This window comes from Rahnella inusitata (assembly GCF_003263515.1).
GTDB classification, from domain to species: domain Bacteria; phylum Pseudomonadota; class Gammaproteobacteria; order Enterobacterales; family Enterobacteriaceae; genus Rahnella; species Rahnella inusitata.
Map to the genome: position 1 here is coordinate 1 of NZ_JYDE01000013.1, position 57,671 is coordinate 57,671.

Here is a 57,671-nt window from a genome sequence, read left to right on the forward strand (position 1 = left end):
GATGAAACAGAATTTGCCTGGCGGCACTAGCGCGGTGGTCCCACCTGACCCCATGCCGAACTCAGAAGTGAAACGCCGTAGCGCCGATGGTAGTGTGGGGTCTCCCCATGCGAGAGTAGGGAACTGCCAGGCATCAAACAAGTGGAAAGCCCTGTACTGACGTACAGGGCTTTTTGCTGTCTGGGATTTGGGGGGAATGACCGCAGAAAAACAGCTATTTACCTTTTTTTGCAGCTATGGACGGAAATTTTGCAGTAAAAGTCATCAATAATGCGTCAGATGATAAGCACTATACCCCACTGCCGCCCCGGCGATATCCCAGCTGAAATCTTTCCAGCTCCAGCCACTGCCACCTTCCCTGCTGTCATAAAGTTCTTTCGCCGCGCCCAGACTCACCGAAAACAGTAAGCCGAAAGAACGACTGCGCGCTTCATTCCATCCCTGATTGTCCCCATAAGCGGTGGCTGTCGCGGCTAACACGGCGGATCCTACAAAGTGCTCGGCTTTGTCTTTACCGGTCCATTGATCGTTGGCGAAGTGAGTGCAGCCACTACTCATTACTATCAGGGTGATTAAGGGGAGTTTATAACGAGGGAGAGGTGAGTGAGCCATTCGTATTATTCCAGATATAAAAAAGCCCGATCAACATGATCAGGCTTTCAGTATAGCCAATTACAGAATTCGGCTGATTAATCTGTCGATACGTATCCGCCGTAAACGGCGAATAAGTTTACGTACTTTAACCGGATAATTAGGGATGCTTTCCAGTTCCATATAATGAGAGACAACTTGCGTATGCTGACGAATTTCATCAAGCTCTTTCTGACGCTGCTCCGCCATCTCTTTATGGGGATCGTGGATTAAAATCGCATTCTCCAGATCCAACCGCCATGCGCGTGGATTCAGGTTATTCCCGGTGATCATCTGCCAGCGGTCGTCGACCCACATACCTTTGAGATGATAACTGTTATCCCCATCTTTCCACAGACGCACAATCAACTGACCGCTGTCGACAAAACGCTGTAAACGGCTTAGGAAACGGCGCAGGTTTATTTCGTAGAGATAGGGCAGGGCACCGATGATCTTAAAAGGCTGATCCTGTGGAATATAGAAATCGTTGGCCGTCTTATCGCCAACAATTATCTCCACCTGCTTCCCGCGGCGCAGCAGATGAATAATATTGCGCGACAGCATTGCCGGCATATTGAAATAAGGAGTACACAGTGTCAGCTTCTGCTCCGTACTGGCCATCAGATGATGAATAGTCCGGTTTAGCTCGTTCTGCTTGCCCAGGCCAACGATGGGCGTCACCGCCAGTTCATCATTCCCGGCGCTGTCTTTGAAATGATATCCGCTGGAGCGCAGGCTTTGGCGGAACTGACGCGTTTCATTTTTGATCTCAATGCTTTTAGGACGATCTTCACGATCGAGGCGCTGCACGGCTGCGGCAGTAATGATCGACTTCTTCATAAAGTCGATCATGGTGTTTGCCAGCGCGGCATTGGTCAGCAACTGGTAGCGGTCATAGCGATATTTCTCATGGCGATGCAGATAGACATCATTGAGACTCGCCCCGCTGTAGATCACTTGATCGTCAATCACAAAACCTTTCAGGTGCAGCACACCCAGTGCTTCACGTGTATTAACAGGAACACCGTATACCGGCACAGAACATTCAGGATGCTCCTTCGCCATGCGACAATACCAGTCAGCATTGGTGTCAGCCGCAGCGGCGCCGATACGCCCACGCTGAGCACGGTGCCAGTCGACCAGCACGCAAATCTCAAGCTCAGGTCGTTGCTGTTTAGCCGCATAAAGTGCCGACAATACGTCGCGACCGCCGTCATCATTCTCTAAATAGAGAGCGACCAGATATATCCGTTGGGTAGCGTTGGCAATTGCGCTGAGCAGCGTCTTACGGAAATCTGTTGGGCAGTAGAGCGTTTTTACAGCATCAACCGTTTGGGGGAGTTTGGGTAGCTGAGCAAGGTGTTGTTGATGTTTATTACGTTTGAATTTAGACAACATCACAGTGCGCTTCTTCTCTCTTCATGTAATGGCTTTCGCGGCACAAGCAGACAGTGGTAACCGCACAATCGGTCGATAATACCATTAGTCCTCTCCGATGTGCGCATCTTTTGCCTGTTCATGGCTTAGGCTCACGGTTTTCTGCAAGGTTATTCGGTTTTTTTTCAGCACAAGCGACAGGTTCACAATGCCGTCCTGAATCTGGATGTCGACGTCGAACCCGAGCTTTCTGGCCAGCGTGATCATGCCCTGATTGTTCGGCATGGTGATCCCCGTCAGACGTTGCAGTCCATGCTCTGCGGCGTAGTTGATCATCTTATCGAGAAGTCTGCGCCCAAGCCCCAGCCCTTTCAGATCCGAGCGAACCAGCACAGAGAATTCAGCGTCAATATTGTCCGGATCTGAGACAGCTCGCGTTACTCCAATAATTTCATTTTTATCATTCACCGTATGGATGGCGACGAAGGCCATTTCGCGGTCGTAATCAATCTGCGTCATATTGGCTAAATCTTCATGAGTAAACTCATTGATCTCATTGAAGTAACGGTAGTAGAGGTCTTCTTTTGTGACTTTAAGGATAAACGCTTTGAGCAGCGGTTCATCCTCGGGGAGGATTGGGCGGAACAAGGCCTGCGAGCCATCTTTAAGGACAACGCGCTCTTCCAGTTCGCGCGGATAAGGCCGGATTGCCAGACGTGATGGCGCGTCAGCCGTTTGGGCAGATAGCTGCATCGACACATCCAGCAGGCTGAGCTCGCTTCCTGAGACCAGCAGCGGATGAATATCAAGCCGTTCGATTTCAGGGCAATCAATGATCAGGTTCGATACATTCACCAGCAACTGGCTGAGTGCAGAAATATCGAGGGGATGTAATGCATTGCGACCACGGATCTTGCCGCTTTTCAGCGCCTGAACCACCTGATAGCGTGCCAGCGTCATATTCAGCGGCGGCAGGGCGACCACCGCCTGACGTTCGGGCTGCCAGTCGGAACTGCCCTCAGCCAGCATAATCAGCGGACCAAAGACCGGATCCTGCTCTACCACCACCCGCAGCTCCTGCGAGCCTGGCCGGTTAGCCATGGTTTGTACCAGCAGCCCCTGAATTCTCGCCTGAGGAAAAGCCTGACGGGCGCGATCGAAAATCGCATTCGCAGCCTGTTCGACTTCGCTGGCGGTGCGCAGGTACAGCATCACGCCCTGAACTTCAGAATTATGCGGAATGTCCGGCGAGCGTAATTTCAATGCCACCGGATACCCCACCTGACTGGCGATATTGACTGCTTCGGCGCTGTCGCTGGCAATCCATGTCGGCAATACGTTCATCCCATAGGCCTGTAAAATTGCGCGGACTTCATGCGTATCTAACTGTGTGGTGCCCTCCGCCAGCGTCCGGGCGATGAGCCTGTGAGCCTCATCGGTGTTCTGTTCAAGATCCGCAGGCAGTGCCGGGGTTTCTTTCAGCTGTTTCTGATTACGACGATATTCCACCATATGCATAAACGCTGTCACTGTACCTTCCGGGGTGCGGTAAGTCGGGATCCCGGCCTCGGTAAACAGTTTACGCGCTTCCTGAGAAGAGAATTCACCGCACCAGTTGGTCAGCAGCGTGACGTATTTACCACGGGGATGTTTACGGACGGCCTCGATAAGATGGCTGGCGGTGACTGTCCCATGCGCAGCGGCACTTGGCGCGTGGATCACCAGCAGTGCATCAAAATCCGTACTGTCGAGCAGCGTCGTCATGACCGCCTGATAGAGCTGCGGTGTGGCGTCATCATGTAAGTCCAAAGGATTCAGCGCCGAAATCGTGCCCGGCAGAACGGCGCTCAATGCCCTGCATGTCTCTTCACCAAGCTCCGCCAGTTTACCGTTGCGCGATAGCAGCTGGTCAAGCGCCATCGCGGCAGGTGCAGCGCCGTTGCTAATGATAAGTAAGCGCTCACCTTTTAACGGGCGCATGTGGCTGAGGGTTTCTACCGCCGAAAACAGTTCGTGCGTATCCTGCACGCGCAGTAAGCCTGCACGCTGAATGGCGGCATCATACGCCGCGTCAAGGCTCAGCGGGCTGTTGAGTAGCTGCTGCGCCTTAACGCTGCGTCCGCTTTTGATCACCAGAATCGGTTTATTGCGTGAAGCGCTCCGTGAGGCAGAAAGAAAACGCCGCGCGTCGCTGATATGTTCGAGATAAAGGAGGATAGCGCTGGTCTTACTGTCGCGGGCGAGGAAATCGAGCAGATCGTCAAAGTCGATATCCAGGCTGTCGCCAAGCGAAATGAAATAGGAAAACCCGACGGCGCGCTGCTGTGCCCAGTCGAGAATAGTATTGGCGACGGCGGCGGACTGCGAAATAAATGCCAGTTTGCCGGGAAGGATTGGCACCGGTGAAAAGCTGGCGTTCAGACGCTGCCACGGCGCAAGAATGCCCAGACTGTTCGGTCCGAGCAGGCGCATCGAAAAGCGTTGGGCGCAGGCCTTCAGTTCAGCGAATTGCTGTGGCTGCGAGGAAAGGACGATAACCGTTTTGCAGCCGCGCTCGCCGAGCTGCTCAAGCAGCGCAAGATTACGGTCGGCGTGCGTGCAAAGAATGGCTAAATCCGGTGACATCGGCAGGCTGATGACATCCCGCCAGGTCAGAACGCCACACACAGCACGATACGCGGGAGTGACCGGCAGCACCGGGCCGTTGAATCCGCTATCGAGCAGATTACGCATCATCAGGTATCCGGCACGTCCCGGCTTGTTGCTGGCACCGACTACCGCGATAGATTCAGGTCGTAACAGGGCTTCAAGTCCACGCTGGCTCATCAGAACTCCAATCAATCATCCTGAACTGATTCTAGAGGCTTTCTTCGTTCTTTGCTGTGAGCTGATGCACCGGATGGTGGGGTTTTCCTGCCAGATATTGGGTACGGAAATGATTGAAGTGCCGCGACAGCCCCGCAGAAGCTTCCATGTCGCCGGCTTTTTCCAGCAGGGCGGCAGCCACTTCGACGGTGCAATGCAGCTCCGGGCGTGAGGCTTCGCGCAGGATATAACCGGAGCTGGCGCTCACATCCAATGAGAAGACCGGCAGATTATCCAGATACGGACTTTTGCGAAACATCTTGCGTGCTTCGTTCCACGTGCCGTCGAGCATAATAAACAGCGGCGGTTTGCTGCCTGCGGGCACTTCGGTAAAGACCTGACGCGGCGGCTCGGCGAATGAGGCAGGGAAAACGACGTATGCCTGACGGGCCGGATCCGAAATTGCTGCAATAAGGGCGGGATCGGTTTCTGTCCGCGACCACATAAACGCCTGTGTATCAGGCAGAACGTCGGCTATCAGGCGACCCGTGTTACTCGGTTTCATCGGCTCAGTGTCAAACATCACCAGACAAAAGCGGCTGGCGGCCTGATGGATTTCGCGCGTCGCGCAGATGCAGTTACGTACGGGTAACAGGCATGACTGACAGCGGATCGCCCGTGAACCGCGCGCGAGAAAAGGGCGGGTAGATTTGGCGAGGCGTTCTGTTCGCAGGCGAAGGACGGCGTTGTCTGACATAAGCATTCCGATAATCGAAAAACGGCTATTCTAATCACCCCTGTGGGGCTGGCAAGCGAATCTGTTGCTGGCGGGAAGTTTACAAAAAAAGGCCCGCACAGAAGCGGGCCATCGGCAGGGCTTTATACCGGCTTATGCGTTACAATGATTCATTAAGCCAGTCATTGAACGGGGCTTTAGGTACCGCGCCGCTCAGCATATCGACCATTTTGCCTTCATTAAAGACCATAATGGTGGGAATGCTGCGGATCCGGAACCGCGCACTCAGTTCTGGTTCTGCTTCGGTATTAACCTTGATGAACCGGATTTTACCGGCGCGTTCCTGAGCCACATCTTCAAAGATTGGCGCGAAGTTAACACACGGGCCGCACCATGGAGCCCAAAAATCGATGACAACCGGCAGGTCATCCTGCAGGTATTTATCCAGCGTGGCAGCAGTAGCATGAACCACATCGCCTTCAAAAAGTGAATGACCGCAGCGGCCACATTTCGCGCCGTCGTCGATACGATCCTCAGGCAGGCGGTTGGTGGCCTGACATGATGAACAAATCGTATTCATAAAATAGCCTCTACATTGCTTAACGTGAGAACGGTATCAACCTTACCGGGTCCGGCGTAAAAAATGGCTGATATGTTAATTGTATGTTGTAAGTATGAGGGCGCAGCATTCCGTTAACAACGCGGTTTATTCAATGAATACGATAGTTTTAAGCTTTTGGTCCAAAGCATGTGGCTTAGCTCACAGACATCAGGTAATCTTCGCGCCCTGCGCGTAGGTGGAGAGAAAAATGAACGATTCATTCAGTGGCAAGAACGGCAAAGTCAAAGTGATGTTCGTCCGTAGTGACGACGACGGCGATAACCGCAATAACGATAAACGTCCTTCCAATAACAGAGGACGTCCGGGCGATAAACCTCGCCAGGGTTCCCGTCCAGACGATGCCCGCCGCAATGAGCGTCGCAGCAGCGATTCCCGTGGTGATTCACGCGGTGCAGATACACGACGTGGTGACGATCGCCCACGCCGTCCGGCCCGTGATGACGACGGTCCGTATTCTTCGCCGTGGAAAACCGTTTCACGTGCGCCTGCGGATGAATCCGTGCCCGATCACGGTGGCATCAGCGGTAAAAGCTTTATCGATCCTGAGCAACTGCGTCGTCAGCGTCAAGAAGAGACCCGCGTGTACGGTGAAAACGCCTGTCAGGCACTGTTTGCCAGCCGTCCGGACGCTATCGTTCGTGCGTGGTTCGTGCAATCTGTGACTCCACGCTTTCGCGAAGCGCTGCGCTGGATGGCGGCAAACCGCAAGGCTTACCATGTGGTTGAAGACGAAGAGCTGGTCAAAGCCTCCGGCACTGAACACCACGGTGGCGTGTGTTTCCTGATCAAAAAACGTCAGGGCCTGGATGCAGAAACCTATCTGCAAACGGCTCGCGCGAAAGACTGTGTGCTGGCGCTGGAAAACGTCGGCAACCCGCACAACCTCGGCGGTATCATGCGTTCTTGTGCGCATTTCGGTATCAACGGGATGCTGGTTCAGGATCCGGCCCAGCTGGAATCCGGTGCCGCAGTGCGTACCGCTGAAGGCGGCGCGGAACATGTTAAAGCCATCAACGCGGATAACTTCCTCGATGTGCTGGCGACCTTCCGTAAAGCGGGTTACACCATCGTCACCACCTCCAGCCATAAAGGGACTGCGCTCGGTAAAGCTGAGCTGCCTGCCAAAATGGTGCTGGTGCTGGGTGAAGAGAGTGACGGTTTGTCCGACAGCGCATGGCAGCAGGGTGACCTGAGCGTGTCTATCGGCGGGACCGGTAAAGTAGAAAGCCTGAACGTTTCCGTCGCGACCGGTATTTTGCTGGCCGAATGGTGGCGTCAGAATCAGGCATAATCCCCTGATTGTTAGCTAAAAAAAACGGACGCTCATTGCGTCCGTTTTGCTTTCTGGCGTACACCGATTTTCTACAATCAATCAGTGAGCGCCGCCGCCGCCCCCACCGCTGCTAAACGGTGGCCGCGCGAACCAGATCAAAATCAGCAAGACCAGGAATGCCCCTCCCGATAGCCAGAAAATCTCGTTGGCAGAGATGATCAGCCCCTGGTTGGTTATCTCCCTCGCCATCCAGCCGGAAGCCTGCTGGTGACTCATGCCCATACTCTCGAGCTGCTGATAGGTCTGCGTCGCCGCCGGATTAAACGGCGTAATATTTTCCGACAACTGCGCGTGATGCAACGATTCCCGGTTTGACCACATCGTGGTGGTGATCGACGTACCGATCGATCCCGCCAGCGTTCGGATAAAGTTCGACAAACTCGACGCCGCCGCCATACGTTCCGGCGGTAATCCTGACAGAATGATGGTGGTCAGCGGCATGAAGAAGCAGCCGACTGCGAAGCCCTGAATAAACTGTGGCCACGCCGACGCACCAAAATCCATTCCCGGTTCGAATGTGTACGCGCGCCAGTAGAAGCAGACCGCATACATAATGAAGCTGAACGTCACCAGTTTGCGCATGTCCAGCCGGTGCGCAAAGCGACCGATAATCGGCGACATGATGACCGGCAAAATCCCCACCGGTGCCGACGCCAGACCTGCCCATGTCGCGGTGTAGCCGTATACCTCCTGCAACAGCTGCGGCAGCAGAACGATCGCACCGAAGTAGAGCATGTAGGCCAGGCTGATACACAACACGCCAATGGTGAAGTTTCGCGATTTAAACAGCGACAGATCGACAATCGGATGGTCGTCGGTCAACTCCCATACGACAAGGAAACAAAGCGCGACCACGGCCACGACCGCCAGTACGATAATTTCCGTCGAGTTAAACCAGTCCAGCTCTTTACCGCGGTCGAGCATCACCTGCAACGCGCCAATCCCCAGCACCAGCAATACCAGACCGACGCTGTCGATTGGGCGGATCTGCGTAGCCGTTTCGCGTCCTTTCAGCGTTTTCAGCGTCAGGAAGACCACCGCGGCACCGATCGGCACGTTGATGAAGAAGATCCAGCCCCAGTGGTAGTTATCACTGATGTATCCGCCGAGGATCGGCCCGCAAATCGGGGCGACGATCACTGTCATCGACCAGAGCGCTAAGGCGGTACTTCGCTTGGCCGGCGGATAGTTATTCAGTAACAGACTTTGTGAGAGGGGGATCAGTGGACCTGCCACCACACCCTGCACCACACGGAAGAAGATCAGCATTTCCAGACTGTTGGACATGCCGCAAAGCCACGATGCAATGGCAAACAGCACCGTAGACCACAGGAACAGTTTTACTTCACCGATGCGTTTTGCCAGCCAGCCGGTGATCGGGATCGAGATAGCATTCGCCACCCCGAACGACGTGATCACCCAGGTGCCCTGTGAATTCGAGGCACCCAGATTCCCGGCAATGGTCGGGATCGCCACGTTGGCGATCGTCGAGTCCAGCACCTGCATAAACGTGGCCATCGACAAAGCCACCGTCATCCAGGCCAGCGGTGCGCCTACCAGCGGTTTATTTGCCACAGAGGCCTCCGGAGGCTTTAGCCTGCATTTGCATGAATAACGTCAGCAATGATGGCGTTCACCGGCGCCAGATCCAGCGTCAGTGCGGTGGTCTGGTACAGCGGTTCAGTACGGACTTTCTCGGCCAGAACTAAACCATCACGGTTCTGAGTATCGACCGTGACCAGCGCGGATAAACCGATACGCAGCGGGTGTTCCTTCACTTCCTGATCGTTCAGTTCAATACGTACCGGTAAGCGCTGAACCACTTTGATCCAGTTGCCGGTGGCATTCTGCGCCGGTAACAGCGAGAACGCGCCGCCGGTACCCATGTCCATCCCCACAACTTTACCGTGATATTTCACGTCATCGCCGTACATATCGCTGACCACGGTCGCGGCCTGGCCGATACGCATATTGGCAAGCTGCGTTTCTTTAAAGTTGGCGTCCACCCAAATGTGATTGGCAGGGACGACGGCCATCAGCGCGGTTGATGAGGTGATCTGCTGACCAATCTGCACCGCACGGCGGGAAACAAACCCGTCGATCGGGCTGCGTACTTTGGTCCGTTGCAGGGCCAGCCAGGCGTCGCGCACCTGAGCGGCGGCCTGCAGAACCTGAGGTTGTTGATCCACCGGCGTATTCAGCACCATTGCCTGATTGGCGTTGTATTGCTGAACCGCGACGTCGTATTGCGCTTTGGCGGTGTCAACGGCATCACGGGCGTGTTGCAGTTCTTCACGGCCAATCGCATCGACATTGCCCAGCACGACGCGGCGTTTCAGGTCAGTCTGCGCCTGTTGCAACTGAGTCTGACGCAGAGCGATATTCGCCTGATATTGTTTCCCGTTGATGATCAACTGATGCGTCTGACGCACGCTGTTGGCCAGTGCGGTTTTAGAACGTTCGAACGCCTGTTCGGCATCCGTCGGATCGATAGTGACCAGTACGTCGCCTTTTTTCACAAAGTCAGTGCTGTCGAAATTGACGTCGGTCACGCTGCCCGAGACCTGCGCCATAATCTGTACCTGGTTACCTGCCACGTACGAGTCATCCGTTGACTCGAAATGACGTAATACCAACAGCCAGTAAAACAGATAGGCAATAGCGATAATAATGAAAATCCCGGTTAATAAGAGCATCGCGGTTTTGCGCGTTTTTTTCTTATTTCTCGGAGCTTGCGGCGTTGCTGCCTGAGTTTCGGCATTTGCGCTCATGGTCTTCTCCACGCTGAGTCTGTGTAATTATTATGATTTTTGGTCCGCCGCCGGGGCCTGATAGCCACCCCCGAGCGCACGGATGAGACTGATTTTTGCCTGCATCACCTGACTGCTGGCATTAAGCTGCGCCTGCTGTTGTTGCAGCAGCGCTGACTGGCTGGTTAACAGCTCATCCCGTCCGATGATGCCAGCGTTGTATCTTGCATCCGAAACGCGATACACCTCGGAAAGCGACGTCGCGGCAGAAGAAGCCTGCTGCAATTGTTCAACGCTGCTTTTCGCGATGGTGATGGCATCCGCAGTTTGCTGGATGGCGTTCAGGATGGTCTGGTTATACGACTCAACGGACTGGTCATATAACGCGGACTCTTCGCCCAGTTTGGAGCGCAGTGCGCCTGCGTGGAAAATCGGCAGCGAAATGGCGGGCGTGATGTTCCAGGCTTTACTCGCGGCTTCCAGAAGATTCGGGCTGGTGCCGCCGTAGTTGGTGGTCGTCAGACCGCCAAAGGCACTGATGGAAAGGCTGGGGTAGAACTCTTTTTTCGCGGCGCTCACACGCTGGGAATAGGACTCCACCAGATCGCGCTGTGCGGCGATGTCCGGGCGTTTGCCCAGTAAATCGAGGGTCAGTTCACCTTTCGGTGCCAGAGCTTCAGGCGGCGGCAATGCAACCGCGTGCAGCCCGTTCATCGCGTCCGGACCACGTCCGGCCAGCGCAGATAACTGATGGCGCAGCTGTTCGGTCTGTGATTTCAACGTAATGATTTGCTGTTTCGCGCTGTCGGCCTGAGCCTGCGTCTGTTGCGGGATCTCGATACCGTATACCCCGGCGTTGTACTGCGCTTTACGCAGATCCGCCAGGCGCTGGTTGTTATCCACCTGATGTTGCAGAACGTCCTGTAAGGCCAGGTTTGCCTGCAACTGATAATAGGCTGACGCGACCGAACTGGTCAGCGTCAGAGCGGCTTCGGCCTGTTCAGCGCGGGCAGAATCCACCTGCGCTTTCGCGGCATTCACCTGATTGCGGTATTTTCCCCACCAGTCAAACTCATAGCTCAGATTCAGCCCGAGGCTGTTACTGCTGTCGTAAATCGGCGCTTCGGGATAACTGGTCAGGAACGGTGGAATGGTATTTTTCGCCACACGTTCACGTCGTGTCGAACCGTTCAGATCCAGATATGGGCCATTAGCCGCATCTGCTTCGCCCATCACGCTTTGTGCTTCGCGCACGCGCGCGGCGGCCTGGCGCAACGACGGCGAGTTTTGCAACGTCGCGGTCATCAGGGCATCAAGCTGCGGGTCATTAAGACTGCGCCACCACTGTGGGCCGATGGTCAGAGAGCTGACTTTTGCCTGCTGCAGGTGAAGCTGTTGTGTATCCAGCAGCGACGACTGAGGAGCGATATTATTACTGGAGGCGCAGCCAGCCAGGATCAAAACGGCAAACAGCGGCGTAAGCCTCCAGCGAGCTTGGAGTGACATGTGTGGTTTACCTGAACAGAAATTTAGATTTGTTGTAAGGCTGTCGCATCCATCTGATCAAGGCGAGTTAACAGTTTGCGGGTCAGGGTTTCTAACTGCTTCTGTTCATCAGCGTCTAAGGTCGACCAGAGAAAATGCAGGCTCTTATGTTGAGGTGGCAGTAACTTTTGAATAAAGGCTTCACCGTCGGGAGTCAGATGTAAATGCAGGCAGCGACGGTCGTTGTCACTTTCACGGCGTTCAATCCATCCGCGCTTTTCCAGCTCATCCGCAATGCGGGTGGCATTCGTGCGTGAAGAACCCAGCGCAGAGCTGAGTTCCGAAGGCTGAATACTGTGGCTTTCCTGAGCATCAAGGGTGAGCAACGCCATAAACAGCGTTTCGTTGATGCCTTGTGCTTTCAACATCTTGTTGCGGTTTTCCAGCAGTTTACTCTGCATATGCATACAAAGGCGGGTCAGCAGGATTTCCTGATAAGGGAAATCTTTTTGCTTTTTAGCCCGGAAATTTAACATGTTTTCAATTGGCGCGAACGAACTGTCCATATGAGAAGCCTCATTAGTTACAGATGACATAGTAACGATGGTAATTAATAATATCAATGTCATGAACCCCCAATTCTTTAGCAATTAGTGTGATTCATAACTCCAGTGAATTATTCGATGTTTAAAGTATTCAGCAGTCTTTGGTTATCTGTTGCCTGCGCGTAACAAAACGCACTTCAGCCAGCCAGCAGCATGACCTTGAACACCAGGCCGTACACCACGGCACCGGTCAGTGTGGCGATAATGATGCTTTTGGTTCGCCAGAAAACCAGCGCGATCAGTACGAAACCGGCCAGCGACGGCAGCAGTTTTTGCGAGTCCCGCAGAATTTCCGGCACGCCGGATACCACCAGCAGCGCACAAATCGAGGCGATACCAATGCTGTCGAGCACGCGGGATAACGGACCGCTTTTCAGCCGCCCTGACGTTTGCCGCGCACCCAGGCGCAGCGGCAAATATCGAAACAGATAATTGACCGTGCCCACCAGCAGGCAGACCAGAATGACGTTAGTGCTCATCGGGCGTGACCTCGGCGGTGGAAGGCGCGAACGGGCGTTGCAGCAGGGCGGCGAGACAGCCTGCGCCCAGACCGCAGCCGATAGCGGCGGGAATTGACCAGAACAGCAGTCCGCCGAGCGCACCCGCCAGCGAGGCCACAAAGACCCCACCTTGCTGGCGCTTAAACGCGGCGAGCAGGAAACTCAGGAACAGCGCAGGCAACATAAAGCCGAGTGCGGCTTCCACGGCGGGATAATTTTCCAGCGGCCCGTTGCCAAACAGCGCACCGACAGCGGTACCGAAAACCCAGGAAAGCCACGAAGACAGCGCAATGCCGCACATCCAGTTCTCGCTCCAGCTGCGCTTATCGCGGATAAGTTTGGTCGTGGCGGCGGCGAACACTTCATCGGTCAGGCCGAACGCCCACAGCGCCGTTTTCCTGCCATTAAGTTTTCCCACCAGACGGTTGCGCAAAGAGGGGCCGTACAAAACGTGTCTGACATCCATCGCCATCACCGTCAGCGCAGACACCCACAAAGACATTCCGGCACTGAGCAGCGCAGTGATCACAAACTGGCTGGCGCCAGCGTAAATAAGTATGGAAAACAGCAGGCTTTCAGCAGGCGTGAAGCCAAGTTTGACGGCGCTGAGGCCGAAAGCAAAAGCGATAGGGAGATAACCGATGACGATAGGCAGGCTATCGGTAATACCTTGTTTGAAGGTTGAAACACTAACCGGGTCAGGTGTTTCGGGATCAGGATTGCTTTGCATGGATGTATAAAACAGTGTGAAACCGGAGGGTGACCGGCGAATAATTTATGACGCAAACATTACCAGACTGTAAGTATTGTTAACACCCTTTGGTACAAATAAATTTCATAAATGATTATTCGCAAGCTAATCAGGAGGGGTGATGATTCCCTCCTGATTCTATTTTAATCAGATGAATTTCAGGCCAGATTGTACTTATGTCCTTGCCACCAGACCAGCAGATTCAGTACGCACATCACGGTTCCGGCAACGGAGACGCCGTACCAGCCCGCCGTCTGATAGGCCGACGCAGACACCAGTGATCCGACTGCGCCGCCGATGAAGTAGGTGGTCATGTAACCTGCCGTCAGCCGGTTACGCGCTTCCGGCATCGATTTATAAATCACACTCTGGTTGGTGATGTGCACGCCCTGAACCGAAAGGTCCAGAACGATGATCCCGAGGATCAGCGAAATCACCGAATGCTGCCCGTAAGCAATGGCCGCCCAGGACAGTAACAGCAAGATCAGTCCAACCGTCGTGGTCAGATGGGCTTTACCTTTATCCGCCAAATGCCCTGCACGGGTAGCCGCCAGCGCACCGGCCGCGCCGACCAGACCAAACAGGCCGATAACGCCCTCAGAATACTGATAGGCCGGGCCCGCCAGCAGGAACGCCATCGAGGTCCACAGAATGCTAAAGTTAGCGAAGCAGAACATGCCGACCAGCGCGCGGGTACGCAGCACCGGCGTGTGGATGAACAGCGAGAAAATGGATTTCAGCAGTTGCCCGTAATTCAGATCGGTTTTCTGCTCATGTTTAGGCAGTTTGCGCCACAGCACCAGCGCCATCACAATCATCAGCGCGCTCGCCACCCAGTACACCGTACGCCAGCCACCCAGCGAGGCGAGAGCGCCCGCGACGGTCCGCGCCAGCAAGATCCCCAGCAACAGGCCGGACATGATCAGCCCGACAACTTTACCGCGACGTTCCGGCTCAGCCAGCGTGGCTGCCAGCGGCACCAGAATCTGCGCGACCACCGAGAACAACCCGGTCAGGGCGGTTCCGACAAGCATGATGGTCAGCGTCGGCGCCATGGCAGTGATCAGCAATCCGGCGGCGGACAGCAAGGTCATCAGCACAATCAGATTGCGACGTTCAAACATATCGCCCAGCGGCACGATAAACATCAGGCCACAGGCATAACCGAGCTGCGCGATGGTGACGATAAAACCGGCCTGATTGACGGAAAGACTGAACGCGCGCGCGATGGTTTCCAGCAGCGGTTGCGGATAATAGTTACTGGCGACGGCCAGCCCGGTGGCAATCGCCATCAGAATGATCAGCCCGGAGCTGAGCGTTGCAGGTGTTTTTGAATTTTTCATTGTGGAAGTCTGTCTGTTTATTGGAGATAGCGAAGCATCAGAAATGCAGCAGAGGCACAGTATCGTTCACCTAAAAATATTAAACCAATGTATAGTTTTGATTAAAACTATCTCATTTCACGATGAATCGATGAACCTTAAACAGATACGATTTGCCCTTGCCGTGGCGCATGAACAGAACTTCACCCGTGCGGCGTTGCGCTGCCACACGGTGCAATCCGCGCTGAGTCATCAGATTGCAAAACTTGAGGAAGAACTGGGTAGCACGTTATTTGAACGCACATCCAGACAGGTAAAACTGACGGCTGCCGGTCGGGCATTTCTGGCGCCGGCAGAGAAGCTGCTGGCCGCACAGGCAGAACTGCTCGATACCATGGAAGCCCTTAAAGGCGAGCTCAGCGGTACATTGACGGTGGGGACGATATCAACGCTGAATGCGATAGATGTTGTCGGACAATTGGCGCGATTTACTCAGCGTTATCCGCTGGTGAATATCCGGCTTTATGTCGGGATGAGCGAAAAAATATTGGAAGATGTTCAGCAGTCGCGAACGGATGTGGCGTTTGTCGGCCTGTGGCCGGGAGATAAATCCATCATCAAACTGCCGCACCGTCAGCTTTGCGATGAGCCACTGGTCGCGCTGGTCAGCCAACAGCATGCCTATGCAAAGAGTGAAACGGTTTCGCTGAGTGAACTTGCGCAGGTGCCGCTGGTGGATTTTTACGCCGGTTCAGGCGCGCGGCGTCAGACAGATAATGCCTTCAAAGAGGCGGGAGTTACCCGTCATGTCAGTTTTGAAATCGATCATATCGAATGGCTCGAGAACATTGTCCGGCGCTCACTTGCAGTCGGCATTGTGCCGCTTTCCCGCATTCAGCCAGGCAGTGATCTGATCTCTATTCCCATCGACAATGCGCCGCGCCGTCAGGTTTTCTGCGTGTGGCAAACGACTTTATCGCAGGCAGCGCAACGCTTTTTGGCATTCTCTGAGGATGACCGGCTTTAATGACCACACATCCACAGCGATCTCAAAAGACCTGTTATTTGCCTTCCTTAATATAATCAAGGAATGCCCGTAATCCGCAGGGCATGTACTGGCGATTGGGGTAATAAAACTGGAGGCTCGGACGCTCGGGTAACCAGTCTTCCAGCACTGAAACCAGCTGGCCAGTCGCGAGATATGTTTTCACCTGTTCATGATAAAGATAACCGACGCCCGCTCCGTTCAGAACGGCCTCGAGCACAGAATCGAAATCATCCACTACAATGTTGCCGGACGGAACGATTGCAAGCTCTCCTTCTGGCCCCTCAAATTCCCAATGATAAATTCGTCCGTGATGAAAACGGAAAACGACACTCTGGTGATCCACCAGTTCATGTGGATGGTCAGGCGCGGGATGTCGGCTGAAATAGTCAGGCGTCGCGACAACAGCCAGTTTTATCGGAGGCCCCAGCGGCACCGAAATCATGTCTTTTTCCACGGTAGCCCTTAGCCGAACCCCCGCGTCAAATCCATCCTTAACGATATCCACCAGCCTGTCGTCGGTGGTGATTTCAACTTTGATATCCGGGAACTGGCGGGTAAAACCTGCTACCAGAGGCATCAGGAAAAGACGGGAAGATAAACGAGATGCGTTGATTTTCAGTGTGCCCATCGGCGTATCGCGAAAACAATTCACTTCATCCAGCATGGTACTGATTTCTTCAAACGCCGGGCGCAGGCGTTCGTACAAATTCGCACCGGCTTCCGTCAGAGAAACGCTGCGCGTGGTGCGGTTAAACAGGCGCAGCTTCAGACGCTGTTCCAGTTGTTTAATGGCGTGGCTAATGGCAGAAGGCGAGAGCCCCATTTCATCTCCCGCCGCACGAAAGCTTTTGTGGCGGGCCACTGAGATAAATGTCGCAAAGTCTGAAAAGTTAAGCTTCATTAGTGAAAATCCTTCATTAACCCATATCAAATACCCCGTTTTACAGCGCTATCGCGGGGTCGTAAAGTCGCCCGTACTTTCTTAAAACGGAGTTGGGTAATGAAATCAGAGAATATGTACATAGTGTGGGCGCATCCGCGAGCCGATTCATTAACCGCGCAAATGGTGCAGGAGATCCAGAAACAGGCAACGCATCATGGGATAAACGTTTCCGTGCTCGATCTCTATCGAAGCGGCTTCAATCCGGTATTGGGCGTGGAGGATGAACCCGACTGGAGCAATCCGGATAAACGTTACCCGGCTGAAGTCCACCGGTTGTTTGGCGAGCTGAAGGGGAAAGATACCATCATGATTGTCTTCCCACTGTGGTGGTACAGTTTTCCGGCAATGATTAAAGGATATCTGGAAAGAGTTTGGAATTTTGGTCTGGCCTACGGAGGCCAGAAATTCCCGGCCAAAAGAGTGTGCTGGCTGGCACTGGTTGGCGGCTCAGAAGCAAGGTTCGAGAAGTATGGCTGGAAAAAAAATATGACGGAGTATTTACAGGGGGCAGGGAGCTATCTGGGTATTGAAGAATCGCATGTGGATTTTCTCTTCAATACGATTGGAGTGGAAGAAGATATTACTGATCGGGAAAGTCATTATCAGGGGCTTTTTAAGCAAGCTCGCGAAAAGGTGGATGCTTTAGTCAGGTAACGTTTTATGCGGGGCAAACCAGAAATCCGGTTTGCCCCGCGTGACTGACTGCTCATCTGAGGCTTATTTCGCCGCAGCAGCCGCTTCTTTTACCCAGCCATCAAATTCTTCCTGATGGGCTTTGATCCAGCCGTCGGTCTGTGCAGCGATATCCGCATCTGAATTTTTACCCGCGTGCATGGCGGCGTTCTGCGCATTGATGTCTTTCAGTGGCAGTTTCATGATGGCAAACAGTTTTGCCGCCGCCGGGTTTTTCTCAGCCCAGGCTTTGTTGGCGACGATGTGCATCGTGCTCACCGGGAAACCGTAGTTTTTGCCGTTCGGCAGCTTAGTATCAGCGTTTTTATCGCCCGGCACTACTGAGAACGGTACCTGCATCCACAACACGTCTTTGCCAGGGATCAGCACATTGCTCACCCAGTACGGCGTCCAGGTGTAATAGAAGATAGGTTTACCTTCTTTGTAGCGCGTGATGGTGTCAGCGATCATCGCAGAGTAGTTACCCTGATTGTGCGTCACGGTCGGTTCAAGACCATAGGCTTTCAGCTGTTCATTCAGCGCTGCTTCACAGCCCCAGCCCGGTGTACAACCGGTCAGATCGGCTTTGCCGTCGCCGTTGGTATCAAACAGTTTGGCCAGCTTCGGGTCTTTCAGCTGTTCGATATTGGTGATGTGATATTTCTCAGCGGTTTTCTTATCGATAAGCCAGCCCTGCGCAGCACCGGTCACGTAAGTGCCTTCGCGATAAAAGACTTTGTCGCCACCGGCGGCTTTGTACATTTCATCATGCAGCGGCGACCAGTTGACGGCGGTGAACTGCGCATCCCCTGCGGCAAGCGTGGTGTAGCCGACGTTGTAATCGACTTCGCGCGTTGGCTGAACGTCGTAGCCCAGTTTTTCCAGCGCCTTGCTCACCAGTTCAGTCTGGAAGGATTCTTCGCTGATGGTGCTCTGAACCGGCGTTACGCTGACGCCTTTGCCCGGTAAATCGGCGGCGAAGGTTGACGCTGTAGCAAATGTTGTGAGGGCGGCGACCGCCCAGATTCCTGTCTTCTTCATAAAATCCTCGAATTTCGTTATTGATTATTTTGCGGCGGCGGCGGCTTCTTTAATCCAACCGTCGAAGGTGGCCTGATGCGCTTTGATCCAGCCATCAACGTGCTGCTGGATATCCGCTGAAGAGGATTCCCCTTCGTGCATTCGCAGGTTTTGCGCGTTCACATCGGTCAGTGGCAGTTGCATGATGGCGAACAGTTTCGCGGCCGCCGGGTTTTTCTCAGCCCAGGCTTTGTTGGCGACGATATGTTCGTTGTTTACCGGGAAACCGTAGTTTTTGCCGTTCGGCAGGGTAGTATCCATGTCTTTCTGCGAGCCCGGATTCGCCGAGAACGGCACGGTCAGCCAGACCACGTCTTTGCCGGGTTTCATTTCGTTGCTCACCCAGTACGGTGTCCAGGTGAAATACAGCACCGGCTTGCCGGATTTAAAGCGGGTCAACGTATCGGCGATGATGGCCGAGTAGTTGCCTTCGTTCTGGGTGACGGTATTGGTCAGCCCGTACGCTTTAATTTGCGTATTCACTACAGAGCCGCAGACCCAGCCCGGATTACATCCGGCCATATCAGCTTTGCCATCACCGTCCGCATCGAACAATTTGGCCAGCTTCGGATCTTTGAGCTGCGATAAATCGTGAATGTTGTATTTGTCGGCAGTTTTCTTGTCGATCAGATAACCCTGCGCCGCGCCTTTAATGTAGGTGCCCTGACGGTAGAACTTCTGGTCGCCACCGGCGGCGTTGTACATGTCTGTTTGCAGCGGTTCCCAGTTCACTGCCATGTAAGTGGAATCGCCGCTGGCGATCGCGGTATACGCGACGTTGTAATCCACTTCGCCGGTCTGCTGGACGTCATAACCCAGTTTTTCCAACGCGCGGTTAACCAGTTCGGTCTGGAAAGTTTCTTCCGCGATGGTGCTTTGCAGCGGTTTGACGACCACGCCTTTGCCCGGTAAGTCGGCGGCGAAAACAGCCGGAGTGGCGATCGATAATGCGAGGACGAGTGTGTTGAGCGATGTTGTGCGCATGGTGAACCCTTATTCTTGCTTGTGAATACGTAAGAGTGGACTGCGTTGTTTTACTTAGAGATTGGATAACCCGGCGGCGAACCGCCGGGAGACGTGCAGGATGTGAATCAGGCTTTCTTCGCGAAAGGCTTCATCACCAGGCCGACAGGACCACGTGTGAACCAGCGGTGACCGCCTTTACTGCGGCTGTCGCGACCCATGGACTGCGTCAGGCGGTCAAGAATAATGGCGAGGATAACGATACCCGCACCACCGACCGAGGCCAGACCCATGTCGAGACGGCCAATACCGCGCAGCACCATCTGACCCAGACCACCCACCGCGATCATCGAGGCGATAACCACCATCGACAGCGCCAGCATCAGCGTCTGGTTAATACCGGCCATAATGGTCGGCATCGCCAGCGGCAGCTGTACTTTGAACAGCAACTGGCGCGGGCTTGAACCGAAGGACTTCGCGGCCTCTATCAGATCTTCCGGCACCTGATTGATACCCAGAATGGTCAGACGAACGACCGGCGGCAGGGCGAAGATAATCGTCACCACGACACCGGGCACGTTACCGATACCAAACAGCATGACGATCGGCACCAGATAAACGAACGCCGGCGTGGTCTGCATGGCATCAAGCAGCGGCCTGATAATTTTCGCCGCTCTCTGACTGCGCGCCAGCCAGATCCCCAGCGGCAAACCTATCAGAATACAGAAGAACAGCGACGTCAGAACCAGCGCCAGCGTCACCATAGCCTGCGACCATGCGCCGATGGCGCCGATCAGCACCAGGGAAACCAGCGTGGCGGCACCCATGCCTAACCCGGCCATCTGCCAGGCGATCAATGCGAACACTAAGATCGCAATCGGCGCGGGCAGCGTTTCGAGGCCGTGCTGAAAACCGCTCAGGACGAAATCGACCGGGACTCGGATCCCCTGGAATACCGGACGGAAGTTGCCGACCAGCCAGTCGATCCCCTCAGTCACCCAGCGATCGAGCGGGATAAGCGTGCTGTGGAACGGATCGAGAATATTAAAATGCTGTTGCTGTTCAGGTGCGACGCTCAGCCAGTCGTTGGCCTGTGCGGCGGCATGATGCGTGGCATCCGGCGCGCTGGCGGCGGCATCACTGCTGCCACCCCAGGGATCGCTGCTGCCATCGGCAGGCGCTGAAGCCGCCGCGTCAGCCTGCGGTGCGACACCGCCGCTGGCGTTATCAGCACTCCACGGATCGATTGACGGATCCAATGCCTCAGCCTGAGCGGCCTGTGCGTGCTGAACGATCGTGCTATTTATTGAGTTGCTCATTCGTTACCCCCTTCTTTGTCCAGAGCCTGAAGCAGCATGGCTTTGGAAATAATGCCGATATAGTTATTGTCCTCATTGACGACCGGCACGGCGCAAGGCGCGGCGGCGACATGGGAAATCAGTTCGCTGAGCGGCATATCTGCCAGCACCGGTGCCGGAGATTCCAGCAGGGCACTTTCCAGCGGCTGATTGGCTTTCAGCGCAGTTTTCAGCGATTCGATCGACACAACGCCGATGAATTTCTGTCCACGTTCCAGCACATAACCATATTCGCGGTCTTCATCTTCCAGCAGCTTGAGCGCTGCACGGGGACCAAAACCGGGGGTTTTACGAATGAGTGCGCCACGACGGCGTGCGATATCTTTGGCGCTGAAGACCTGACTGATGTCCACACCGCGAAAGAAGGTGCGCACATAGTCGTTGGCCGGATTATTCAGAATATCTTCCGGCGTGCCGACCTGTACCACTTCGCCGCCTTGCATAATGGCGATGCGATCGCCAATACGCATGGCTTCATCTAAGTCATGGGAAATAAACACGATGGTGCGCTGATGCTGAGCCTGCAGCTTAACCAGTTCATCCTGCATTTCGGTACGGATTAACGGGTCAAGCGCCGAGAAGGCTTCATCCATCAGCAGAATGTCAGGGTTGTTGGCCATCGCACGGGCTAAACCCACACGCTGACGCATACCGCCTGATAATTCATCGGGATAGGAGTTGGCATAGTTTTCCAGACCGACCTGACGCAACGCATCGAGGGCTTTGGCATTGCGCTCTTCCACCGGCACACCGGCCAGTTCCATACCAAACGCGGTGTTATTCAACACGGTCAGGTGTGGCATCAGCGCAAAGGACTGAAACACCATACTGATTTTGCTTCGGCGCACCTGGCGCAGTTTTGCTTCTGAGATTTTGGCGATGTCTTCGCCGTCGATCAACACTTCGCCGCGGGTGGGCTCTATCAGACGATTGAGAAGGCGTACCATGGTGGACTTACCGGAACCGGATAACCCCATGATGACGAAGATCTCGCCTTCTTCAATGGCCAGACTGGCATCTTTAACGCCAAGTGACAGACCGGTTTTCTCAAAAATTTCTTCTTTACCCTTGCCTGCGTCGATCATCTTGAAAGCGCGATCCGGGTTCTCGCCAAATACCTTATAAAGATTCTTTACTTCGATTTTAATTGCCATGCAATGTGCATTCCTTGGATATAAATAGCCGTATCGGCTCGATGTCTAGTTTTTCTGTTGGACCGTATAGGATATTACCTGTAACGAAATAGTGAACGCGTTATACCCTAACACATCGAAATTCTGAGACAAGTCTCAATGTTTCTGAAGAATATTCATGGTTGCGATTCTGGTGGCGTATTTGTACGTGTCATGCACCGCTAATTATCCGGCTTTCCCGTTGACATTTAATGACAAATTCCTGGGTGTTAAGGTTTTTATGTTTTTGCTAATTACTTTGCTCCATATGGTCGAGGTAAATATAGTTAACTCACTGATTTAAATGAATTTAATGACTTTTCTTTTTGTGGGGTTTTAGACGAAGATATATCACTGAGATCAGTGATTTAAATGCAAATTCACAGCGCGTATTTGTTCGCTGTAAATAGAGATTTCAGCCAGAGGTGAAAGGCGTGAATTTACCGGTTGTCTGAAAGGTGCCTGATGGGTGAAATATTTTTGTCAGGCAGCCGGGAATGCGGAGAACGGGCCGGTGCAGACACCGGCAGAGCGTGGGAAATTGAGCGGGCAAAAAGGTCGAAATTGGGCGTCAGGAAACGGATTTTTACGTGTCGGATATTTTGCGATACAGACGCCTCGGATGACCGATATTTCCGTACTGCATCTCGACACCGATAAAGCCCATTTCCACACAATATTCCAGATAGCGGCGTCCGGTGGTTTTGCTGATCCCGACCTCTTCCACTACCTGTTCAACCGACCAGCTGACGTCCGGTTTGGCGTTGAATACCCGCTGCACCAGTTCAAGCGTATTCGGCTCAATCCCTTTGGCGGAAGGGGCGGGCGGCGTATCGCTGGCGGGCAAATTGAATAACCTGTCGAGCGCACGCTGATCGACCACTTTCACATACCGCAGTGTTTCCACCAGTTGCATAAAACGCTCCAGCGAGCTGCGCAGGCGATGGAACGACACCGGTTTAATGATGTAATCGAATGCGCCGCTGCGCATCGCCTGGCTACAGGTTTGCATATCGCTGGCGGCGGTAATAAAAATCACCGAGCAGTCGAAGCCTTTCAGCAGTGGGCTGTCGATCAGATCCACGCCCTGACCGTCCGGCAAATAGTTATCGAGGAGGATCAGTCTTGGCTGATGCAAACGGAGTAACGAGCGCGCCTGTTCCAGGGTGGCGGCCAGACCGACCACACGCAGATTGAAATTTTGCTCGATAAAATCGCGGTGCAGACCGGCAAGATGCGGCTCATCTTCCACGATCACCACATCGAGTACGCTGAGGTTATTCATATTTCTTTCCTGTTAAGGCCTCCGCCGGGTACGGGATAAATACCGAAAATATCGTACCCTGCGGCGTATTGTCTGAGATTTCGATGCTGCCGCCCGCCTGACGGACATAACTTGCTACCAGATACAGACCGATGCCATGTTCCGCGCCCGTCATATCATCGCCGCTCTGCGGCTTGCTGGTGACGCCCTGCTCAAACAGGTGCGGCTTCAGCGCGTCATCCACGCCGCCGCCGCGATCGGCCACCTCAATCAGCAGCTCGTGATTTCTGTCAGAAATATACAGCTCCACCGGTGCGGGTGCGGTCTCCGCTTTGAGTGTGGCGTCCACGGCGTTATCCAGCAAATTGCCAATAACCGACATCAGCTCGGTTTCGCTGATGGCGGGCGGGATGCGCAACAGCTGACAGGCCGGATCGAATGCCAGCTCGACGCCTTTCTCGCGCGCGCTGACGTATTTACCCAGCAGCAGCCCGCACAGCGCCGGCGACGTGAAGCGCGCCGAGACGAAATCCAGCACCGCTTGCGCGCCTTCGGATTGCGCCTGAATGTAGCGCATCGCGTCGTCGTAGCGCTGCATTTGCAGCAAACCGGCCAGCGTCGCGGTCCAGTTCAGTTGCTCATGGCGCATGATGCGCAGACTGTCGGCGTAGCGTTTCACCTGGCTCAGCTGGCTGCTGAGCGTATTAATGTCGTTTTTATCGCGAAAGCTGAACACCCATCCGCTTTCCTTGCCGGGCTCCAGCTCGATAGGCACGCGGTTGACGATCACCTGCCGCTGATTGAGTACGGTTATCTGATCGTGACGGCTGCTGTTTTTGGCGGGAGAGGCGTCCTGAACGCCACTTTCGGTAAAGAACGTGGGTGGTGTCTCCAGCACGCCAGCCAGCGGTTTGCCGAGCAGTTCATTTTCCGGCTGGCGGATATCGAGCAATTCACGCGCCGCGCGGTTAATCAGAATCAGCTGCTTCTGGCCGTTAATGGCGAATACGCCTTCATACATCGCTTCCAGCAACGCTTTTTGCTGACGCACCAGCAATGCAATATCTTTCGGTTCCAGCCAGAACATCTGTTTTTTTACGTTGCGGCTAAAGATCCACGAGAAAATAAACAGCAGGATTAAAAGCAGCATGCCGTATAAACCCGCCTGCGCCAGACGGCGGCCATTAATATTGTCGATATAAGAAGTGAGATAACCGACAGAAACAATGCCGATCACCTGATGGCTGGCATTCAAAATCGGTGCTTTACTGCGTAATGAAACGCCGATGCCACCCTGACGCACCGAAATAATGGTTTTCCCGGCAAGGACTTCAGCGTTATCGCCGCCAATCATCGGCAGATCAATTCTCTCCGGTGATTCGGAATGATAAAGATGCCGCTCGCGGACGTCGCCAATCACAATATAACTGGCATCGCTTTGATCCCGCAGCGGCTGGATCAGGCGCGCAATTCCCACGACGTCGCGGTCAGCGACTTTTTGCGCCAGCCCCGGCATCAGCGCTATTTCACTGGCCTGAACCCGCGCCCGCTGGCCGAGATCGTGATGCAGTTGCCGGTCGATAACGTGAAACAAAATGGCGCCCAGCAGCGCTAAGAGCAGGCAGGAAAATAACACCAGAGATAAAAAGAGTTTTACCTGAAAAGGCAATCTGCGTTTCATACGACCCGCCACGGAAACTTCAAAAGACACATATCGAATAAGCGTATCACGGTGTAATCGGCATCGTAATCCGCCAAAAGCAGAGTTGTGAACAGGGAATTAAAAAGCCCTTTATTTCACGCAGTAATTACAGGGTTAATAAGGTTTTTTACTACTAATCCGGTAATCCTTATAAAGGAAGTAGCATTAACGCCATAAAAACCATAACAACCTTAATCCCTGCGAGTTTAATTTGAACAAACTCACATCCGTCCGACCGCTCTGTTTCTTATGCTGACCCTCTCAATATAAAAAGTATCGATAAGAAAAGGGCGATGTCATGAGCACAACCGACGATTCCTACATTGTTGTTGAAGACAGCAAAAAAACCGGACTCTCCGCCAGACAAAAGTGGTGGCACATTCTGGATAACTACAAGATAGGGATTATTCCGCTGCCTTTCTTTTTACTGGCGGGCGTGTTGATCCTGCTCGATTGCCTGAACGGTAAACTGCCCAGCGACATCGTGGTGATGGTTGCGACGCTGGCGTTCTTTGGTTTTGCCTGCGGTGAGTTCGGTAAGCGGTTGCCGGTGGTGGGTAAACTCGGTGCGGCGGCGATCTGCGCCACCTTTATTCCCTCGGCGATGGTGCACTACGGCCTGCTGCCTGACGTCGTGGTCGATTCCACGGTCAAATTCTACAAATCCACCAACATCCTGTATCTCTACATCTGCTGCATTATTGTCGGCAGTATCATGAGCATGAACCGTCAGGTGCTGATCCAGGGTTTTATGCGCATCTTTGTACCGATGCTGTGCGGTGAAATTGTGGGGATGATCGCCGGGATGGCGGTCGGCACTGCGCTGGGATTACCGCCGGTGCAAACCTTCTTCTTTCTGATCCTGCCGATCATGGCCGGCGGCGTGGGCGAAGGCGCGATCCCGCTGTCGATGGGTTACGCGACTATCTTGCACATGGAGCAGGGCGTGGCGCTCGGTCGTATTCTGCCGATCGTGATGCTCGGCAGTCTGACCGCGATCGTCCTGGCGGGCGTACTTAATCAGATCGGTAAACGTTATCCGCATCTGACCGGAGAAGGCACGCTGATGCCCGCCAGACAAGGCCATCTGGGCAGCGGCACCGACGAATTCAAAGGTAATCCCGGCGTTAACGCGCTGGCCTGCGGCGCGCTGCTGGCGATCCTGCTGTACATGGTGGGGATGCTCGGTCAGAAGTGGATAGGCCTGCCTGCGCCGGTCGGTATGTTATTTGCGGCAGTGGTGGTGAAACTGGCGAACGGCATTTCCCCGACCATTCAGCACGGCTCGATGGCGGTGTATAAATTCTTTCGCACGGCGGTCACTTATCCTGTGCTGTTTGCGGTGGGCGTGGCGATAACCCCGTGGCAGGAACTGATCGACGCCTTTACCGTGCAAAACCTGCTGGTGATTGTCACCACAGTGCTGGCGCTGGTGGCTACCGGTTTTTACGTCGGCAAGAAAATTGGCATGTACCCGATTGATGTGGCGATCGTTTCCTGCTGCCAGAGCGGGCAGGGCGGCACCGGTGACGTGGCGATCCTCACCTCCGGCAACCGCATGACCCTGATGCCATTCGCGCAAATTGCGACCCGCATTGGCGGTGCGATCAACGTTTCTGTTGGGCTTTTCGTGCTGGCGAAGTTCTTCTCCTGATGCCTTCCCCAATCCCTTCAGCGGAAGGGATTGGTTTCCCGATAGAAAATAGGGAATGTCCTTTATTGGACTCGTTTTTGAGTGGTGATTTTTTAAGCTGCGGTTATTATTTGCGCACTCAACGACGAGTCACCCGCCCCGTTTGCTGGTTCCCAGGTAAGGACGAGTTATATTTCAATAAAAGAAATCACGCATGTTTCGTTTTAAAAATTTCACCTCTGCATTATCCGTATCGTTTTTCTTATTGTTCAGTACGTATTGCTCCGCGTTTGATTTGCCGAAGCAATTTTCAGAAATTGGCAAAAATCATTTTTATCAAACAGAATTGCTTGATGTGAACCCATCCCCGGTATACGAAGGCAATACGGGTAAGTCCAAAAATATCAAAGCGGCCCTGCTTTCCCAGTATTCACGCTGGAAAGGTACGCAGTATCACTGGGGCGGCACCACGCACCGCGGCGTCGATTGCTCCGCGCTGATGCAACATATTTTCAATGATTCCCTGCACACCGAACTGCCGCGCACCACGTTTGAACAAATCAAAAATGGCACCAAGGTGAATAAAAATAATCTTAAGCCTGGGGATTTAGTGTTTTTCAAAACCACGCCGGGCGATCGCCACGTCGGGGTATATATCGGTGATGACCAGTTTATTCACGCGTCCAAAATACAAGGCGTCACAATCTCATCACTGAATAATCAATATTGGGTAGATCACTACGAAACGGCGCGACGTTTAGAGCTGACGGCCTAGTAGACTTTATTTGCAGAAGAGGCGGATAAAACGTTTATCCGCCTGCTGTTTGATTAATGCTTTATTTATCTGAAGATGCCTGCCACAGATTCAGTTCCCCGTCTGCAACGTGTTTATCGATTGCCGCCAGTTCCTCCGCGCTGAAACGCAGATTGTCCAGCGCCTGCACGTTTTCATCCAGTTGCTCAGGGCGGCTGGCGCCAATCAGCACCGAGGTCACGCGGTCATCTTTCAGCAACCAGCTCAGCGCCATCTGCGCCATTGTCTGGCCGCGTGCCTGCGCCATCTCGTTGAGCAACCGCAGACTGTTCAGGTTAGCATCGGTGAGCATGTTGGCATTCAGTCCGCGCACCTTATTTCCTTCGACCTGCATCCTTGAACCGTCCGGAATACCGTTGAGGTATTTACCGGTCAGCAACCCCTGCGCCAGCGGTGTGAAGGCAATGCAGCCTGCGCCGTTTTGCTCCAGCGTATTGAGTAATCCGCTCTTATCGACCCAGCGGTTTAGCAAATTGTAAGACGGCTGATGGATCAGCAGCGGTACTTTCAGTTCGCGTAACAGCTCAGCCATTTTCTGCGTGCGCTCCGGCGAGTAAGACGAAATCCCGACATACAGCGCCTTGCCGCTTTGCACGGCGTAAGCCAGTGCGGCGGCGGTTTCTTCCATCGGCGTTTCTTCATCTACGCGGTGCGAATAGAAGATATCGACATAATCGAGCCCCATGCGTTGCAGGCTTTGATCCAGGCTTGCCAGCAGATATTTGCGGGAACCGCCTGCGCCGTAAGGGCCAGGCCACATGTCATAACCGGCTTTGGTGGAGATGATCAGCTCATCGCGATACGACGAAAAATCCTGACGCAGCAGCTTACCGAAATTCTCCTCTGCCGAACCCGGCGGTGGCCCGTAATTATTGGCCAGATCAAAATGGGTGATGCCTAAATCAAAGGCTTTTTGCAGCAAGGCGCGTTGCGATTCCAGCGGGCTGACGTGACCGAAGCTGTGCCACAGGCCAAGAGAAAGAGCAGGGAGTTTGAGGCCGCTTTGGCCGCAGCGGCGAAATTGCATGGTTTCATAGCGCGAGGGTGAGGCGTTGTAGGGCATGATGTTTCCTTTTTGAATGCGTAGGTTTTTGAAACACTGTTCCTATACTAACGCTCAGAGCAATAAGGGCAACACCGGAATACTGTTCGACTCACTCCCCTGCGAAGGGGGGGAGCATAGACAAACCCGTCCAGTCGCAAGGGGCTACTTAGAAATCCCAGTCCTCATCTTCCGTATTGACCGCCGTGCCAATCACATACGATGAGCCCGAACCCGAGAAGAAGTCGTGGTTTTCGTCGGCGTTTGGTGACAATGCGGAAAGGATCGCCGGATTGACGTCCGCCATGCTGGCCGGGAACAGGGCTTCATAGCCGAGATTCATCAGCGCTTTGTTGGCGTTATAGTGCAGGAATTTCTTCACGTCTTCGCTCCAGCCGACGCCGTCGTATAACTCCTCGGTGTAGCGGATCTCGTTGTCGTACAAATCCTGCATCAGATCAAACGCCTGCTCTTTGATCTGCCGCTGACGCTCTTCGCTTTCCAGCGCCAGCGCTTTCTGGAATTTATAGCCGATGTAGTAACCATGCACGGCTTCATCGCGGATGATCAGACGGATCAGATCGGCGGTGTTGGTCAGCTTGGCGCGGCTCGACCAGTACATCGGCAGATAAAAACCGGAGTAGAACAGGAAGGATTCGAGGAACACGCTGGCGACTTTCTTCATCAGCGGATCTTCGCCGTCGTAGTATGAAAGAATGATCGCGGCTTTGTTTTGCAACGCGACGTTTTCCTCACTCCAGCGGTAGGCTTCGTCTACGTCCACGGTGGCGCACAGCGTCGAGAAGATCGAACTGTAAGAACGCGCATGTACCGCTTCCATAAAGCAGATATTTGAGTACACCGCCTCTTCGTGCTGCGTCACCGCATCTTTCATCAGCGTCGGCGCACCAACCACGTTTTGCACGGTGTCGAGCAGCGTCAGGCCGGTAAACACGCGGATGGTCAGCTGCTTTTCCTGCGCATTGAGCGTCGCCCACGACGGAATATCGTTGGAGAGCGGCACCTTTTCCGGCAGCCAGAAGTTGGAGGTCAGACGGTTCCACACTTCGAGGTCTTTATCGTCCTGAAGTTTGTTCCAGTTAATCGCTTTGCTTACCGGCTGTGGCACCAGCAGTTGTTTAATTCCACTCATATTTCTTCCTTAAAGCGTGCAGGACACGCAGCCCTGAACTTCGGTGCCTGCCAGCGCCATCTGACGCAGACGGATGTAATAAATAGTCTTGATGCCCTTACGCCACGCGTAAATTTGCGCTTTGTTGATGTCGCGCGTGGTGGCGGTATCGCGGAAGAACAGCGTCAGCGACAGCCCCTGATCGACGTGCTGCGTGGCTTGGGCGTAGGTATCAATAATCTTTTCCGGGCCGATTTCGTAGGCATCCTGGTAGTAATCCAGATTGTCGTTGGTCATAAACGCTGCCGGATAATACACACGACCAATTTTGCCCTCTTTGCGGATTTCCACGCGGGACACAATCGGGTGAATACTCGACGTCGAATTATTGATATACGAAATCGAACCGGTCGGCGGCACCGCCTGCAAATTCTGGTTATACAAACCGTGCTGCATGACCGAGGTTTTCAAGTCCGCCCAGTCTGCGGTGGTCGGGATGGGGATCCCTGCATCCGCGAACAGCTCACGTACGCGCCCGGTTTTTGGCTGCCATTTATCTGCCTGCGCGTCATCGACGTATTTGTCGAAATAGGCGCCGCTGGCGTAGGTTGAATCCGCAAAACCTTTGAAGGATTGCTGGCGCTCGATGGCTATCTGATTCGAGGCGCGGATCGCGTGGAACGCCACGGCGCAGAAGTAGATATTGGTGAAATCCAGACCTTCTTCGGAACCGTAATAAATTCGCTCGCGGCACAGATAGCCGTGCAAATTCATCTGGCCGAGGCCGATGGCGTGCGAATCCTGATTCCCCTGGTCGATAGACGGCACTGAGCGAATGTGGCTCATGTCAGATACCGCCGTCAGCGCCCGCACCGCCATTTCTACGGTGTTACCGAAATCCGGTGAATCCATCGCTGAGGCGATATTCAGCGAGCCGAGATTACAGGAAATGTCTTTGCCAACCTGCTGATATGACAAATCTTCGCCGTAAATCGTCGGCGAATTCACCTGTAAAATTTCCGAACACAGGTTGCTCATGTTGATGCGACCTTTGATCGGATTGGCACGGTTAACCGTATCTTCAAACATCATGTACGGATAGCCGGACTCGAACTGAATCTCTGCCAGAATCTGGAAGAACTCGCGGGCGTTGATCTTGGTTTTGTGAATGCGCTTGTCATTCACCATCTCGCGGTATTTCTCCGTGATGCTGATTTCAGACATCGGTACGCCGTAAACTTTCTCGACGTGGTACGGCGAGAACAGGTACATGTCTTCGTTATTTTTCGCCAGTTCGAAGGTGATATCCGGAATAACCACGCCGAGCGACAGCGTTTTGATGCGGATTTTCTCGTCGGCATTTTCGCGTTTGGTATCAAGGAAACGCAGAATGTCCGGATGATGCGCGTTGAGATAGACCGCGCCCGCGCCCTGACGCGCACCGAGCTGGTTGGCGTAGGAGAACGCATCTTCCAGCATCTTCATTATCGGGATCACGCCGGAAGACTGATTTTCGATGCGCTTAATCGGCGCGCCGACTTCACGGATGTTGGTCAGCATAAAGGCTACGCCGCCGCCGCGTTTAGACAGTTGCAGCGCCGAGTTCACCGAGCGGCCTATGGATTCCATGTTGTCTTCGATACGCAACAGGAAGCAGGAGACCAGTTCGCCGCGCTGTTTTTTACCGCAGTTGAGGAACGTCGGCGTCGCGGGCTGGAAGCGACCAGAAATGATCTCATCCACGAAATGCCCGGCAAGCTGGATATCGCCGCGCGCCAGCGTCAGCGCCACCATGCACACGCGGTCTTCGTAACGCTCAAGGTAACGCTTGCCGTCGAAGGTTTTCAGCGTGTAGCTGGTGTAATACTTGAATGCGCCCAGAAAGGTCTGGAAGCGGAATTTTTTGGTGTAAGCCTGTTTGAATAACGCCTTGATGTCGTCGAAAGCGTACTGGTCTAATACGGCGGCTTCGTAATAGCCCTCTTCCACCAGATAGCGTAATTTCTCCGCCAGATTGTGGAAAAACACCGTGTTTTGATTCACATGTTGCAGAAAATACTGACGCGCAGCCAGCCGGTCTTTATCGAACTGGATGCGGCCTTCGGCATCGAACAGATTCAACATGGCGTTGAGCGCGTGATAATCGGGGCTGGAGGTGTCCGCCTCGGTAAGATTCAGTTCTGTCGTTGCCAAAATTCAGTAACTCCCTGTGTAACCTTTGCAACGTCTTCCGGCGTACCCAGCAATTCAAAGCGATACAGGTAAGGTACCTGACACTTCTGGGCGATGATGTCACCGGCTATGCAATACGCTGCGCCGAAATTGGTATTCCCGGCGGCGATAACGCCGCGGATGAGTGAACGGTTATGTTCATCGTTCAGAAAACGGATCACTTGCGTTGGCACCGCGCCTTTGGCCGACCCGCCGCCGTAACTCGGCACCACCAGAATGTACGGTGAAGTCACGCGCAATTTTTCGGGCTGACGGTTAATCGGAATGCGGATCGCCGGCAATCCGGTTCTGCCGACGAAGCGATGCGTGTTTTCGGAACTGCTGGAGAAATAGACCAACGGATTCATCCGCCGGTCCTCAGAACGCGTTCTGGAGCTGGCGCAGTTCGCTGATTTTGTCGGGACGGAAACCGGACCAGTGATCGTCACCGGCGACAATCACCGGCACCTGCTGATACCCCATCGCACGAACCTGGCCGAGCGCCTGCGCATCCTGAGTCAAATCGATCACTTCATAAGCGATGCCATGTTTATCTAATGCACGGTAAGTCGCATTGCACTGGACACAGTCTGGTTTACTGTAAATAATAATGCTCATGATTCGTATTTCCATTTGGTAAGAAATCAGAGACAATTTTTGCCTGACCGCTGCGGCGCTGCTTCAGCCGGGGATCAGGCGCGAGAGTCGGTGCCTTCATGGCGTCCCGATGGATTGAATACTAGATGTGGTGATTAAAATATTCAACCACACAATATGTAGATATTTTAAAAATGCTTATTGCAAAAACGACAAAGCCCGCAGGATGCGGGCTGTAGGACGAAAACTATTTCCAAGCTTAAAAACTAAGCGATGAGATTACTGGCGCATACCGACGGCCAGACGATTGAACGCATTCATCACCGCAATTGCGAAGGTCAGTTCTGAGATTTCCACCTCGCTGAACTGCGCTTTCAGCGGTTCAAAGGCGCTGTCCGGTGCGCCGGTCACCGCCACCAGAGTGACCGATTCCGCCCATGCCAGTGCCGCACGTTCGCGCTCAGAATACGCATGGCTCACCTGCCATCCTGCCAGCTGATCCAGCCGGGTCTGAGCCACGTCCATTTTGCGCAGTGCCTTCGAGTGCATATCCAGACAGTAGGCGCAGCCGTTGATCTGTGAGACGCGCAGGAATACCAGTTCGATAATCACATTATCCAGCGGACCTTTTTCCAGCGCGCCGAGTGCTGCTTTCATCGGTTCCATGACGGATGAAGACAGGGTGAAGTAAGGCAGGCGAAGCGTAGTCATAATGATTTCCTCTGGGATTTTTGAAGTCACTTTTTAAGTAAACGGTGACGCGCAGCGCGTCTCAATGCCCGCTACTTTACCCGCCGTATGGTCTATACTACAGAGCCATAAAATGTCTCTTTAAGCAGGTCATGATGAGCCGCTTCAGCCTCGCCTTTCACCTCGATCCTAAGCTCAACGCGCCGCTTTATCGGCAGATTTATCAGCGAGTGAAAGCGGCTATTATGGAAGGACAGCTGGCGCGCGGCAGCCGCGTGCCTTCCGTACGTGCGCTGGCCAGCGAACTGGGCGTGGCGCGCGCCACGGTGGAAAATGCGTATGGCCTGCTGACCGCTGAAGGTTTTCTGCAAAGCCGCGGCCAGGCGGGAACGGTGGTCAGCGCGCCGGAAAGCTTATCCGCACCTGCGCCTTCGCCGGTGCGTGAAAGCAAGGCGCGCAGGCCGATCAACCCGATGTTGCCTTCCGTCTCCTCGCTGCCTTTTCAGCTCGGATTACCCGCGCTCGACGCTTTTCCCCGCGCCATCTGGTCACGCATTGTCTCGCGGCAAATCCGTCATACCGCCATTAACGATCTCGGGCACCCACCGCTGACCGGCGTTGAATCGCTGCGCCATTCTATTGCGCGCTACCTGCAACTATCCCGTGGATTCACCTGCCGCCCGGAACAGATTTTTCTCTGCGCCGGTTATGCGCCGGTGCTGGATCTGATCATCGGCAGCCTGCTACAACCGGGTGACGGGGTATGGCTTGAAGACCCCGGCTATCCGGTGACGCAGGCATTTTTTCGCGCGGCGGGTGCCGTGCCGATGGCGGTGAATGTCGATGACGAAGGAATGAACGTGCCGCAGGCGGTGAAAGAGCATCCGCTGGCGCGTTTTGCCGTGGTGACGCCTGCGCATCAAAGCCCGACCGGCGTAACCATGAGCCTCTCGCGACGCATGGCGTTACTTGACTGGGCGGCCAGACAGCAGGCGTGGATCATCGAAGACGATTACGACAGCGAATTCCGTTATCACGGCCAGCCGCTGCCTTCGCTGAAAAGTCTGGATACGCAAGGGCGCGTGATTTACGCCGGAACGTTCAGCAAAGTGATGTTCCCGGCGCTGCGCTGTGGCTACGTGGTGGTACCGGAAAGTCTGGTGGAAAAACTGGAGGCTTACTCCCCGCTGCGGATCTGCGGCACGCCGCCTTTAGTGCAAAGCAGCATTGCAGAATTTATCGAGCAGGGGCATTTTTACCGACACCTGAAACGAATGCGTCAGTTATACGCGGAGCGTCGTGGCTATCTGAAACAGGCGCTGACCGCGGCCTTTGGGGCAGACGTGTTGCAGGTGACGGAGCAGGCCGGCGGCATCCAGCTGTGTGCCAGACTCAATGCAAATCTTAATGATGCGGCCATCGCCAGGCGCGCACGCGAGCAGGGGCTGGCAGTGCAGGCATTGTCCGACTGGCAGGTTTTACGCCGCGAGCGGGGCGATGCCTTGCGACCAAACGGTTTGCTGATGGGATTTCCAAACATCACCTCACCGCAAGAGGCGCAGGCGCTGGCCGCACGGCTGTCGGCGGTGGTTTGCGCAAATCAGAAATAGAAAACGGAGCCCGTGGGCTCCGTCGTCTTTTTAGCAATCACGCAGCAATGAGGGGCGCTGCGTTGGTGTCTGAGTAATCCCGACACAGGAATAGACACCTTAAATTGCTCTTTCGTGACTAGCGACGTCCCAGCAGGACACCGATCACAATACCGATTGCAGCACCGGCACCGACGCCATACCACGGATTATCTTTCACATAATCATTGGCCTGGGCAGCGGCATCACGAGCGTGCTGACTGATTTTATCGCCGTTAAAACGGGCACGTGTATCACGTAAAACGCCCTGAGCTTTGCTGCGAAGTTTGTCCAATTCATCCTTGGATTTACTGCCCGCAGACTGAAGCACTTCATCCAGCGTGTCAGCCAGTAAGGTCACGTCCTGATCAATGCTTTTTTCTACTTTATCTGTTTTCTTATTAAACATTCGGTCTCTCCTTGTTGAACGATATTTTTCAGTTTTTTACTGACTTTTAAAACTGATGCTTAAAGCATAGACCAAAATCCTGTACCAGATGGTTCTTCGAGAACATATGCCTGTATTTTCGGGGGTAAACAGGCCATGAGGCGGGTCAAAAAACTCAGGTGTGACGCGGCTTTACGTGACGCGGATCAGATTTTTCCGCAAGTGAGTTTGACGTTACAGGCGATAACATTTTTACCCCGTTTAACCGGCAAAACCCGTTTATACTGTTGATTCCACTCTCAGTGTTCACATCCGGTTTGCCCATGTCTTTAAGTACGCTTCGCTCAAATCTTCAGCTCAATAAACGCATTTTGTCGTTTATGCTTTTCACCTTTGTCGTCTATCTGACGATTGGCCTGCCGCTGGCCGTTTTACCGGGGTTTGTACATAACACCCTGGGTTATAACTCGGTGCTGGCCGGCCTGATTATCAGCGTCCAGTATTTCTCAACGCTGGTCAGTCGCCCTCACGCCGGACGTTATGCCGACCAGCTTGGCCCGAAACGAGTGGTGATTTTCGGGCTGATCTGCTGCGGCATGAGCGGTGTGTTCTACGCGCTGGCGTTTATTTTTGCGCACTCTCCGCTGGCGAGTTTACTGCTGCTGTGCGTGGCGCGAGTTTTCCTTGGCGTCGGAGAAAGTTTCGGCAGCACCGGTACCACGCTGTGGGGGATCGGCGCGGTGGGTGCGAAACACACGGCGCGGGTGATTTCATGGAATGGTGTGGCGACTTACGGCGCGATGGCCGTCGGCGCACCGCTGGGCGTAATACTCAATCATGGTTTCGGGCTGGCGGGCGTGGCGGGAGTTATCGTCATCGCCGTAGTCATTGCTGCCGTCGTCGCCTGCGGCAAAGCGGCAATTTCGGTCACGGCAGGCAAGCGGATCGCCTTCAAATCGGTGGTCGGGCGGATTTGGCTCTATGGTCTCGGGCTGGGTTTTGGCACCATCGGTTTTGGGGTGATCGCCACCTTTATTACGCTTTACTACGCCGATAAAGGCTGGAGCGGCGCGGCATTTACGCTCACCTTATTTAGCCTCGGTTTTGTCGGCACACGTCTGGTGTTTGGCAATGCGATCAACCGGTTTGGCGGCTTACGCGTGTCTCTGGTGTCGTTTGTCTTTGAAATTGCAGGCTTACTGATGATCTGGATGGGAACCGATCCTATCACTGTGCAGCTCGGCGCTTTCCTCACCGGCTCCGGGTTCTCACTGGTTTTTCCTGCGCTCGGCGTAGAGGCGGTCAAACAGGTGCCGCCGCAGAATCAGGGAACGGCGCTGGGGCTCTATTCGGCATTCCTTGATTTAGGGCTGGGGATCACCGGGCCAGTTGCAGGCTTACTGATCGCGCATCTGGGGACGCCGTCGATTTATCTGGCCGCTGCGTTTATGGTGGTGATTGCGTGGCTGCTGACACTCAGACTCTGGTTGCAAACTTCGCGTAAACCCTCGGCCAGTTAGCCCTTTTGGCGTGTTTAGATAAATCCTAAATGCGCCAAAATTGGGGATAAAGGCATTGTCTGGCAGAGTTATTGCGGTAAGGTCGCCTTGCGGTTAAAGAAGCGAGGAGCAACCATGTATTTACGGCCAGATGAAGTGGCACGCGTTTTAGAAACATCAGGGTTTGAGCGCGATTATATTGATGATAAAGCTTACGGTTATCGCCGTGGCGAGTACTACGTGTATGTGAACCGGGAAGCGCGGTTTGGCCGGACTGCCCTGGTAATACACCCAGCGATGAAAGAACGCAGCGAGCGTTTTGCCGAGCCTACCGCGTCGTTTCGCAGCAGCGATGCCTACAAGAACTTCCCGTTGGACGTCTCCAGCGAAAACGAAACCTACTACGGCATTTGCCACGGTTTCAGCTCACGTCAGATCCTGGCGAGTTATCTGGATAACGTGTTCAGATGATGAGTTTCAGGTAACCAGTCTCTGATCGATGACGAGAAAAAGCCGCTGATTCAGCGGCTTTTTTGCATCTATACCAGATGGATCTGATTATAGGTTTCGTTGTAATCGCGGCGGAACTGCGCCAGTTCGAAAGGTTCGATATCCAGCTCTGCGAAGTAAAACAGCGCCAGCTCGGCGTGTTCGCTGCTCAGCTGCGGCGGCAGATGCGCGCGCACCAGAATGTTGCGCCAGCGGACAATATTTTCAGCCGACGCATCTTTGATAAACGTGTGATAGATAAAGACGACGTAAGCCGCTTTGCGGATCTCCTCCGCATACCCGCCGCTTATCGAGCGGATAAACATCTGGCTCTGTCGTTTGCCCATCTCCAGCAGCATGGAATCAATATAAACCGGTTTTATTTTCAACAGACTGGCGAGTGACTCATTCGCTTTACGAGTGTCTGCTGTCATGAACCAATAACCCACAATAAAAACCACAACAATTGCAGCAAGCATAATCCATATCATTCTGGACCCTGGCCTCCGGCCTTTTCTGGCGTGATGTGAAAGGTGCATGCAACACCCGATGCTGCGAGTTTATCTGCTAATGGAAAGAAATACGTGCAGGCGTGACAAAGAATTTGCGCTCCGTGCGATGCAAAGCCCTCACGGAGCGCATTCAGGCTATTAATGCGCCGGCGTCTGCGCGCACAGATACTGGTAAATCTGCTGCGTATCTTTGTCAGAACACAGGCGCGTGCCCATGTTCAGCGTGGCCGCGCTGCCAGCGGCTACGCCAAAGCGCACGATATCGAGCAGGTCAGCACCTTCGGCCAGTTTGAGCGTCATCGCGCCAACCATGCTGTCACCCGCGCCGACGGTACTCATCTTTTTCACCGGCGGAGGCACCACCTGAAACGATCCCTGGGCGTCCACGGCCAGTGCGCCCTGAGGTCCGAGGGAAACGACCACGCGTTCAGCGCCACCTTCACGGATGATTTGCTGCGCCGCCGCCAGCACATCACCCGGATTTTCCAGCGGATGACCGACCAACGCCGACAGCTCGTTCTGGTTCGGTTTCACTAACGCCAGACCGCCAATTTTCAGGCCAGCCGCCAGCGCTTCACCGGAGCTGTCGAGAATGCAGCGCAATCCGGCCTGCTGGGCCTTGCGGATAAGCCCGGTCAGCGCGCTGATGTGCGTGCCCGGCGGCAGGCTGCCGCTGATGACCAGAGTTGAACCGGCCGGGATGCTTTCGACTTTGGCACTCAGGCTGGCGAACTCGGCTTCGGTCAGGCGTGCGCCTGGCATCACGAAGCGGTATTGCTCGCCGGTAGTTTCGGTGTGAACGTGCAGGTTCTGCCGCGTCCAGTCCTGCGTTTCCAGCGTGTCTGTGGTGATCCCTTCATCTCGCAGCAACTGCGCCAGATGCGCGCCGGTCGGGCCGCCCACCGGGAACAGCGCCGTCGCCTGTCCGCCGAGATGTACAATGGCGCGAGCGACGTTGATCCCGCCGCCGCCCGGCTCGAATACCGGCGCGGTACAGCGCAGTTTGCCTTCCGGATAAATCTTTGGAGTAAGCGTGGCGCTGTCCAGTGACGGAGCCAGAGTGAGCGTTACAATTTTGGTCATTTTCGTTCCCTCATTTTTCCAAAAACTCATCTGAGAGTACCACCCTGAGAGGTTTTAGCAGCCCCTGATTGAGGGTTTAACGCGCCAGATCAAACCTGCTTGCGACATGGCTGCCTGTCACTGTAAGGTCACTTCGTGTTCTTTCAATCCGTGTAAAAATGCGTGTGTAAATGCATGAACGTTAAGGGAGTCAACGATGGCAAGAAACATTGAAATCAAAGCAAAGGTTGATGATTTTTCGGCGCTGTATGAAAAGCTGGCGCTGATAAGCGACGGCCTGCCGGACATTATTGATCAGGACGACACCTTTTTTATCTGCCCGCACGGGCGTCTGAAATTACGTACGCTGGCGGCAGATCGCGGTGAGCTGATTTTTTATCAACGCCCTGACCAGGCTGGTCCGAAAACCAGTTTTTACCAGCTTTCTGAAACGCATGATCCCGACAGTCTGCGCGAAACCCTGACGCTGGCTTATGGCGCGGCCGGTCGGGTGATTAAGCAGCGCACGTTGTTTATGGCCGGGCAAACCCGTTTGCATCTGGATCGGGTGAAAGGGCTGGGGGATTATCTGGAGTTTGAAGTGGTGCTCGCAGAGAACGAAACGCCAGAAAAGGGCATTGCGATTGCAGAAGATTTACTTGAGCGGCTGGGTATCGATCGTCAGGAACTGGTGGATCAGGCCTACGTCGATTTACTGAGACAGAAGGGTAAACATCACGAAGACTAACCGCGCCGGAACCGAAATATTTGCCGCCTTCTCATTGCTGAGATGAAGGCGGCAACGGAGCGTTTTAAGCGGTTACTTAGTTTCTTCCAGCGAGTACGGCAGTGGCTGAATGCTCAACTGGCTGGCCGCATCTTCACGAACGCGAAGATGGGTATCAGCTTCCAGATCATTATTCAGCACCGCCTGAACCCAGACGGTGCCGTCGTTAAGCTGCACCGCTGCTAATACCGTGCCGGTTCGGCGCCAGTTCTCACCGAGCTGCATCTCAAGATCGTCTGCCGGAGCCGGTACTTTGCTGGCTTTTCCGGACAACCAGAACAGCGCACGTTTATTGGCGCCACGGTATTTCGCGCGCGCCACCATCTCCTGACCGGCGTAGCAGCCTTTAGTGAAGCTGATGCCGTCGAGCGCCTGAATATTGGTCGCCTGCGGAATAAACTGCACCGCGTTGACGCTGTCAATTACCGGGAAACCGGCCTCAATATCCAGCGCCAGCCACTGCTGGCTGTCATTGCGCTGCGCCTGTTCACCCAGCTCTTCCACCACCTGACGGGATTTTTCCGGGCTGGTGATAATCAGAAAACGTTCGGCAGGCAGCGAAAAATGCAGCAGGGTCGTTTCATCCTGTTGCACCACCGGCTGCTCAGCGGTCGGCAGCGTCGAGAACAATCCGGTCAGCGCAGCGCTGGCCTGAAAACCGGCTACGCCAAGCAGGACCACGTCGTCATCGGCGGTAAAGGTGATTTTGGAAAACACCGCATACTTTTTAATTTCAGCTAACTGTGTATCGCGCAGGTTACGGCGTTCAAGATATGCCATTCCGTCGCCGCGTTTGAACAGGCGCAGGTTGCTCCACATTTTGCCTTTGGCATCACAGTGCGCACAGAGCACATGATGATCGGCAGCCAGCGCATCGACGTCGGCTGTGACCTGACCTTGCAGATATTTCATTGTATCCGCGCCAGTCATGGTGACCATCGCCCAGTCTTCCAGCGAAATCAGAGTGAGGGGCAGATGGGAAGACGCTGAAGGTTTTTGCGGTGGAAACGGAAATTCGTGAGCCATTTTCTTATCCCGGTCTATGAAATGTGACTGATGCCTCATGGTAAAAGAGGCCACCGCCTTTGAAAACAGTTATTGGTGCCTTTTACGGGATGCCTTCCGGAGAATGTAAACAGGGCGACAGGTTTGCATCAGGATTTACGGCACATCACGTAGATTGACAAAACAAGGCAGCGAAAAGTTACTTTACAGGCCAAGCGGCTGTTAGAATCGAAAAAATTCCTGTTTCGTCCCTACAAAAGAGTCTCGTTATGGAAAGCAAAAACCAACTGGATATCAATAACAGATCACGAATTCACTGGGCCTGTCGTCGCGGAATGCGCGAGCTGGATATCTCAATTATGCCCTTTTTCGAGCATGAATATGATTCGCTCAACGATGTAGATAAAACCTTGTTTGCCCGTCTTCTGACCAGTGATGATCCCGATTTATTTAACTGGCTGATGAATCATGGCGCACCACAAGACGCTGAATTACAACGCATGGTCGCGCTCATTCAGACACGAAATAAAGACCGTGGCCCTGTGGCGATGTGATTTACGGGTGTCATGGCGCAGTCAATTAATTTCACTCGGCAGCTACGGCGGCGTGATGTTACTGATTTTGCTGGCACCCTGGCCCGCAGGCTATTGGCCCGCCTGGATGACCTTGCTGTTGCTGGTGCTGTTTGAATGCATCCGCAGCCAGCGGCGCATCACAGCCCGCACCGGTGAAGTGATTTTGCTCGATGAGGAGCGTCTTTTATGGCGCGGTCATGAATGGCAGCTTCGCCATCCGGTGTGGATGGTCAGCCACGGTGCGCTGCTTTCTCTGCGGCGTGAAAAACGTAAAGGCGGTCTGGCGCAGGCAATGCGCAGTTCACGGCACCGTTTGTGGTTAGCATCGGACAGCATGAGTGTGGAGGAGTGGCGGCGTTTGCGCCAGATACTGCTCAACAGCCGCCCTCCTGGCCCGGAGAGATAGGGCTGAAGGCGGCGCTGAAACGTCTTAAAGGTTACAGCAGGGCGTCCATTTCCAGCAGGATCTGCTCACACCACTGTTGCAGGCGTTCGTCGGTGAGATCGAACTGATTCACATCGTCGAGCGCCAGCCCGACAAAATGTTTGCCGTCCGCACTCAGCGGTTTAGGGCTGGTGAATTCAAAACCTTCCGTCGGCCAGAAACCAATAAACTTAACGCCCATTGGCACCAGCTGGTGGTACAACATGCCCAGCGCATCGAGGAACCATTCGCTGTAACCGAGCTGGTCGCCCATGCCGTACATCGCCACAATCTTGCCACGCAGTTTAAGCGTAGGTAGTTGATTCCAGACGGCTTCCCAGTCTTCCTGGATCTCGCCGAAATCCCATGTCGGGATACCGAGGATCAGGACGCTGTAATCTTGCATTTTGTCCGGATCAACGTCTTTCAGGTTGTGCAAATCCACCAGTTCTTCGCCCAAAATATCGCGAATTTTCTCCGCGGCCATTTCGGTGTAGCAGGTGCTGGAGCCGTAGAAAAGTCCAATCTTCATACTTGTTGCCATAACGTCAAAAGAATACGAATGGCATGGAGTGTAGCAGATTTGGGCTGTATTCCGTCATAATGGCATCGTTCGCCCATCGCGCGGTGTGCACTTGTGCAAAAGGAATCAGGATGCCAAAACAAGATAATGTGATCCGTCAGGGGGATAACCCTGAGCCGGCTGGCGAAGCGGTCAATCAGGCCGACCAGAGCCTGATGGAACAGTTTCTTGATACGTTGTGGATTGAGCGCAACCTCGCAGAAAATACGCTGGCGTCCTACCGTCAGGATCTGAAATCCCTGAGCGGCTGGCTGCACCACAACAACACAGATTTGCTGAACGTGAGCGCCGAAGACCTGCAAGCTTTTCTCGCCGAGCGGGTGGAAGGCGGTTATAAAGCGACCAGCTCGGCGCGTTTACTCAGCGCGATGCGCCGCTTGTTCCAGTATATGAACCGCGAATCCGTTCGTCAGGACGACCCGACGGCGCTGCTTTCTTCGCCCAAATTGCCGCAGCGCCTGCCAAAAGATCTCAGCGAAGCGCAGGTCAGTTCACTGCTCTCTTCCCCGAGCGTCGATGTGCCACTCGAACTGCGCGACAAGGCCATGCTCGAACTGCTGTATGCCACCGGTTTGCGTGTTTCCGAACTGGTCGGGCTGACGCTCAGTGATATCAGTCTGCGACAGGGCGTGGTACGTGTCATTGGTAAAGGAAACAAAGAGCGACTGGTTCCGATGGGAGAAGAAGCCGTGTACTGGCTGGAGAATTATTTTGAGCATGGAAGGCCGTGGCTGCTGAACGGACAATCGCTCGATATTGTTTTCCCGAGCAATCGCGCTCAGAAAATGACCCGTCAGACGTTCTGGCATCGCATCAAACACTATGCGATCCTTGCGGGTATTGATGCAGAGCGATTATCTCCCCACGTATTACGCCACGCTTTTGCCACTCATTTGCTTAACCATGGCGCGGATTTGCGCGTGGTACAAATGTTGTTAGGTCACAGTGACTTATCGACCACTCAAATTTATACGCATGTAGCGACTGAACGACTCAAACAGCTACATCAACAACATCATCCCCGCGCATGATGCCGGGAAAAAGGACGAAATGATGAAAAAAGGTTTACTGCTGCTCACCCTGATTACCGTGTGTATGAGCTCCGCGGTGCATGCTGATGATGCGGCAATCAACGCCACGCTGAATAAACTGGGCATGAAAAATGCCGATATTCAGCAGACACCAGTCAACGGCTTGCGCGCTATTTCTACCGACAGCGGCGTTATCTACATTACCGAAGATGGCAAACACGTTTTGCAGGGGCCGATGTATGACGTCAGCGGCGCTCAGCCGGTCAACGTGACCAATCAGGCTTTGATGACAAAGCTGGAAGCGCTGAAAAAAGAAATGATCGTCTACAAAGCCAAAAACGAAAAACACGTGATCACCGTGTTTACCGACATCACCTGTGGTTATTGCCACAAACTGCATCAGCAGATGCAGGACTACAACGATCTTGGCATCACCGTGCGTTATCTGGCTTTCCCGCGTCAGGGACTGAACTCGAAGACCGAGAAAGATATGCAGTCGATCTGGTGTACCGGCGACCGCAATACCACCTTTGATGCGGCCATGCGTGGCGACGACATCGTCGCGGCAAGCTGCAAAACCAGTGATATTGCGAAACACTTTGAGCTGGGCGTCCAGTTGGGCGTAACCGGGACGCCGGCAATCGTGCTGCAAGACGGTACCTTGATCCCGGGCTATCAGCCGCCAAAAGAAATGGCCGCGATGCTCGACAAGCGCAATCCTTCAAATAAAACCGGTGGTTGATTTTTCGTGACCTTGCAGACTCAACTACGCCGCCGTGAGGCCGCGACCGGCGTGGAACTCCCCGCCGAACTTTCTCCGTTACTACGCCGTTTGTATCTCTCTCGTGGGGTGAAAGACAGTCAGGAACTGGAGCGCAGCGTGCGCGGCATGCTGCCTTATCAGCAACTTGATGGCATCGATGACGCTGTGAAACTGCTGCAAAAAGCGCTCACCGAGCGGCTGCGCATTATCATCGTCGGGGATTTTGACGCCGATGGCGCGACCAGCACCGCGCTCGCGCTGCTCTCGTTGCGTAGTATGGGCTGCGGGAATATCGATTTTCTGGTGCCCAACCGTTTTGAAGACGGTTATGGCCTGAGCCCGGAAGTGGTGGAGCAGGCTGCTTCGCGCGGTGCCGAGCTTATTCTGACCGTCGATAACGGCATTTCTTCGCACGCGGGCGTCACGCTGGCGCATGAGAAAGGCATTCAGGTGCTGGTCACTGACCACCATCTGCCGGGCGAGACCTTGCCCGATGCTGAAGCGATCATTAACCCGAATCTGCACGGGTGCGCGTTTCCCTCCAAATCGCTGGCGGGCGTTGGCGTGGCGTTTTACCTGATGCTGGCGCTGCGCAGTGCGCTTCGTGACAGCGGCTGGTTCGAGCAAAACGGCATCACGCCGCCGAATCTGGCGGAACATCTGGATCTGGTGGCGCTGGGTACCGTGGCGGACGTGGTGCCGCTCGATGCCAATAACCGCATCATGGTGTACCAGGGACTGAACCGCATTCGTGCGGGCAAATGTCGCCCCGGTATACGCGCGCTGCTGGAAGTCGCAGGCCGCGAAGCCCGCACCCTGGGCGCCAGCGATTTAGGGTTTGCGCTCGGGCCACGGCTCAATGCCGCCGGGCGACTTGACGATATGTCTGTCGGCGTGGCGCTGTTGCTCACCGAGGACATCGGACAAGCGCGCGCGCTGGCCAGCGATTTAGATGCGCTGAACCAGACCCGCCGCGAGATTGAGCAGGGGATGCAGGTTGAGGCGCTGGCGCTGTGCGATAAACTCGAGCGCGGAACCGATGCCTTGCCGTTCGGGCTGGCGATGTACCATCCGGAATGGCATCAGGGCGTGGTCGGCATATTGGCTTCGCGCCTGAAAGAACGTTTTAACCGCCCGGTGATTGCATTCGCACCGGCGGGCGAGGGGATTCTTAAAGGTTCTGGCCGTTCGATTGCCGGTTTGCATATGCGTGATGCGCTGGAGCGTCTCGACACGCTCAATCCCGGCCTGATGATGAAATTCGGCGGGCACGCCATGGCCGCCGGTTTATCACTCGAGGCGTCAAAGTTCGATGAATTCCGTGACCGTTTTGCTGAACTGGTGGGCGAATGGCTGGATCCGTCGTATCTGGAAGGCGTGGTGTGGTCGGACGGTGAACTGGCCGCGCAGGAACTGACGATTGATACCGCTGAAATGCTGCGTGACGGTGGCCCGTGGGGGCAGTCGTTCCCCGAACCGACGTTTGACGGCACGTTCCGGATCCTGCAACAAAAGCTGCTGAAAGAGCGTCATCTGAAACTGATGATTGAACCGGTTGGCGGCGGACCGCTGCTTGACGGCATCGCGTTTAATATCGATCCGACGTTCTGGCCTGACAGCAGCATCCGCGAAGTGCAACTGGCCTACCGGCTGGATATCAATGAATTCCGTGGAAATCGCAGCGTTCAGCTGATCATTCAACATTTGTGGCCGAAATAAGCCCGTTTCGGTCAGAATAAACCCGGCAAAAATACGGCTCGTTGCTATAAAAAGACTGCTAATTCCGTTAGAATCTGCGGTTCGAATGGCATTGGGCCAACTCCGAATCTAACGTAAGACGCGAAAAAATCATGTTTGAAATTAATCCGGTAAAAAACCGCATTCAGGACCTGTCCGAGCGGACAGTCGTTCTTCGGGGGTATCTTTGACTATGATGCCAAGAAAGAACGCCTCGAAGAAGTAAACGCCGAGCTTGAACAGCCGGACGTGTGGAACGAACCTGAACGCGCACAGGCGCTGGGTAAAGAACGTTCCGCGCTGGAAGCCATCGTTGAAACCATCGACCAGCTGTTGCAGGGCGTCGAAGACGTGACCGGCTTGCTGGAACTGGCGGTTGAAGCCGAAGACGAAGACACGTTCAACGAAACTGTGGAAGAAGTCGATCAGCTGACAGCCAAGCTGGAACAGCTTGAATTCCGCCGCATGTTCTCCGGTGAATACGACAGTGCAAGCTGCTACCTCGACATTCAGGCCGGTTCCGGTGGTACGGAAGCGCAGGACTGGGCGAGCATGTTGCTGCGTATGTATTTGCGCTGGGCAGAAGCCAAAGGCTTCAAAACGGAAGTGATTGAAGAGTCTGACGGCGAAGTCGCAGGCCTGAAATCCGCCACTATCAAAATCATCGGTGACTATGCGTTTGGCTGGTTGCGTACCGAAACGGGTGTTCATCGCCTTGTGCGTAAAAGCCCGTTTGACTCCGGCGGCCGTCGTCATACGTCTTTCAGTTCCGCGTTTGTGTACCCGGAAGTGGACGATGACATTGCTATCGAAATCAACCCTGCCGACCTGCGTATCGACGTCTACCGCGCGTCAGGTGCGGGTGGTCAGCACGTCAACAAAACGGAATCTGCGGTACGTATTACCCACCTTCCGACCAACATTGTGACCCAGTGTCAGAACGACCGCTCCCAGCATAAAAACAAAGATCAGGCCATGAAGCAGATGAAAGCCAAGCTTTATGAGTATGAGATGCAAAAGAAAAATGCGGATAAACAGCAGCTGGAAGACAACAAGTCTGACATCGGCTGGGGTAGCCAGATTCGTTCTTACGTGCTGGATGATGCCCGTATCAAAGATTTGCGCACAGGTGTCGAAACACGAAATACGCAGGCCGTGTTGGATGGCGACCTGGATAAATTCATCGAAGCCAGTTTGAAAGCCGGGTTATAAGGAACCAACATGTCTGAACAACAATCGCCTGCTGAGCAGCAGCCAACAGAGAACGTCCCTGATCTTAACAACGAGCTGAAAGCCCGTCGTGAGAAGCTGGCTTTGCTGCGCGAAGCGGGTAACGCGTTCCCGAACGATTTCCGTCGTGACAGCATTTCTGACGATCTGCACGCCCAGTATGGTGAAAAGACCAACGAAGAGCTGGAAGCGTTAGACATCACCGTTACCGTCGGTGGCCGTATGATGACCCGCCGTATTATGGGCAAGGCGTCCTTCGTGACTCTGCAGGACGTCGGTGGCCGTATCCAGCTTTACGTTGCCCGTGACGATCTGGCGGAAGGTGTTTACAACGAACAGTTCAAAAAATGGGATCTGGGCGATATCCTGGGTGCGACCGGCAAGTTGTTCAAAACCAAGACCGGCGAACTGTCGATCCATTGTTCTGAACTGCGTCTGCTGACCAAAGCGCTGCGTCCGTTGCCGGACAAATTCCATGGCCTGGCGGATCAGGAAACCCGTTACCGTCAGCGTTACCTCGATCTTATCGCTAACGATGACTCGCGCAAAACCTTCAAGATCCGTTCTCAGATCATGTCTGGTATCCGTAGCTTCATGGTGGAAAACGGCTTCATGGAAGTCGAAACCCCAATGATGCAGGTGATCCCAGGCGGCGCTGCGGCGCGTCCGTTCATCACGCATCACAACGCGCTCGACATCGACATGTACCTGCGTATCGCGCCGGAACTGTATCTGAAACGTCTGGTGGTAGGTGGCTTCGATCGCGTGTTCGAAATCAACCGTAACTTCCGTAACGAAGGCGTTTCTCCGCGTCACAATCCAGAGTTCACCATGATGGAACTCTACATGGCGTACGCGGATTACAAAGATCTGATCGTTCTGACCGAAACCCTGTTCCGCACGCTGACCGAATCGGTTCTGGGCAGCAGCGTTGTGCAGTACGGCGAGCAGACGTTTGATTTTGGCAAACCTTTCGCCAAGCTGACCATGCGTGAAGCGATTTGCAAATACCGTCCTGAAACCAACGTTGCCGATCTTGATGATCTGGCCAAAGCGACGGCTATTGCAGAATCTATCGGTATCAAAATCGAGAAGAGCTGGGGTCTGGGCCGCATCGTAACCGAAATCTTCGAAGAAACCGCTGAAGCACAGCTGATTCAACCGACCTTCATCACCGAGTATCCGGCAGAAGTTTCTCCGCTGGCGCGCCGTAATGATGAAAACCCAGAAATCACCGATCGCTTTGAATTCTTCATCGGCGGCCGCGAAATCGGTAACGGTTTCTCCGAGCTGAACGATGCAGAAGATCAGGCACAGCGTTTCGCGGATCAGGTTTCTGCGAAAGATGCAGGCGATGACGAAGCGATGTTCTACGACGAAGACTATGTGACTGCGCTGGAACATGGCCTGCCACCGACGGCGGGTCTGGGCATTGGTATCGACCGTATGGTGATGCTGTTCACCAACAGCCATACCATTCGCGACGTTATCCTGTTCCCGGCAATGCGTCCGCAGACTCAGAAGTAAGCGGGTTAAGAAATACAGAAGGGCGCTCCGGCGCCCTTTTTTACATCTGTCATTCCTCATCAAAGAAAATCAATGAGTCGTTGTGAGATAAATGTGCTCGCTATTTATCGTTAAATCATCAGGTTGGTGCAACGCTGGGTGAAACTCACTCAGGAGATTCACCCCATGTCTGACCCGCAATTTCCCTCTTTACACGTTACCGCGTCTGCCATCGATCCTGACAGCTGGTATCAGCCCGTCATCCTGACATTCAAAAATACAGGCAGTGGCGCCGTCGATTTCAACAAAGCTGTTTTTACTTTTTCCGCAAACGGCGCACCGGACAGTTACGGTGTGATCAGTGGAACGCTGGCCGAAAAAAAAGCGCCGGTTATCACGGTTGTTGACGGCTGGCCGTTGAAAAAGACCCGCATAGATTTTGCTTACGGCGCCCCTGAGTTGCTGGCTGCCGGAAAAAGCGCCACGCTGACGTTTAATATTTCTGCGAGTCAGGTTCCCTTCCTGGCCACTGAATGGCTGCTTGTGCTGGCATCCGGTGAGCATATCAATACGGGCGGAGACAGTGAGCCTTTAACACCTGTGCCGGACCCTACGCCTGAGCCAGCCCCTACGCCTGAGCCTGACCCAATACCGGAACCTGTTCCAACACCGCAACCTGACCCTACGCCTGAGCCAGCCCCTACGCCTGAGCCTGACCCAATACCGGAACCTGTTCCAACACCGCAACCTGACCCAACGCCGGAACCAGACCCAACGCCGGAACCAGACCCAATACCGGAACCTGATCCAACACCGGAACCTGAGCCAACACCGGAACCTGATCCAACACCAGCCGTGCTCAGTGTCAGTGGAACTGTCAGCAAACTGGATACCGGAAGTTGGTATCAGAGCGTGACGTTGAGCCTGACCAATACCACGTCGCAGACGATCGATTTTACGCAGGCGGTGATCGAGTTCTCCGCTACCGGTCATCCTGATGAATATAGCCCGTTCAGCGGTTCGCTTATCGGCGGTACGCCAACGCTCAGGCGTGACGGCGGCTGGCCGCTGGAGGTCACCACCCTGACGCTGCTGGCGGGCGGCGATATGCTGGTCGGCGCAGGCAAAACGGGCACAATAACTTTCTCGTTTAGCGCCACGCAGACGCCGGTCACGTTCGGCAGCATCACGGTCAAACTGCTTGCCGATCCGTCACGGCAGGGGGAGTTGATCGTCGTTCTTCCCGCCTCACCGGTGGACGGAATCGGTACCCCAACGTTGCTCCTCACCAGTGCAGCCGGCGAGGAAACATCACACGCCCTGGCCTGGAACAGCCGTAACAGCCTTAAAAATTTGAGTTATTCCAGCTACACCTTGCAGATCGACCCGCTCGATAATGCCAGCGTCCGGGTGACGCCGACAAAAACGCAGCAGAAGGTGACGCTGACTGCTGCAAATTCACCGTGCATCGTGAATATCAATTATGAAGCTCCGGTGTATTTCGCCAGTGCGCAGATCTCTCTGACGCCGAATGCCAGTATTAAACAAGGTGTGATCGACATTACTCTGACGCAGTCCGGCGCGACCCAGACCGTTTCACAACGCATTGAGCCGGGGAAAAGTACTCTGGTCACCCGGCTGACGCATCAGGTCGCGTGTCAGGCAAAAATCAACACCACGCGCATCAATAATATTGAATTCAGCGCCGCCGCAGCGGCAAAAACCTTCACACCGGATAAAGCGTCAATGGTTGCTGTCGCGGTGGATTACCAGACGAAACTGGTAAGCAACGCGGGGCTTATCGCCACCACTCTTCAGGCGACGGGCCTGCCAGCGGGCAGCCAGAAAATTAATGTCTCGATGGTGAGCAAGGACGGCGCGACGCAGTACTATTTCACCCTCTACGGGGCAGGTGAACTCACGATCCCTTACGCCATCGCACCGGGCGAATATCGCATCAATGCAGATAAACTGAGCATTGGCGGGCGTCAGTATGTTGCATTACCTGGCACGGTTGTCACGGTGTCAGGCACTGCAAAACGCCTGATCCTTATCTTTGAAAAAAGCGTCGATTTGCAGGTTCGCGGTTGGCCGGATTATCTGGCTCACGGCGGCGTGACGGTCAATTCAGCCTCGAGCGTCACGGCATACAAAGGTGTTCCGGTTGATGCATTGTTCAAATACGACGGCTTTGACGGCGGCGGTGACCCGATCCCTGCTGCGGAGGTTGACCGTAACGGAGACGGTTATCTGGATCTGGAGGCATTGCCGGTGCATCAGACCTGCTCAGTTGCGCGTCAGATTGAGCAGGCGAATGGCCTTGCGGTAATGCCTGTGATGGTGGTTTATACGGCCAATGCCAGCGGGGGGAGTGCTGTATCCGATCTTACCGACAGTCAGCGTCTGCGCAATCATTTCGGCAGTTTCATCACGCAGTGCGTGGCGGCGCAAAGTTACAAGGATAAAGATCATCCGGTACCCGTGACCTTTGTCCTCAATCCGGATTTCCTCGGTGCAATGGAGCAGGAACCGTCCGTCTACGCGGCGCTGCGTAAGGCTAACAGCGTTCAGGTGAATACGTTGCTGAAAAAAGCGGTCAGCGATCTCCAGCCAATCCTCAAATATACCTCACCGGCTTTACCGCATTTTGACGACAGCCTTTACGGCTATCTGCAGGCAATAAACTATATTGTCCACACCTTTGCGCCTGACGTCGCATTCGGCTGGCAGACCAACGTCTGGGCAACCGGCGGAGCAGACTGGTTGTTGCAAGATGATGTCGATCCGGGGGAGTACGCCGATCAAGTGGTGGCGTATCTGGATGAACTGGGGGTTTACGAGGGCGCGTATGCACCAGATTTCATCGTCTTCGACAAATTCGAACGCGACTGTTTCAGTCCGGATGCTATCGCGCACTATAGCTGGAATGCCTCGAGCTGGTTCAACTACCTGAATCTGGTGAAATATACCGCCAGCGGGCTGAACAAACCGGCAATGATCTGGCAGATCCCAGGCGGCCATATGCCGACAGAATCCGAAGGTACCAGCATGCTTTCCAGCGCCCACTTTGCGTCAGGCGGCACCTTCCTGATGGGGGATTCACGCATTGGTACTGATGCCGGCAATGTCCTGAAGGCATTGCGTGATACCGCACTGAATCCGGTGAACTACGGCGTGAAAACCGTCGGCGAGTTTTTGCAGAGAGACCAGGGTTATGACTGGGGCCAGGCGCAGGTCAATAATCTGACCAATTACAATATCTTCTCGATTTTGTGGGGCGGAGGTTCGACGGTGAGTATCACCAGCATCCAGTCCAACGGTACCGACGGCGGCTGGCTGGCGCAGAAAATCGTCGAGTATTATAAAGCGCCGAGTTACTTTGGCGACTGAGATCACACTCCGCTAATCTGACTGCTCAAAACACCGCCACCAGGCGGTGTTTTACTGCTTGTCACTCAGAGAGTTAAGGTTATAATGCCCCTCGCAAATCGATGCGGGTGTAGTTCAATGGTAGAACGGCAGCTTCCCAAGCTGCATACGAGGGTTCGATTCCCTTCACCCGCTCCATTACGTCTTCCAGTAACATCCCACTACGTCTTCCAAACCCAGTAAATACGTCATTTCATGCACAATCTTGCTTCACCCTTGTCCTCTGCTACCGGTTAGTTGTCAAAATTAGCGGGCAGGAGACGATACGTCGCTCAGGGAATTACCTGTCGAAACCTTAGTTAATGATAATATTCACGTAATTGATGTATTAATTACGTGTTTAATCGTTTACAGGCGCAATGTATAATTAAACTCCTTCTTTAATTGTTTATTAATTAATTTATATAATAAAGATAAAATATATTCATCATATTAATGAATATTTATTTTACTGTTTAAAAATAATTTAATTTTTAGTAATTAATAATTAATTATTAATAATTCATCACCAGTAAATATTAAAAGTAAAAGGATTTAGTTATGATTGATAAAAAGTTTGAACAGGCGATGACGCCAATTTTATTAGGTGCTATTAAGTATGCACGCTCGCGATTACCTCTGAAGGCAACGAATAAACTTTATCGGGATAAAGGTTTAGTTAGCCATATGATGCCCAAAGATCCGAAGCGTTGGAGTTTACATACGGCACAAGCAGATGCCATTCGGCTCAAGTCTCTGCGCAGTTTTCGTGGGCAAAATTTGTCTCCGCGGGAGAGAGCCAATGCCCTTGAAAGGGATTACGTTAACCGAATCCCACACGCAGGAAACTGTGGTGAAAATGCAATTCTTGCATTTTACTATCTTCTGGACCGGGCCAGTCGTCTGGATGGCGCCGCCGGAAGACAAGTTCAAATTTTGCGCGTTTATATGCCAGCGCCCGTTGACCATTCTTATGTTTTGATTGGCACCCGGCCTGCGGGGTTTAACAAACTACTCCTCGAGAATACGATGATTTGTGACCCGTGGACTAAAATTGTGTGTCCGCTGGATCATTTTGACCAGCTCTGGCGATTAAAAATGAAGAAGTGGTCTGATCGTGGGCTTACTGGTACATGTGGTGGGGGATGGTACGATCACTATCGTGACAGCTGCTCCCTTAATACCGTTGTAGTAGGTAAAATAGAAATAGACGAGCAACGCTTTGAGTCAAGACATCCTTCAGGACTCCATTCTTTGGTCGGGGGGATTTCCTTCCGGTAATGACATGATATTCCCAATATGATATTTGGATAATAGTCAGAATTCATTAATTCACCTGATGTATATCAGGTGAATATTAAAATGAAATAGTGAACGAGTAAGGTCGCGTTTTGATTTCCCTTCCAGGGTCATTCATTACACAACGGTAACACTTCCCGCATTCCTGTCCGCATAAATTGTTTGCGTATTTTAGTTTAAGCTAAACAATTATTTATTCTTGACCTGTAACCCGCGCGGAAGATTATTGTTATCCACCTGCGGTAAACCGGTAGCAGCAGAAGATGTTAGTAAGCCTGTCTCAACATAGTTTTGCAGCTTCTCGCGGGTATCGGTGATATCCAGATTACGCATGGTCAGCTGACCAATACGGTCGTCAGGCGAGAAGACAGAATCCCCTTTCTCCATGGTCAGACGTTCTGGTTTGTAAGTCAGATTCTCAGAGACCGTATTCATGATGGTGTAGTCATTGCCACGGCGCAGTTCCAGAGTCACTTCACCGGTGATTTCGCTGGCGACCCAACGCTGAGCGGAGTCACGCAGCATCAGTGCCTGAGGATCGAACCAGCGGCCCTGATACAGCAGACGACCCAGCACGCGGCCATTCGCATGATATTGCTCGATAGTATCTTCGTTATGAATACCGGTCAGCAGACGCTCGTAGGCGATGTGCAACAGCGCCATTCCAGGGGCTTCATAAATGCCACGGCTTTTGGCTTCGATGATGCGGTTTTCAATCTGGTCGCTCATACCCAAACCATGACGGCCACCGATACGGTTGGCTTCCATCATCAGCTCAACGCTGTCGTCAAAGGTCACGCCATTGAGGGCAACAGGGTAGCCGCGCTCAAAACGGATGGACACTTCTTCCGCTTTCACGACCACATTCTCGTCCCAGAATTTCACGCCCATAATCGGGTTGACGATTTTCACGCCGGAGTCGAGGAACTCCAGATCTTTGGCTTCGTGCGTCGCGCCCAGCATGTTGGAGTCAGTGGAGTAGGCTTTCTCGGTTGACATTTTGTAGTCGAAACCGGACTGAATCATAAATTCTGACATCTCATGGCGGCCACCGAGTTCATCGATAAAATCGGTATCCAGCCACGGCTTATAAATTTTCAGCTCAGCATTGGTCAGCAGACCGTAACGATAGAAACGCTCAATATCGTTACCTTTGTAAGTACTGCCGTCACCCCAGATATTGACGCCGTCTTCTTTCATCGCGGCAACCAGCATGGTGCCGGTCACGGCACGGCCCAGCGGGGTGGTGTTGAAGTAAGTGACGCCAGCGGTGGTGTTATGGAATGCGCCACACTGAATGGCGGCAATCCCTTCGGCAACCAGTTGTTTACGGCAATCAATCAGGCGAGCTTTCTCTGCACCATACTCCATCGCTTTACGCGGAATGGCATCGTAATCTTCTTCATCAGGCTGACCCAGGTTAGCTGTGTAGGCATAAGGAATCGCCCCTTTTTTCTGCATCCACAGTAGCGCTGCGCTGGTGTCCAAACCGCCGGAGAAAGCGATACCCACACGCTGATTGATAGGAAGGTGCTTGAGAATAGTTGTCATCGGTTCAATCCTGTATGAATGAGGTCTGTCTGTTAAAGGTTTCAATGCCTATATTGATATCGCAAAACGGAGTTCAGGTAAAACACATTTTGCATATTTATGTGAATTTTATTGCATAAATATCTAATTAGCAGGATGGCAGATCGGGGGTGCATTCAAAATATTCTGCCATTTTGATGAATTTTAGGGTGAGCATTACACCCTCTCACAACGGCAGCACATCCAGGGGTTTTACCTCCCTTAGCACAAACGATGTTTGCATCTCTTTAATCCCCGGCAGGCGGCGCACCACTTCCATCGCAAAGCTCGAAAAACTGTCGAGATCTTTCGCCACAACCTGCAACAGAAAATCTGCATCTCCGGCAATTGCGTAGCAGGCAATCACCGAGGGCAACGCGCCAACTTGTTGCTCGAAACGCCGCGCATCTTCTTCGCTGTGGCTGTCGATTTTGACCCGGATAAACGCCAGCAGCCCGAGGCCGACTTTTTTCCTGTCAATATTCGCCTGATAACCGGTTATCACGCCGCTGTCTTCCAACTGCTTTACGCGGCGCCAGCAGGGAGATGCCGCCATGCCGACTTTTCCGGCCAGTTCCTGATTGGTCATCCGGCCCGAGTTCTGAAGTAGCTTTAAGATGCGAAGGTCTGCCGGTAAAATTTCTTCTGCGGACATAATTTGCCTTCATAGTGTCAATTTTAGAAAGGAGTAACCAGATTAGGGCATTTTTGACCCACAAAAGAAAGCACCTTTCAGCAGCGAATGGTTATGCTTTATGCATCACTGATGATGAAAAGGGCGACACAATGACAGACACACTCCGGCTGGCGATTATCCTCAATCCTGACCTTCCGCCAGGATTGCTGGCGAACACGGCGGGCGCAATAGGTATTGGCCTGGCGGCGAAATTCCCGATGCTGGCGGGTAACTCACTGACCGATGCAAAGGGCGCGACGATCGATGTCAGTTCAAAATATCCCGTCCCCATTTTGCAGGGCACCACGGATCACATTAAGGCGCTGATGTTTAAAGCCCTTGATGCGGGCGGCGAGCGCGGTGTGGTGGCCTTCCCGGCGTTTGCCCGTTCGCTTCATGCCTATGAAGAATATGAAAATACGTTTAAGCAGCGCGATTTGCATGATGAAGTGATCGACGGCTTAGGGCTGGTCGGGCCGGAAAAGTGGATTAAATCGTTGACCGGCAATCTGAAGCTGCTGCGCTGATACGTACGCAATAAAATGGCTGACCCGCCGCGTGCGGGTCGCTAACCATCAGTAATCCTTTTCTAATTCCCATTCCCTGCGTTTTTATTAATCAATATTCATCCCATTGCACTTTATATAGTTACATAAGGTGATATTTCCCTTAATCATTATAACGATCATTAATTAATTCTCCTTACCTGCCGATAACGCAAAGGCTTTAGGTAACACCTGCATATATAAACAAAATAATGGAGCGTTAATTATCATGAGAAAGTTATTAGTTTGTTTTGAAAATGTTAAAGTCGGAAAAAAGCTGGCAACCGGTTTCGGGCTTGTTCTGTTACTCAGCGTGGCGGTCGCAATCTGTGGCATTAAAAACCTTAATGATATCTCCGGTCGTGCCGAGAAAATCAGTCAGCTAAAAGTGATCACCGATCAGTTTGCTTTATCAAAAGATGCGAGACTGCAATACGTCAAAACCCATGACGAAAAGTTCATCGGCATTAACGAAGCAGGACTGAAACAGGTCGATCTTAAGATAGAAAGTTTGCAGGCGTACAAGTGGCGTCCTGAGCAGCAGGAGCTTCTGCGGACATTACCGGGCGCAATGCAGGGCTATCGGGAGCAGCGCGCGGAAACGGTCAGCGAAACCCGCAAACGTGAAAGTATTATCGGCTCGCTGGGGCTGACCAAAGAAGAGGCCGACGTGACGCGTCTGGCGCAGGGGTATTCACAAGATCCGGCCACGGCGGTCACGGCGAATGCACTGAATGAAATCGGTAAACACCTCAACGGCGTGGCGGTGCGCGTCAAACTGCTTGAACTCCAGAATACTGAAGAGGCGCAACAGGCTTTAGTACGATTTATCGCTGAATCGATTCAACTTATGGAGGCCGTGAAACCACAGCTGAGCCCGGCGGATGCCAATACGCTAAGCGACGTGGCACATTCGGTGGCCGCGAAACAGGAAAGCGCGCAGGCGTATCTGTCTTCTTATCTTGCCGAAGAGCAGGCAACGAAAATGCTTGCGAAGTCAGGCATGGCGCTGACGACGGCCAGCAGCTCCCTGTTTCAGGAAGAGTTGAAATCGACGCATTCGGATATCAGTCAGGCGATTTTATGGATGTCGATGATCATGGTGGCGGCAGTGCTGTTAAGCATTGCAATCGCATTCATCATTACCCGCCAAATCACCACGCCGTTGTCCGCGACGTTGCGCGTTGCACAGCAAATTGCACGAGGCGATCTGCGTGCTCATCTGGAGACCACTCGTCGTGATGAACTGGGTGAACTGATGCAGGCGGTAGGCGCAATGAACGATGAGCTGCGCCGCATTATCGGGGATATCCGCAGCGGTGTGACGCAGGTCAGTCTTGCCTCGGGCGAAATTGCGGCGGGGAATAACGATCTGTCCGCGCGCACCGAAGAGCAGGCCGCTGCGCTGGAAGAAACGGCGGCCAGCATGGAGCAGTTAACTGCGACGGTGAAACAGAACGTCGACAATATTCACCACTCCAGTCAGTTGGCGCGCAAGACGTCTGAGACGGCCAACAAGGGGGGCAAGCTGGTCAATCACGTGGTGAAAACCATGAATGAGATCACCGCCAGTTCCGGCAAAATTGGTGAAATCACCACCGTCATCAACAGCATTGCCTTCCAGACCAATATTCTGGCGCTGAACGCGGCGGTCGAGGCGGCGCGTGCCGGTGAGCAGGGCAGAGGTTTTGCGGTGGTGGCCAGTGAAGTAAGAAGTC

52 protein-coding genes, 1 tRNA gene and 1 rRNA gene (1 of these 54 running past the window's edge) are annotated in these 57,671 nt (G+C 53.7%); 22 read left to right on the top strand and 32 right to left on the bottom strand.

Annotation, left to right across the window (positions count from 1 at the left end; all coding sequences use genetic code 11):
* Window positions 1-16: 16 nt before the first annotated feature.
* Window positions 17-132, top strand: a 5S ribosomal RNA gene (gene rrf, locus TU92_RS07435).
* A 132-nt stretch (window positions 133-264) separates the two neighbouring features.
* On the opposite strand, the gene TU92_RS07440 is transcribed toward rrf, so the two are convergent.
* The 5 genes from TU92_RS07440 to trxC all read right to left on the bottom strand — a co-directional run bounded on the left by TU92_RS07440 (window position 265) and on the right by trxC (window position 6,128).
* Window positions 265-612, bottom strand: a complete 348-nt coding sequence (locus tag TU92_RS07440) for a YfiM family lipoprotein (protein ID WP_112165788.1) — start codon at window positions 610-612, stop codon at window positions 265-267.
* A 60-nt stretch (window positions 613-672) separates the two neighbouring features.
* A complete protein-coding gene (gene pssA / locus TU92_RS07445) occupies window positions 673-2,028 on the bottom strand; it encodes a CDP-diacylglycerol--serine O-phosphatidyltransferase (protein WP_112165790.1) in 1,356 nt (451 codons plus the stop codon).
* Window positions 2,029-2,112: 84 nt separating this feature from the next.
* The gene (locus tag TU92_RS07450) at window positions 2,113-4,833 is read right to left on the bottom strand and encodes a bifunctional acetate--CoA ligase family protein/GNAT family N-acetyltransferase (RefSeq protein ID WP_112165792.1); all 2,721 of its coding nucleotides are present in this window, start codon (window positions 4,831-4,833) and stop codon (window positions 2,113-2,115) included.
* A 31-nt stretch (window positions 4,834-4,864) separates the two neighbouring features.
* On the bottom strand, window positions 4,865-5,569 hold the full coding sequence (locus TU92_RS07455) for a tRNA-uridine aminocarboxypropyltransferase (RefSeq protein ID WP_112165967.1): 705 nt from the start codon (window positions 5,567-5,569) through the stop codon (window positions 4,865-4,867).
* A 139-nt stretch (window positions 5,570-5,708) separates the two neighbouring features.
* Window positions 5,709-6,128: a thioredoxin TrxC gene (gene trxC / locus TU92_RS07460; RefSeq protein WP_112165794.1), complete on the bottom strand. Its 420-nt coding sequence runs from the start codon at window positions 6,126-6,128 to the stop codon at window positions 5,709-5,711.
* Window positions 6,129-6,357: 229 nt separating this feature from the next.
* On the opposite strand from trxC, the gene TU92_RS07465 reads away from it, so the two are divergent.
* The gene (locus TU92_RS07465) at window positions 6,358-7,461 is read left to right on the top strand and encodes a tRNA/rRNA methyltransferase (protein ID WP_112165796.1); all 1,104 of its coding nucleotides are present in this window, start codon (window positions 6,358-6,360) and stop codon (window positions 7,459-7,461) included.
* Window positions 7,462-7,542: 81 nt separating this feature from the next.
* Here TU92_RS07465 and emrB read toward each other — a convergent pair whose 3' ends face one another.
* The 7 genes from emrB to TU92_RS07500 form a co-directional block, all read right to left on the bottom strand.
* Window positions 7,543-9,078 carry a multidrug efflux MFS transporter permease subunit EmrB gene (emrB, locus tag TU92_RS07470; protein WP_112165798.1) on the bottom strand — a complete coding sequence of 512 codons (1,536 nt, stop codon included), beginning with the start codon at window positions 9,076-9,078 and terminating at the stop codon, window positions 7,543-7,545.
* Between the two features lie 17 nt (window positions 9,079-9,095).
* Complete coding sequence (gene emrA, locus TU92_RS07475) at window positions 9,096-10,274, bottom strand: multidrug efflux MFS transporter periplasmic adaptor subunit EmrA (RefSeq protein WP_112165800.1); 1,179 nt, start codon at window positions 10,272-10,274, stop codon at window positions 9,096-9,098.
* Between the two features lie 30 nt (window positions 10,275-10,304).
* A complete protein-coding gene (locus tag TU92_RS07480; RefSeq protein ID WP_112165802.1) occupies window positions 10,305-11,759 on the bottom strand; it encodes an efflux transporter outer membrane subunit in 1,455 nt (484 codons plus the stop codon).
* A gap of 23 nt (window positions 11,760-11,782) precedes the next feature.
* Window positions 11,783-12,304: a transcriptional repressor MprA gene (mprA, locus tag TU92_RS07485; protein ID WP_112165804.1), complete on the bottom strand. Its 522-nt coding sequence runs from the start codon at window positions 12,302-12,304 to the stop codon at window positions 11,783-11,785.
* Window positions 12,305-12,480: 176 nt separating this feature from the next.
* Window positions 12,481-12,822, bottom strand: coding sequence for an L-valine transporter subunit YgaH (gene ygaH, locus TU92_RS07490; RefSeq protein ID WP_112165806.1), 342 nt, complete (start codon window positions 12,820-12,822; stop codon window positions 12,481-12,483).
* The gene (locus TU92_RS07495; protein WP_112165808.1) at window positions 12,812-13,573 is read right to left on the bottom strand and encodes an AzlC family ABC transporter permease; all 762 of its coding nucleotides are present in this window, start codon (window positions 13,571-13,573) and stop codon (window positions 12,812-12,814) included. The genes ygaH and TU92_RS07495 overlap by 11 nt, the downstream gene beginning before the upstream one ends.
* A 179-nt stretch (window positions 13,574-13,752) precedes the next feature.
* Window positions 13,753-14,937, bottom strand: a complete 1,185-nt coding sequence (locus TU92_RS07500) for an MFS transporter (RefSeq protein ID WP_112165809.1) — start codon at window positions 14,935-14,937, stop codon at window positions 13,753-13,755.
* Between the two features lie 130 nt (window positions 14,938-15,067).
* Between TU92_RS07500 and TU92_RS07505 the strand changes: the two genes are divergently transcribed.
* A complete protein-coding gene (locus TU92_RS07505; RefSeq protein WP_112165811.1) occupies window positions 15,068-15,943 on the top strand; it encodes a LysR family transcriptional regulator in 876 nt (291 codons plus the stop codon).
* 34 nt (window positions 15,944-15,977) lie between these two features.
* On the opposite strand, the gene TU92_RS07510 is transcribed toward TU92_RS07505, so the two are convergent.
* Window positions 15,978-16,865, bottom strand: coding sequence for a LysR family transcriptional regulator (locus tag TU92_RS07510; protein WP_112165813.1), 888 nt, complete (start codon window positions 16,863-16,865; stop codon window positions 15,978-15,980).
* A 99-nt stretch (window positions 16,866-16,964) separates the two neighbouring features.
* On the opposite strand from TU92_RS07510, the gene TU92_RS07515 reads away from it, so the two are divergent.
* The gene (locus TU92_RS07515; protein WP_112165816.1) at window positions 16,965-17,561 is read left to right on the top strand and encodes an NAD(P)H oxidoreductase; all 597 of its coding nucleotides are present in this window, start codon (window positions 16,965-16,967) and stop codon (window positions 17,559-17,561) included.
* A gap of 63 nt (window positions 17,562-17,624) precedes the next feature.
* Here the strand turns inward: TU92_RS07515 and proX (TU92_RS07520) are convergent, their stop codons facing one another.
* The 6 genes from proX (TU92_RS07520) to TU92_RS07545 all read right to left on the bottom strand — a co-directional run bounded on the left by proX (TU92_RS07520) (window position 17,625) and on the right by TU92_RS07545 (window position 25,097).
* The gene (gene proX, locus TU92_RS07520) at window positions 17,625-18,620 is read right to left on the bottom strand and encodes a glycine betaine/L-proline ABC transporter substrate-binding protein ProX (protein ID WP_112165818.1); all 996 of its coding nucleotides are present in this window, start codon (window positions 18,618-18,620) and stop codon (window positions 17,625-17,627) included.
* Between the two features lie 24 nt (window positions 18,621-18,644).
* Window positions 18,645-19,643 (bottom strand): glycine betaine/L-proline ABC transporter substrate-binding protein ProX, encoded by a 999-nt coding sequence (gene proX, locus TU92_RS07525; protein WP_112165821.1) that lies wholly within the window; start codon window positions 19,641-19,643, stop codon window positions 18,645-18,647.
* Window positions 19,644-19,750: 107 nt separating this feature from the next.
* The gene (proW, locus tag TU92_RS07530; protein WP_112165823.1) at window positions 19,751-20,941 is read right to left on the bottom strand and encodes a glycine betaine/L-proline ABC transporter permease ProW; all 1,191 of its coding nucleotides are present in this window, start codon (window positions 20,939-20,941) and stop codon (window positions 19,751-19,753) included.
* Window positions 20,938-22,134 (bottom strand): glycine betaine/L-proline ABC transporter ATP-binding protein ProV, encoded by a 1,197-nt coding sequence (gene proV / locus TU92_RS07535; RefSeq protein WP_112165825.1) that lies wholly within the window; start codon window positions 22,132-22,134, stop codon window positions 20,938-20,940. Before proV ends, proW begins: the two co-directional genes overlap by 4 nt.
* Before the next feature lie 604 nt (window positions 22,135-22,738).
* Window positions 22,739-23,437, bottom strand: coding sequence for a response regulator (locus TU92_RS07540; protein ID WP_112165827.1), 699 nt, complete (start codon window positions 23,435-23,437; stop codon window positions 22,739-22,741).
* Window positions 23,430-25,097, bottom strand: coding sequence for an ATP-binding protein (locus tag TU92_RS07545; protein WP_112165829.1), 1,668 nt, complete (start codon window positions 25,095-25,097; stop codon window positions 23,430-23,432). Before TU92_RS07545 ends, TU92_RS07540 begins: the two co-directional genes overlap by 8 nt.
* Window positions 25,098-25,416: 319 nt before the next feature.
* On the opposite strand from TU92_RS07545, the gene TU92_RS07550 reads away from it, so the two are divergent.
* Both TU92_RS07550 and TU92_RS07555 read left to right on the top strand, forming a co-directional pair.
* Window positions 25,417-26,772: a 2-hydroxycarboxylate transporter family protein gene (locus TU92_RS07550; RefSeq protein ID WP_112165831.1), complete on the top strand. Its 1,356-nt coding sequence runs from the start codon at window positions 25,417-25,419 to the stop codon at window positions 26,770-26,772.
* A 193-nt stretch (window positions 26,773-26,965) separates the two neighbouring features.
* Window positions 26,966-27,526 (top strand): NlpC/P60 family protein, encoded by a 561-nt coding sequence (locus tag TU92_RS07555; protein WP_112165833.1) that lies wholly within the window; start codon window positions 26,966-26,968, stop codon window positions 27,524-27,526.
* Window positions 27,527-27,587: 61 nt separating this feature from the next.
* On the opposite strand, the gene TU92_RS07560 is transcribed toward TU92_RS07555, so the two are convergent.
* The 6 genes from TU92_RS07560 to TU92_RS07585 form a co-directional block, all read right to left on the bottom strand.
* Complete coding sequence (locus tag TU92_RS07560; protein WP_112165835.1) at window positions 27,588-28,628, bottom strand: aldo/keto reductase; 1,041 nt, start codon at window positions 28,626-28,628, stop codon at window positions 27,588-27,590.
* Between the two features lie 148 nt (window positions 28,629-28,776).
* Complete coding sequence (nrdF, locus tag TU92_RS07565) at window positions 28,777-29,760, bottom strand: class 1b ribonucleoside-diphosphate reductase subunit beta (RefSeq protein WP_112165837.1); 984 nt, start codon at window positions 29,758-29,760, stop codon at window positions 28,777-28,779.
* A gap of 9 nt (window positions 29,761-29,769) precedes the next feature.
* On the bottom strand, window positions 29,770-31,932 hold the full coding sequence (gene nrdE / locus TU92_RS07570) for a class 1b ribonucleoside-diphosphate reductase subunit alpha (protein WP_112165839.1): 2,163 nt from the start codon (window positions 31,930-31,932) through the stop codon (window positions 29,770-29,772).
* Window positions 31,914-32,318 (bottom strand): class Ib ribonucleoside-diphosphate reductase assembly flavoprotein NrdI, encoded by a 405-nt coding sequence (gene nrdI, locus TU92_RS07575; RefSeq protein ID WP_112165841.1) that lies wholly within the window; start codon window positions 32,316-32,318, stop codon window positions 31,914-31,916. Before nrdI ends, nrdE begins: the two co-directional genes overlap by 19 nt.
* 10 nt (window positions 32,319-32,328) lie before the next feature.
* Complete coding sequence (nrdH, locus tag TU92_RS07580) at window positions 32,329-32,568, bottom strand: glutaredoxin-like protein NrdH (protein WP_112165843.1); 240 nt, start codon at window positions 32,566-32,568, stop codon at window positions 32,329-32,331.
* A 258-nt stretch (window positions 32,569-32,826) separates the two neighbouring features.
* On the bottom strand, window positions 32,827-33,258 hold the full coding sequence (locus tag TU92_RS07585; protein WP_112165846.1) for a carboxymuconolactone decarboxylase family protein: 432 nt from the start codon (window positions 33,256-33,258) through the stop codon (window positions 32,827-32,829).
* Window positions 33,259-33,392: 134 nt separating this feature from the next.
* On the opposite strand from TU92_RS07585, the gene pdxR reads away from it, so the two are divergent.
* Entirely contained in the window at window positions 33,393-34,847 is a 1,455-nt protein-coding gene (gene pdxR, locus TU92_RS07590; RefSeq protein WP_112165848.1) for a MocR-like pyridoxine biosynthesis transcription factor PdxR, read from the top strand.
* Between the two features lie 118 nt (window positions 34,848-34,965).
* On the opposite strand, the gene TU92_RS07595 is transcribed toward pdxR, so the two are convergent.
* Window positions 34,966-35,274, bottom strand: a complete 309-nt coding sequence (locus TU92_RS07595) for an ElaB/YgaM/YqjD family protein (protein WP_112165850.1) — start codon at window positions 35,272-35,274, stop codon at window positions 34,966-34,968.
* A gap of 302 nt (window positions 35,275-35,576) precedes the next feature.
* Between TU92_RS07595 and TU92_RS07600 the strand changes: the two genes are divergently transcribed.
* Window positions 35,577-36,773 carry an MFS transporter gene (locus TU92_RS07600; RefSeq protein ID WP_112165851.1) on the top strand — a complete coding sequence of 399 codons (1,197 nt, stop codon included), beginning with the start codon at window positions 35,577-35,579 and terminating at the stop codon, window positions 36,771-36,773.
* A 114-nt stretch (window positions 36,774-36,887) separates the two neighbouring features.
* Window positions 36,888-37,223, top strand: a complete 336-nt coding sequence (locus tag TU92_RS07605) for a DUF2002 family protein (protein WP_112165853.1) — start codon at window positions 36,888-36,890, stop codon at window positions 37,221-37,223.
* A 68-nt stretch (window positions 37,224-37,291) separates the two neighbouring features.
* Here the strand turns inward: TU92_RS07605 and TU92_RS07610 are convergent, their stop codons facing one another.
* Both TU92_RS07610 and pfkB read right to left on the bottom strand, forming a co-directional pair.
* On the bottom strand, window positions 37,292-37,732 hold the full coding sequence (locus TU92_RS07610; protein WP_112165855.1) for a DUF1198 domain-containing protein: 441 nt from the start codon (window positions 37,730-37,732) through the stop codon (window positions 37,292-37,294).
* Window positions 37,733-37,891: 159 nt separating this feature from the next.
* Window positions 37,892-38,836: a 6-phosphofructokinase II gene (gene pfkB, locus TU92_RS07615; RefSeq protein WP_112165857.1), complete on the bottom strand. Its 945-nt coding sequence runs from the start codon at window positions 38,834-38,836 to the stop codon at window positions 37,892-37,894.
* Window positions 38,837-39,032: 196 nt separating this feature from the next.
* On the opposite strand from pfkB, the gene TU92_RS07620 reads away from it, so the two are divergent.
* Window positions 39,033-39,563, top strand: coding sequence for a class IV adenylate cyclase (locus TU92_RS07620; RefSeq protein WP_112165859.1), 531 nt, complete (start codon window positions 39,033-39,035; stop codon window positions 39,561-39,563).
* A gap of 72 nt (window positions 39,564-39,635) precedes the next feature.
* On the opposite strand, the gene ygfZ is transcribed toward TU92_RS07620, so the two are convergent.
* Window positions 39,636-40,628 (bottom strand): tRNA-modifying protein YgfZ, encoded by a 993-nt coding sequence (gene ygfZ / locus TU92_RS07625; protein WP_112165861.1) that lies wholly within the window; start codon window positions 40,626-40,628, stop codon window positions 39,636-39,638.
* Between the two features lie 266 nt (window positions 40,629-40,894).
* Here ygfZ and sdhE point away from each other — a divergent pair, with 266 nt between their 5' ends.
* Window positions 40,895-41,161: an FAD assembly factor SdhE gene (gene sdhE, locus TU92_RS07630; protein ID WP_112165969.1), complete on the top strand. Its 267-nt coding sequence runs from the start codon at window positions 40,895-40,897 to the stop codon at window positions 41,159-41,161.
* Window positions 41,142-41,588, top strand: a complete 447-nt coding sequence (locus TU92_RS07635; RefSeq protein ID WP_112165863.1) for a protein YgfX — start codon at window positions 41,142-41,144, stop codon at window positions 41,586-41,588. The genes sdhE and TU92_RS07635 overlap by 20 nt, the downstream gene beginning before the upstream one ends.
* A 31-nt stretch (window positions 41,589-41,619) precedes the next feature.
* Here the strand turns inward: TU92_RS07635 and fldB are convergent, their stop codons facing one another.
* Window positions 41,620-42,138 carry a flavodoxin FldB gene (gene fldB, locus TU92_RS07640; RefSeq protein WP_112165866.1) on the bottom strand — a complete coding sequence of 173 codons (519 nt, stop codon included), beginning with the start codon at window positions 42,136-42,138 and terminating at the stop codon, window positions 41,620-41,622.
* A gap of 122 nt (window positions 42,139-42,260) precedes the next feature.
* On the opposite strand from fldB, the gene xerD reads away from it, so the two are divergent.
* The 8 genes from xerD to TU92_RS07690 all read left to right on the top strand — a co-directional run bounded on the left by xerD (window position 42,261) and on the right by TU92_RS07690 (window position 53,145).
* The gene (gene xerD / locus TU92_RS07645) at window positions 42,261-43,220 is read left to right on the top strand and encodes a site-specific tyrosine recombinase XerD (RefSeq protein WP_112165868.1); all 960 of its coding nucleotides are present in this window, start codon (window positions 42,261-42,263) and stop codon (window positions 43,218-43,220) included.
* A 22-nt stretch (window positions 43,221-43,242) separates the two neighbouring features.
* Window positions 43,243-43,962, top strand: coding sequence for a bifunctional protein-disulfide isomerase/oxidoreductase DsbC (gene dsbC / locus TU92_RS07650; RefSeq protein WP_112165870.1), 720 nt, complete (start codon window positions 43,243-43,245; stop codon window positions 43,960-43,962).
* 6 nt (window positions 43,963-43,968) lie between these two features.
* On the top strand, window positions 43,969-45,702 hold the full coding sequence (gene recJ, locus TU92_RS07655; RefSeq protein WP_112165872.1) for a single-stranded-DNA-specific exonuclease RecJ: 1,734 nt from the start codon (window positions 43,969-43,971) through the stop codon (window positions 45,700-45,702).
* A gap of 131 nt (window positions 45,703-45,833) precedes the next feature.
* A protein-coding gene (gene prfB, locus TU92_RS07660) for a peptide chain release factor 2 (protein ID WP_112165874.1) occupies window positions 45,834-46,932 on the top strand; the annotation gives its coding sequence in 2 pieces (ribosomal slippage) (window positions 45,834-45,908 and window positions 45,910-46,932; 1,098 coding nt in all).
* A gap of 9 nt (window positions 46,933-46,941) precedes the next feature.
* Window positions 46,942-48,477: a lysine--tRNA ligase gene (gene lysS / locus TU92_RS07665; RefSeq protein ID WP_112165875.1), complete on the top strand. Its 1,536-nt coding sequence runs from the start codon at window positions 46,942-46,944 to the stop codon at window positions 48,475-48,477.
* A gap of 165 nt (window positions 48,478-48,642) precedes the next feature.
* A complete protein-coding gene (locus TU92_RS07680; RefSeq protein WP_168990325.1) occupies window positions 48,643-51,846 on the top strand; it encodes a chitinase in 3,204 nt (1,067 codons plus the stop codon).
* A gap of 103 nt (window positions 51,847-51,949) precedes the next feature.
* Window positions 51,950-52,023: transfer RNA gene (locus tag TU92_RS07685), tRNA-Gly, on the top strand.
* 402 nt (window positions 52,024-52,425) lie between these two features.
* On the top strand, window positions 52,426-53,145 hold the full coding sequence (locus tag TU92_RS07690) for a hypothetical protein (RefSeq protein WP_112165880.1): 720 nt from the start codon (window positions 52,426-52,428) through the stop codon (window positions 53,143-53,145).
* A gap of 207 nt (window positions 53,146-53,352) precedes the next feature.
* Here the strand turns inward: TU92_RS07690 and argG are convergent, their stop codons facing one another.
* Window positions 53,353-54,714, bottom strand: a complete 1,362-nt coding sequence (gene argG, locus TU92_RS07695; protein WP_112165882.1) for an argininosuccinate synthase — start codon at window positions 54,712-54,714, stop codon at window positions 53,353-53,355.
* Between the two features lie 205 nt (window positions 54,715-54,919).
* On the bottom strand, window positions 54,920-55,387 hold the full coding sequence (locus TU92_RS07700; protein ID WP_112165884.1) for an Lrp/AsnC family transcriptional regulator: 468 nt from the start codon (window positions 55,385-55,387) through the stop codon (window positions 54,920-54,922).
* A gap of 131 nt (window positions 55,388-55,518) precedes the next feature.
* Here TU92_RS07700 and TU92_RS07705 point away from each other — a divergent pair, with 131 nt between their 5' ends.
* Together TU92_RS07705 and TU92_RS07710 are read left to right on the top strand one after the other, a co-directional pair.
* On the top strand, window positions 55,519-55,935 hold the full coding sequence (locus tag TU92_RS07705; RefSeq protein WP_112165886.1) for a DUF2000 domain-containing protein: 417 nt from the start codon (window positions 55,519-55,521) through the stop codon (window positions 55,933-55,935).
* Between the two features lie 247 nt (window positions 55,936-56,182).
* On the top strand, window positions 56,183-57,671 hold the 5' portion of the coding sequence (locus tag TU92_RS07710) for a methyl-accepting chemotaxis protein (protein ID WP_112165888.1). Its footprint extends 341 nt past the window's final position; 1,489 of the gene's 1,830 nt are visible here — the first part of the coding sequence; it begins with the start codon at window positions 56,183-56,185; its stop codon lies beyond the right edge, outside the window.

What these genes read in the sequence shown, in the direction of transcription:
- TU92_RS07440 (WP_112165788.1), bottom strand. Translation starts at nt 612, where the DNA reads ATGGCTCACTCACCTCTCCCTCGTTATAAACTCCCCTTAATCACCCTG.
- pssA (WP_112165790.1), bottom strand. Translation starts at nt 2,028, where the DNA reads ATGTTGTCTAAATTCAAACGTAATAAACATCAACAACACCTTGCTCAG.
- TU92_RS07450 (WP_112165792.1), bottom strand. Translation starts at nt 4,833, where the DNA reads ATGAGCCAGCGTGGACTTGAAGCCCTGTTACGACCTGAATCTATCGCG.
- TU92_RS07455 (WP_112165967.1), bottom strand. Translation starts at nt 5,569, where the DNA reads ATGTCAGACAACGCCGTCCTTCGCCTGCGAACAGAACGCCTCGCCAAA.
- trxC (WP_112165794.1), bottom strand. Translation starts at nt 6,128, where the DNA reads ATGAATACGATTTGTTCATCATGTCAGGCCACCAACCGCCTGCCTGAG.
- TU92_RS07465 (WP_112165796.1), top strand. Translation starts at nt 6,358, where the DNA reads ATGAACGATTCATTCAGTGGCAAGAACGGCAAAGTCAAAGTGATGTTC.
- emrA (WP_112165800.1), bottom strand. Translation starts at nt 10,274, where the DNA reads ATGAGCGCAAATGCCGAAACTCAGGCAGCAACGCCGCAAGCTCCGAGA.
- TU92_RS07480 (WP_112165802.1), bottom strand. Translation starts at nt 11,759, where the DNA reads ATGTCACTCCAAGCTCGCTGGAGGCTTACGCCGCTGTTTGCCGTTTTG.
- mprA (WP_112165804.1), bottom strand. Translation starts at nt 12,304, where the DNA reads ATGGACAGTTCGTTCGCGCCAATTGAAAACATGTTAAATTTCCGGGCT.
- ygaH (WP_112165806.1), bottom strand. Translation starts at nt 12,822, where the DNA reads ATGAGCACTAACGTCATTCTGGTCTGCCTGCTGGTGGGCACGGTCAAT.
- TU92_RS07495 (WP_112165808.1), bottom strand. Translation starts at nt 13,573, where the DNA reads ATGCAAAGCAATCCTGATCCCGAAACACCTGACCCGGTTAGTGTTTCA.
- TU92_RS07500 (WP_112165809.1), bottom strand. Translation starts at nt 14,937, where the DNA reads ATGAAAAATTCAAAAACACCTGCAACGCTCAGCTCCGGGCTGATCATT.
- TU92_RS07505 (WP_112165811.1), top strand. Translation starts at nt 15,068, where the DNA reads ATGAACCTTAAACAGATACGATTTGCCCTTGCCGTGGCGCATGAACAG.
- TU92_RS07510 (WP_112165813.1), bottom strand. Translation starts at nt 16,865, where the DNA reads ATGAAGCTTAACTTTTCAGACTTTGCGACATTTATCTCAGTGGCCCGC.
- TU92_RS07515 (WP_112165816.1), top strand. Translation starts at nt 16,965, where the DNA reads ATGAAATCAGAGAATATGTACATAGTGTGGGCGCATCCGCGAGCCGAT.
- proX (WP_112165818.1), bottom strand. Translation starts at nt 18,620, where the DNA reads ATGAAGAAGACAGGAATCTGGGCGGTCGCCGCCCTCACAACATTTGCT.
- proX (WP_112165821.1), bottom strand. Translation starts at nt 19,643, where the DNA reads ATGCGCACAACATCGCTCAACACACTCGTCCTCGCATTATCGATCGCC.
- proW (WP_112165823.1), bottom strand. Translation starts at nt 20,941, where the DNA reads ATGAGCAACTCAATAAATAGCACGATCGTTCAGCACGCACAGGCCGCT.
- proV (WP_112165825.1), bottom strand. Translation starts at nt 22,134, where the DNA reads ATGGCAATTAAAATCGAAGTAAAGAATCTTTATAAGGTATTTGGCGAG.
- TU92_RS07540 (WP_112165827.1), bottom strand. Translation starts at nt 23,437, where the DNA reads ATGAATAACCTCAGCGTACTCGATGTGGTGATCGTGGAAGATGAGCCG.
- TU92_RS07545 (WP_112165829.1), bottom strand. Translation starts at nt 25,097, where the DNA reads ATGAAACGCAGATTGCCTTTTCAGGTAAAACTCTTTTTATCTCTGGTG.
- TU92_RS07550 (WP_112165831.1), top strand. Translation starts at nt 25,417, where the DNA reads ATGAGCACAACCGACGATTCCTACATTGTTGTTGAAGACAGCAAAAAA.
- TU92_RS07555 (WP_112165833.1), top strand. Translation starts at nt 26,966, where the DNA reads ATGTTTCGTTTTAAAAATTTCACCTCTGCATTATCCGTATCGTTTTTC.
- TU92_RS07560 (WP_112165835.1), bottom strand. Translation starts at nt 28,628, where the DNA reads ATGCCCTACAACGCCTCACCCTCGCGCTATGAAACCATGCAATTTCGC.
- nrdF (WP_112165837.1), bottom strand. Translation starts at nt 29,760, where the DNA reads ATGAGTGGAATTAAACAACTGCTGGTGCCACAGCCGGTAAGCAAAGCG.
- nrdI (WP_112165841.1), bottom strand. Translation starts at nt 32,318, where the DNA reads ATGAATCCGTTGGTCTATTTCTCCAGCAGTTCCGAAAACACGCATCGC.
- nrdH (WP_112165843.1), bottom strand. Translation starts at nt 32,568, where the DNA reads ATGAGCATTATTATTTACAGTAAACCAGACTGTGTCCAGTGCAATGCG.
- TU92_RS07585 (WP_112165846.1), bottom strand. Translation starts at nt 33,258, where the DNA reads ATGACTACGCTTCGCCTGCCTTACTTCACCCTGTCTTCATCCGTCATG.
- pdxR (WP_112165848.1), top strand. Translation starts at nt 33,393, where the DNA reads ATGAGCCGCTTCAGCCTCGCCTTTCACCTCGATCCTAAGCTCAACGCG.
- TU92_RS07595 (WP_112165850.1), bottom strand. Translation starts at nt 35,274, where the DNA reads ATGTTTAATAAGAAAACAGATAAAGTAGAAAAAAGCATTGATCAGGAC.
- TU92_RS07600 (WP_112165851.1), top strand. Translation starts at nt 35,577, where the DNA reads ATGTCTTTAAGTACGCTTCGCTCAAATCTTCAGCTCAATAAACGCATT.
- TU92_RS07605 (WP_112165853.1), top strand. Translation starts at nt 36,888, where the DNA reads ATGTATTTACGGCCAGATGAAGTGGCACGCGTTTTAGAAACATCAGGG.
- TU92_RS07610 (WP_112165855.1), bottom strand. Translation starts at nt 37,732, where the DNA reads ATGATATGGATTATGCTTGCTGCAATTGTTGTGGTTTTTATTGTGGGT.
- pfkB (WP_112165857.1), bottom strand. Translation starts at nt 38,836, where the DNA reads ATGACCAAAATTGTAACGCTCACTCTGGCTCCGTCACTGGACAGCGCC.
- TU92_RS07620 (WP_112165859.1), top strand. Translation starts at nt 39,033, where the DNA reads ATGGCAAGAAACATTGAAATCAAAGCAAAGGTTGATGATTTTTCGGCG.
- ygfZ (WP_112165861.1), bottom strand. Translation starts at nt 40,628, where the DNA reads ATGGCTCACGAATTTCCGTTTCCACCGCAAAAACCTTCAGCGTCTTCC.
- fldB (WP_112165866.1), bottom strand. Translation starts at nt 42,138, where the DNA reads ATGAAGATTGGACTTTTCTACGGCTCCAGCACCTGCTACACCGAAATG.
- xerD (WP_112165868.1), top strand. Translation starts at nt 42,261, where the DNA reads ATGCCAAAACAAGATAATGTGATCCGTCAGGGGGATAACCCTGAGCCG.
- dsbC (WP_112165870.1), top strand. Translation starts at nt 43,243, where the DNA reads ATGAAAAAAGGTTTACTGCTGCTCACCCTGATTACCGTGTGTATGAGC.
- lysS (WP_112165875.1), top strand. Translation starts at nt 46,942, where the DNA reads ATGTCTGAACAACAATCGCCTGCTGAGCAGCAGCCAACAGAGAACGTC.
- TU92_RS07680 (WP_168990325.1), top strand. Translation starts at nt 48,643, where the DNA reads ATGTCTGACCCGCAATTTCCCTCTTTACACGTTACCGCGTCTGCCATC.
- TU92_RS07690 (WP_112165880.1), top strand. Translation starts at nt 52,426, where the DNA reads ATGATTGATAAAAAGTTTGAACAGGCGATGACGCCAATTTTATTAGGT.
- argG (WP_112165882.1), bottom strand. Translation starts at nt 54,714, where the DNA reads ATGACAACTATTCTCAAGCACCTTCCTATCAATCAGCGTGTGGGTATC.
- TU92_RS07700 (WP_112165884.1), bottom strand. Translation starts at nt 55,387, where the DNA reads ATGTCCGCAGAAGAAATTTTACCGGCAGACCTTCGCATCTTAAAGCTA.
- TU92_RS07705 (WP_112165886.1), top strand. Translation starts at nt 55,519, where the DNA reads ATGACAGACACACTCCGGCTGGCGATTATCCTCAATCCTGACCTTCCG.